The organism is Lysinibacillus phoenicis, from assembly GCF_047238325.1.
Classification (GTDB): domain Bacteria; phylum Bacillota; class Bacilli; order Bacillales_A; family Planococcaceae; genus Lysinibacillus; species Lysinibacillus irui.
This window is the reverse complement of sequence record NZ_JBDFMP010000002.1, coordinates 4,528,427-4,586,097: the sequence shown is the minus strand read 5'-3', so window position 1 is coordinate 4,586,097 and position 57,671 is coordinate 4,528,427. Positions and strand designations below refer to the sequence as shown.

Below are 57,671 nucleotides of genomic sequence, written 5' to 3'. Positions count from 1 at the left end.
ATGTTCCCTTCCCCTCCTGTTATAGGTGAAAAGGAGGCATCTTTTACAACAAAGCCAATTTCTGTTGCCATAGCAGCTGTTTTTTCCAATACTTCGAGATGTACTTTTTTATCACGAACAATACCTTTTTTACCAACCTTGTCTTTCCCAGCTTCAAACTGTGGTTTCACTAATGCCATCACATCGCCACCTGGAAGCAACAATGTTTTTAATACAGGTAAAATGAGCGATAAGGAAATAAAGCTAACATCAATGGTTGCAAAATCAGGTAACCCTTCCGTTAAATCAGCGGCTGTTGTATAGCGAAAATTGGTTTTCTCCATAACCGTGACACGTTCATCCGAGCGAATTTTCCAAGCTAACTGGTTAGAGCCCACATCCAATGCATAACAATGTCTTGCTCCATGTTGTAGGGCACAATCTGTAAAGCCGCCTGTAGAGGAGCCAATGTCAAGCATTAGCTTTCCTTCTACAGTCATATCAAAAATTTGTAGGGCCTTTTCAAGCTTTAGGCCACCACGACTAACATATTTTAAATCAGAGCCCTTCACTTGTAGAGGTGCATCGATGGCAATTTTTTCTCCTGCCTTATCAATACGTATTTCATTTGAAAAAACAAGACCTGCCATAATGGATCGTTTTGCTTTTTCTCTTGTCTCGCAAAGCCCACGCTCTACAAGTAAAATATCTACTCTTTCTTTTGGTTGTTTTGTCATTATTTATTCAAACCTACTTGCTGTTTTTGTTGAAGTAACACGTGCATACGTGCAACCGTATCCTCTGCTGTCATATGAATTTCTGCGAGTAACTGATCTACATTACCATGTTCGATATATTGATCTGGAATTCCCATGCGATCAATAAGTGCATTTAGATAGCCATGATCATGAGCAAACTCTAATACGCCACTACCAAATCCACCTTGCAGGACAGCTTCTTCAATCGTTAAAATTGGCTTATGACTAGATAAAATACGATGTAGCATTTCCTCATCCATTGGCTTGATGAAGCGAGCATTAACTACTTCAATCTCAATACCTTGTTGTGCCAGCATTTCAGCTGCCGCCATTGCCATTGGAATCGTCGTTCCAAATGTTAAAATAGATGCGTCTTTCCCCTCGCGCAAGACTTCCCAGCTGCCAATTGGTAAAGCGATAAGCTCTTCATCTAATGGTACGCCAATCCCATTCCCACGTGGATAACGAAGAGCAATTGGGCCACCATCATATTCAATCGCTGTCTTTACCATATGCTGACCTTCATTTTCATCTTTTGGCATCATAATAGTCATGTTTGGAATATGGCGAAGGAAAGCAATATCAAATACACCTTGATGGGTTTCTCCATCCGCTCCAACTAAACCAGCACGATCAATGCCGATAAAAACATTCAAGTTTGGACGAGCAATATCATGTAATACTTGGTCATATGCACGTTGCAAGAATGTAGAATAAATGGCTAAAAACGGCTTCATTTTTTGAGTAGCTAGCCCTGCAGCCATCGTTGCTGCGTGTTGTTCAGCAATTCCTACATCAAAGAAACGATTTGGGAAATCCTTTTGAATACCTTGTAGCTTCGACCCAACAGGCATTGCTGGCGTAATCGTCACTACTCGCTCATCCTCATGAGCAATTTTACGAACCGTTTCTGCAATTAAACTACTCCACGCTGGTCCTTTTGCTTCAGATTTAACAAAGGCACCGTTTTCAATTTTATAGGGACCTGTCCCATGCCAATTACCAATAGTATCATCCTCGGCAGGTTTATAGCCCTTTCCTTTTTTTGTAATGACATGGACCAAAACAGGCCCTTTCACTTTTTTAGCATGTGATAATGTCATTTCTAGGGCTTCGAAATCATGTCCATCAATTGGGCCCAGATATTTAAAACCTAGCTCCTCAAAAAACACACCGGACACCACTAAATATTTTAAGCTGTCCTTAAGGCGCTCTGCAGTAGAAGCAAGCTTGCCTCCTAGCACTGGAATTTTATTTATAAGTGACTCTAGCTCTTCCTTCGCTTTTGAGTATTCCTTAGCTGTACGTAAACGACCTAATACATTGTGTAATGCTCCAACATTTGGTGCAATGGACATTTCATTATCATTCAGAATGACAATCATATTTGTTTTTGCATGTCCAATATGATTTAACGCTTCAAGTGCCATACCGCCTGTTAAAGCACCGTCCCCAATAATAGGGATTACATAGCTATGTTCTTTTTTAATATCACGTGCCGCTGCCATACCCATGGCTGCTGATAAGGACGTCGAGCTGTGACCTGTTTCCCACTCATCATGTTCACTCTCCACGCGCTTCGGGAATCCACAAAGCCCTTTGAACTGACGTAGTGTGTCAAATTGACTCGCACGACCTGTTAAAATTTTATGCACGTAAGCTTGGTGGCCAACATCCCACAAAAACTTATCTTTTGGACTGTCAAACATTTTATGCAGCATTATCGTAAGTTCAACTACACCTAAATTTGGCCCGATATGCCCACCTGTGACAGAACATTTTTCGATTAAGAAGGTACGAATTTCTTGTGCAAGTTGCTCAAGCTCCTTCTTATTTAAGTTTTTTAAAAAGGATGGACTAGTTATTTTATTTAAATCCACCTTTCTCACACACCTTTTCAATAAAATATTCACCGCAATTGTGTTTCCACCATTATAGCAGTGTTATCAATATGCTAAAAGTACGAGCACTTCATTGAATGCAAATTGCAAACGTTCCCACCTATTCTAGCATATTCTTTTCCTTCAACGCCTTGATTTTCTCTCTTAGTTTTTACGATGAACAATATACGCAGCAAAGTCGCGTAATAAGCTGGTATCGATTGGTAATTGATCGAGTGCGTTAATGGCATGTTGATAATGCTCAGCAAGCTTTTCTTTTGCTCCTGCTAATGTTAAAAGCGCTGGATAGGTGCTTTTATCACTAGCGATATCTTTCCCTGCTGTTTTCCCTAGTTCTTCAGTTGTTCCTTCAATATCTAAAATATCATCCTGAATTTGGAAAGCTAGACCAATGTGATGTGCATATTTCTTTAATGTAGCACGATCTTGATTGGACACATCTGCTAACACGGCTCCCGCTTCAATACTAAAGCGTAATAAAGCACCTGTCTTATTGACATGGACCTGTTCTAGCTCTGTTAAATTAAGCTGACGTTGCTCTCCTTCCATATCAAGTACTTGACCACCAACCATGCCTTCTGCTCCTGCTGCGACACTTAATAATTGGACAAGTTCAATGCGCTTTTCAGCAGACAATTCCATACGTGCTAAAATGCCAAATGCCAACGTATTTAGTGCATCTCCAGCAAGCGTTGCAAGTGCTTCACCATAAACTTTATGATTCGTCGGCTTTCCTCTTCTGAAATCATCATTATCCATACTTGGTAAATCATCGTGGATTAAAGAATACGTATGAATGATTTCAATTACAGAACCGACAAGAAAGCCGTCCTGTAAATTTTTATGGTAAAGCTCAAGTACTGCTAACACAAAAAGTGGGCGAATTCGTTTACCGCCAGCCTTTAATGAATAAAGCATAGATTCCTTTAAATCGGCTGGTGCATCAATTTGTTCAACAAGCGCAAACATGGTTTCTTCAATTTGTGGTATGTTACTTTCAATAAAGCACTTTAATGGCTCATTCATTTCCTAATTCTCTCCCTTTAGTGGATCAAATGCTGTTGTTTCACCAGTCTCTTGGACAATCGATACGAGCTGTTCTTCTGCATGTTGCAGCTTACTATGGCAAAACTTTGATAGCTCCATTCCTTGCTTATATAAATCTATTGCATTTTCCAATGGCACATCGCCTTGCTCCAACTGGCGAACGATTTCTTCTAGTGCCGTCATGGCTTCTGCAAACGTTTGTTGTTTCTCTGTCACAACGTTTCCCCCTCATTCTTTGGCAAGATATTTTTCACTTCAGCCACAACTTTCCCATCATGGAAAGAAAGTGTAAGTTGATCCTGCTTTTGTACCTCAGTGGATGATTTGATCATTTTTTGATCTTTATATGCTACTGTAAAACCTCTTGTTAGAATGGATAGCGGATTTAAAGCTTCTAATGTTCTAACAGTGGCCTCAAATTGTTGTTGTTGCTTCGCTACATAATACGTAGTAGCACGGGATAATTGTTGAATGCGTGCTTCAAGTTCACGTTGATGGAACGCCAGTGCCTTTTTAGGTGAATGTTGCTCGACCGTACTATGTAATTGTTGAAGCTGAGATTTTTTCTTCATCAACTCCACCTGCATCGCTGTCTGCAACCCAGACTCGAGCTGTGCTAATCTTTCAGTAAATGGTCGATAAAGTCTTTCTGGCATGGACAATGGATAAGACTGCTGGAGCTTATTTAGACGTTGTCGTTCAGCCATAAGTTGCGACCTCACTATTTGATGAAGTTGTGATTTTTGCGTAAGTACCCGCTGGTATAGCTCTGTTTGATCTGGAACAGCCATCTCTGCAGCTGCCGTTGGTGTAGGAGCTCGTAAATCAGCTACATAATCTGCAATGGTTGTATCTGTTTCATGTCCGACTGCGCTAATAATAGGAATTCGGCTTTCAAAAATAGCCCGTGCCACTATTTCTTCATTAAAAGCCCATAAATCCTCAATAGAGCCTCCACCACGACCTACAATTAACACATCACAACTCGCATTCTGATTTGCACGTTGAATATTTTGCACAATATTTGGAGCCGCCTGCGCTCCTTGCACTAGAGTTGGATAAATCAAAACTTTAGCAAGGGGGTAACGTCTCTTCAACGTCGTACAAATATCTCGAATAGCAGCACCTGTAGTCGATGTTAATACACCTATTTTTTCAGGAAACTTTGGTATCGGTTGCTTCCACTCTGGTTTAAAAAGCCCCTCTTTTTGTAATTGTTCTTTTAATTGATTAAAGGCAACAAATAAGCTACCAATGCCATCAGGTTGCATCTCCTGTACATAAAGTTGGTAGGTACCATAACCTTCGTAAACGTTTACATCGCCTCGAATAAATACTTGCATACCTTCCTTTGGCTCAAACGCTAATTTTGTAGCCGCCATTTTAAACATCGTAGCCGCAATGCGGGCTCCATCATCCTTTAGCGTAAAATAAATATGCCCTGATTGATGGATTTTAACATTCGATAATTCACCCTTTACATATACTTCACGTAGATGAGGGTCAGCATCAAACTTTCGTTTAATATATTTCGTTAACGCTTTTACTGTTAAATAAGAAGCAGACGACATGTTTTCGGCTCCTTTACTATAATCAAGTTTTTCACAAAAACTACACCTATCATAACATTTTTTACTGTCGTTGACGTGCCAAAATGCAGTTTCGCTAGAAAAAATGACGAGGTTACAACTATCGAAAAACAACTATAACATATTCATACACGATCAAACTATTAGAAAACAGCTTATTACCATCCATAACAAAACAAAGCCCCATAACAATAGTTGTTATGAGACTTTACATTTTAATAGAATAGTAATAGTAGCGTACCTACAATAAAACAATAGTACGTAAAATAGCTAAGTTTACCGCTTTTCATAATACCCATAAACCATCGCATCGCAAAATAGGTCATAATGAGCGTAGCGATGAAAGTAGCTGCATAGGGAAGTGCCAATGCGCCTTTATTCGGCTCCTCTAAAAAATCCGTAATCCCAAGGACCACTCCCCCTAAGCTTACAGGAATATAAAGCATAAAGGAGAACCGTAAGGCTGTATCCTGCTTCATCCCTACTGCTATTGCTGAAATAATCGTTGCTCCTGATCGGCTAATACCTGGCGTTAAAGCTACTGCTTGCCCTAATCCTACAATAATAGCGTCTTTTGCCCTGAGATCAGCATCTTTCTTCTTCCCTTGCATATTACGTATTAACCATAATGCAGCTCCTGTGACAAATAACATGAGCGCAATTGTAGTCATACTGACATTGTCAGCAATGACATCACTTAATAACACCCCTAAAACGCCTGCTGGAATAGATCCTATGATAATATACAATGCAAAGCGAAAATCAGCGTTATAGCGCCTCTCCCCTGTCTTTAAATAGAGAAAGAAATGACTTATAAGGCGCACAATATCCTCTCGATAAATATACATAATGGCAAGTAATGATGCTGTATTAGTTAAAATGGCGAATGTAAAACCTTGTTCTCCAAGCCCTAGTATTTCACTGGCAATCATAACATGTCCACTCGATGATACGGGAATAGGCTCTGTGAAACCTTGGACAAGACCAATGATGATATGTTTAACAATTAACATAATATCGATGTTTTCCATAAAAACCTCCTTCAACGTATGTATGTCCCAAACGTTACATTAGACGTCAAAAATAGCAAAGAAGTTCTTTTTTATACATCAAAAAAGTCATCTCAAAGCAATGTTGAGATGACTCTTTTATGGTTATGTTATTTATTTTGCAAGCTATTTTCAGCTGCTTGCACTGTGTTGAATAGTAACATCGTGATTGTCATTGGTCCGACACCACCTGGTACAGGAGTAATATGTGATGCAATACCATCTACTTCTGCAAAGTTTACATCACCGCATAATTTATTGTTCTCATCACGATTAATACCGACATCAATGACAACCGCTCCATCTTTTACATGCTCCTTTGTAATAAAGTTTGCACGTCCGACAGCAGCTATCAAAATATCTGCCTGTTTTGTAAATGAAGGTAAATCAGGCGTTTTAGAATGTGTATATGTCACCGTTGCGTCTTTTTGCAAAAGTAGTTGTCCCATTGGTTTACCAACGATATGACTACGTCCTACAATAACAGCATGTTTTCCTGCAATGTCAATTCCTGAATACTCAAGAAGCTTCATCACGCCGAACGGTGTACAAGGTAAAAAAGTGTCTTGGCCAAGCATCATTTTCCCCACACTTACTGGTGAGAAACCATCGACATCCTTCTCGACAGCGATTGTCGCTATGACTGTATCCTCATCAATATGTTTTGGGAGTGGTAGTTGTACTAAAATTCCGTGAATATCCTCACGTTGATTTAAAAGTTGAATTTGTGCTAATAATTCCTCTTGCGTAGTTTCAGCTGGTAATTTAATCAGTTCTGAAAACATACCAATTGCTTCACAAGATTTTTGTTTATTTCTCACATATGTAGCTGAAGCTTGGTTGTCTCCAACTAATACAACCGCTAAACCAGGTGTTAATCCTCGCTCTTTTAAGCGAATGACACGCTCTGCTACAGCATTACGAATTTCTTGACCAATTTCTTTACCATTAATAATTGCACTTGACATAAACCTTCGTTACTCCTTCCAATTCAACACATTATTCTTGTTCTGTAAATTTAGAAAGTACACCATTGACAAATTTAGATGAACTATCATCGCCAAATGTTTTACATAACTCGATTGCTTCGTTTAGTACTACTCTTTTTGGTGTTTCTGGCATGTATAAAAGTTCGTATACAGCTAGACGTAAAACCGTTCTTTCAATTTTCGGTAGACGGGCAAGTGACCACTTTTCAAGATGCTGTTCTAAAGTAGCATCGATTTCCTCCAAATGTTCAGCTGTTCCAGTAACAATCTTTTCGTAAAAGGCATTGGTTGGTTGTCCTTTAATATGACCCATTGCTTCTTCTACTGTTAGATCCGTATTGTCTAGCTGAAACAAAACTTGCAACGCTTTTTCGCGTGCTTCATGTCGTTTCATGTAAAGCTCTCCTTCTTAAGTGGCATTAAGGTTTATAATAGCATAAAATCGCACGAGAAACACGATTTCAAGCAAGTTTTCAATAATCTGAAACCTTTTTTAAGGAACTTTTTACATCATTCCTAATTGAGCTCCCTTTTAATCAAATAAGCTCTCCAAAAATGATTGTTTCCTCCTCATCATGTATAATAAAGAAAAACGAAAACAAACTTCAGAGGTGTTCACAATGCAATATGAAGCCATATGTACGAGTTGTAAAAAACCATTTAAATTGGTTGAAGGTGAAGAACAATACAAACTAATGAAGGAACGTAAATCTCACCTATTTTACTGTGACGATTGCAAGCATAAAATTCGCTTTGATGCCATTCGAAACTTCTTTAGGTATTACTAATGGAGGCAATTTATGAAGGAACATTATTATACCATTGGTGAGGTTGCCAAACTTTCAAACTTATCGATTCAGACGTTACGCTATTACGATCAAATTGATTTATTTAAACCAGCTTATACAGATACCTACACCAATTACCGCTACTATAAAGACACTCAGCTATTCTATTTAGATATAATAAAATCACTTAAATATATCGGTGTTACCCTCGAAGATATAAAAAAAGCGCTCAAATTAACCTCAAATGAATTGCTTGATTTTCTTGCACAGCAAGAGCTACGAATAAACGAGAAAATCTCACGCTTAAACGAAGCGAAAAATACTTTATTGAAAACAAAAAAGCAATTACAAGAACAAATAGATATCCCGATCTTCGGTGAAGTATATGAACAGGTAGAAGAAGCAATGCCCGTTCTTCAAGTGACAACGACTGAATTAACACCAACATCGAGCGCTAATACATATTATGCAATACTAACAAAAATCATTGAAAACGAGGGCAGTGTGTTAAATAGTCGATATGGCTGTATATATCCTCTTAAGGCTTATCAAGATGTCCATGATATTTTTTATGATGTTATTTTCACTCCTCTTTTAACAGAGCGCACATTTTCAAAGCTCTCAGCAAATATACAGCAAACTACCATTCCCGCTGGAAAGTATGTATGTATTGCCTTTATATATGACCCTGAAACTTATTTTTCGTACTATGAAAAATTAAGAAATTATGTATTGGCGCAGCAAGAAATATTTGAATCACAAGTGTATGAACTCTATATGCCAGCGACATTAACAATGGAGCAAGAAAAGAAGTTTATTGTAGAATTAAAGGTTAGACAAAAACAAGAAGGACAAGAATCTTCCCTAAAAATTTAAAGGCAATCGTATAAACTCCTCAAAAACTCCCAAACTGATAAAAACTTTAAAAATGGAAAACAAATCTTTTGACCCTATAGTTACTATAGGGTTTATCGTATTACATGGAAATATTCTAGTAGATTTAAAACATGTATCGTTTAACAGGTAGAAGGAGAGCTTTATGAGCAAGAAACAAAATATAACATTAGCAATTTTATTATCCAATCTTTTCATTGCTTTTTTAGGGATTGGTTTAGTCATCCCTGTTTTACCAACTATCATGAATGAGCTTCATATCTCGGGCTCTGTTGTTGGTTATATGGTAGCAGCATTTGCTATTACCCAATTGATTGCATCACCTATCGCAGGTAAATTAGTCGATAATATCGGTCGTAAAATCATGATCGTGTTAGGTCTTTTTATTTTTGGGCTTTCTGAGTTTTTATTCGGATTCGGTCGTTCAGTGGAAATTCTTTTTGCCTCCCGTATGCTCGGTGGCGTAAGTGCAGCTTTTATTATGCCAGCCGTAACAGCTTATATTGCTGATATTACGACATTAGCACAGCGTCCTAAAGCACTGGGTTATATGAGTGCTGCCATTAGCACAGGGTTTATTATCGGTCCTGGTATCGGAGGATTTTTAGCAGAATACGGTACACGTGTACCATTTTACGCGGCAGGGGTCCTTGGTCTTTTCGCGGCTATTCTGTCGTTGATCTTATTAAAAGAACCGTCGCGTGCTACGGACAATGAGGAAGTTACACCATCTATGCTAGGTAGTGTGAAGCGTGTGTTTAGCCCGCTTTATTTTATTCCATTCATTCTTATTTTCGTGCTATCCTTTGGTCTCGCTGCATTCGAATCACTATTTAGCTTATTTGTCGATCACAAATTTGCATTTACGCCATCAGATATTGCCATTATTATTACAGGAAGTGGTATTGTAGGAGCCCTGGCTCAATTAATTCTGTTTGACTGGCTAACAAAGAAAATGGGTGAAATTAATGTCATTCGTTATTCATTGATTCTCTCGGCGATCCTAACATTCGCTATGACGATTGTCAGTCATTATTTTGCCATTTTATTTGTCACATTCTTTATTTTCGTTGGCTTTGATTTAATTCGGCCAGCGGTTACTTCATATTTATCAAAAATTGCTGGCAATGAACAAGGATTTGTTGGTGGTATGAACTCCATGTTTACAAGCCTAGGTAATATTTTTGGGCCTATCTTAGGTGGGATCTTGTTCGATGTAAATTTGAACTATCCCTATTACTTTGCCACAATCGTGTTAGTGCTTGGCGTTATTCTGGCATTGTTCTGGAGAAAGCCAAAGCATATTGAATTATAAAAAAGGCGATACATTTAGACTAATGAATCCTAGAGAAATCCTTAAAAAAGGGCTGCCCTTTGATGAAAAATCATCTTAGGGCAACCCTTTTTTTGTTATTCATGTACTGCTGTTTCTTCTTTTTCGAACTGTATAGCAGTAATATGCACATTGACTTCTGCTGTTTCTAGTGCTGTCATATTAAAAATAGCTTGGCGTATTTGCGTTTGTACTTCCTTTGCAACCTTAGGAATGGCATATCCATATTTTACAGAGCAAAATACATCAATTGCAATTTCACCCGTTTCTGTGACACCGGATTTAATGCCCTTATTGTGTACTTTTTTACCGAATCGTTCCACGACACCTGTCGCAATATTTCCACGAGTTGCAGCAATGCCTTCAACCTCATTGACAGCAATACCTGCTACAACTTCGATTACCTCTGCCGCTACCTCTATTTTTCCAAGCTCTTCTTTTCCAGAAGGTGTTGGTTGTACGAAAGATTGTCCTACTTTCTCTGCCATACAAATATCATCCTTTCCCTTACAAATCACAAACAAATGCTGTACTACCGTTTATTATACTATAAAAAGGAAGGTTTGGCTGTCGAAAGCCGTTTTAATTTATAGCGAACCTGATGGATCTTCTACATATAGCAAAAAAATTCTTTTTTCAAATCCACCACGAATTTTTTTCTTCTGCTCACGCATCGCTTCTAGTTCTTCAAAACTTACGCCTAACACACGTATAGCTGTATGAATGAGTTCGAGCAGATCTGTCAATTCTTCAACGCTTTCCTGACTATTTTTCGCCTCGTGAAATTCTGTAGCTTCCTCTATCATCTTAGTTTTGATTGCCTTGATAAATTCTTCTGATTCTAAAGTTCGTGCATAATACGATAAACCTTTCTCTTCTATCATTTCTAAAATTTTATCCCTTACAAGTTTATTATATACTGGCATTTATCCATCGACTCCCTTTATGATGAACTCTTCTATTAATTTCAAAGTGATTTAACCCTCACTTATATCGTTAGTAATTCTTTGTCAGTACTCCCTCTCCATTTCGACCTACCATACCTTTACTATGGTACAATTCAATTAATGGAAATTATAGTAAATCAAAAGGAGGTATGAAAAGGCATTGAAAAAATTATTATTTTTTATGTTTTTCACCGTATTTCTTTTTACAGCATGTAACTCATCAACATTAAGCATTACTGAAATTGAGGTAGTTCCAGATAAAGTGCAAAAGGCTATGGACGAAAAATCAACACTACAATTACTCAATGTAGTAGATCAAGATGTTTCTTACATCGTTTTTCGATCAAAAGGAACCGTTACGGTAGATCTTGAAACACAAAATAATACAATAACGATCAAGTTAGATGTGACAAACGAGCAAGATAATGCAATAAAACAGCATGTTTACAAATTAACGTTAGAACCTCACCATGATACGATTGATATTCAAATTAATGGTAAATCTACATCGATTGATCATGTAACAGGTATATGATGGGCAACCAATGGCTCAAGTTCATTGTAGGTAAATTACTGATTGAAGTGGAGGTATATTGAATTGTTAATTAGAAACTATAAAAAAGAAGATGAACTAGGCTGGCTACAATGTAGAGTTCTTGCTTTTTTAAAAACAGCTTATTTTGACAATGTGCTAAATAAAAAAGAAGTCTATGAACAGCCTTCCATTGAATTAGTAGCTGAAATTGATGGAAAAATTGTTGGTTTAATTGATATAGAATATGAAATCAAAGAAGGCACAGTTTGTTCAAGAGGAAAAGGACTAGGTGGTATGATTTGGCACATCGCTGTACATCCTGATTATTCACGAAAAGGAATAGGCGAAAATTTATTAAAGGTTGCTGAAAAAAGAGCCATTGAACTAAATTTAAATCGCTTTGAAGCATGGACGCGAGACGATGAATGGGTGCAAAATTGGTATAAAAAAATGGAGTTTTCTCAAGTCGAATCCTATTATCATATTTATCTTGAAGGGAGTGAAATGACTAATAGAATCACAACGAATGTTCCAAATCTATTTCCTGTTTCAACATTCAGTCATTATGTCGGCCATGATATGGAACAATTCACTAATATCACACGTAAACACCAATGTATCTGCTATGAAAAGTATTTAAAGACTGTTTAAGCATTTTAGGACTTGTTTTTATGATTAATCGTCATATACGCAAGTCCTACAATGTTTATTAGGATGCTCCCATCCAACTTTAAATTATACGGTATTTACGTGAGGATTGTGTGATCACTAAAAGTATCGTTAATCCAACAACAAAATACCAGAGCATGTAAAAAGGAACTATGAACATTAGGACACTAAATACTATTGCTGTTACAACGCTAACTGTAATAGCGTATACACTTGTAAATTTATCTTTCATCCAATAATATAATGTGAATGGTAGTGCTAAAGTAAATATGGGAATATAAATATTTACAATAGATGCTTTGATAAGAGATAGTGATAGTACAGCTATGATGAAACCAATTGTCGTAGTAAGCGTTCGTCCTACAATTACTTTACCAGAAAAATAGCTGTATAACAGAATAGACAGCATAACTAAACAACTACAAAATCCTATGATTACTACAAATAAATTACCCATAATGTAAGCTAATATTGACAAGCAAACGAAAGACACAATTGGTAACAGCAAGATTGATGGATTATGTACTTTTTCTAGATTTATTACATTTGTAAAGCCAACAAGAAATAATATTGTAAAAGGAATCGTCAAATAACCTAATTCGAAGGTATTACCTATAGTAATATGACTAACCGAAAGATTACCGACTATGCTGATCGCTAGTGCTGCACAAATTTGACCAAGCACCACCCAAATGCCTGATAGCTTAAAAGCTTGAGTAAGTTTATCTATAATTACAATGAAAACAATACCAAGTAATAAAGCCAAATATAACAACTTTCCCCCTCCTCTTCTTTAGAAATAAACAACGTTATTTACCCTACCTAAATTATACAGTATATACAAAAAATATACGAATAGAAAAATAATCGTTGATTAAACTTAGCGGCACCGTTAGTTCACCAATAAAACTACCGAAATCTAGGGTTACTTTTTCTACCAGCCGAAAACATGTATGTAGATCAATTACTTCTTTGTATCTGTTTACTTTTCTTGAATCCGATCATACTTCCTAAAAACGCGAAAATAGCAGCTCCTACGATAACTACCATTAATTCGTTTGTATTGAAATGAAAAAACGAGGTCAATGAATTAGTAAATGATCTTATAAAAAGTACTATTGCGTAGGACGTAAAGAAACCGATAGTTGCTCCACATGTAAAGCCACTGATATGCAGCCAGTTGTTATATTTCTTCAATAAGAAGTGTGATAAAAAGACAAGTAGGATCGGCAATAACAGGATATAAAGATCAATTGCATCGCGAATGAAGATATTTGGTATATAATCTTCGTTAGATTTGTAATTATAGGAGCTATATAAACTGTTGATTACTTGTATAACCTTGATTAACCAAAAGCCGATAATTGTCCCAAAAAGTATTGGTTTAATCGTTATTTTTTTAATTAACAAATAACAGATGATAAACGAACAAATGACAATAATAGGTGAAAAATAGATGATATAAAGCCCAAAATACGCATCATCATTTCCGCTTACATTTTGATAAATTACTGCTAAAGGAAAAGATGCGAGTAATGTGGTGATAGCCGTAACTAAATAAGCTGTTACATATAAAAATAATTTCAATTTGGTTGCTCCTTTTTAAATCCATTGAATACTTTACCTATCAAATCTTAACAATGAATTTCGCTATTTTATATATGTAAATTCTTCCATCATTAATAAAATTGCTCCTTTAGCTCCATAAAAAAACTCCCTCTGCAATGCTCTTTAATTAACCCCCCAATAATTTACCAGGTTCTAACTCTTCAAAAGACTGATAAATGGGTTTCGGAATAGGGATAGAAACGATACCTTTAATATATGTAAATATATGTAATTCAACCTATCAATCATTAGCTTTGGTGTAGTAATCAGTCGCGTGTCTCCTCTTCTTTAAACGCACCCTCAAAAACACTGGTCATTGTATACTCCTCTGTCACATCCTCTAAATCAAAAATCCAAATAAAAAACCTTCTAACAATTGAATGTTAGAAGGTAATTTTATTACGATATTTGGAATTATTCTATTCCTTAGATTCACAAATTAATTATTTGTTTGTCCCCAATACATCGTTCTCTTCAAGGAACTTCGTATTAAATTGAGCTGATTTGAAAACATCATTGTTCATTAGTGCTTGGTGGAATGGGATGGTTGTGTTGATCCCAGGACCTGATACTTCGAATTCGCTTAGCGCGCGATTCATTTTTGCAATCGCTTCCTCACGTGTATCCGCATGAACAATAAGTTTCGCTACCATTGAATCGTAATATGGTGGAATCGTATAGCCTGCATAGACTGCAGAATCAATACGTACACCATAGCCGCCTGGCGTTACATACGTATCGACAGTTCCTGCTGATGGCATGAAGTTTTTGTAGGCATTTTCTGCGTTAATACGGCATTCAATCGCCCAACCATTTAATTGAATATCATCTTGTGTGAATGGTAGCTTCTCACCAGATGCAATTTTTAACTGCTGTTGTACAAGATCTACACCAGAAATCATTTCTGTTACTGGGTGCTCTACTTGAATACGAGTATTCATTTCCATGAAGTAGAACTTGTCCTCTTGATAGTCATAAATAAACTCGATTGTGCCAGCACCTTCATAGTTACATGCTTGTGCAGCTTTTACTGCGGCCGCTCCCATTTCAGCACGACGCTCAGAAGATAGAGCCGGAGATGGAGCTTCCTCTACTAGCTTCTGCATACGACGTTGAACTGTACAGTCACGTTCGCCTAAATGCACAACGTTGCCATAACCATCTGCTAAAACTTGAATCTCACAGTGACGGAAGTACTCGATGAATTTCTCTAAATATACGCCAGGGTTACCGAATGCAGCAGCAGCCTCTTTTTGCGTAATTTCAATACCTTTCACAAGGTCTTCTTCTGTACGTGCTACACGAATCCCCTTACCGCCACCCCCAGCAGTTGCTTTGATGATAACAGGGTACCCAATTTTCGCAGCCCATTCTTTACCTGTTTCAATATCTGGTACAATACCAGTACCTGGAACAAGTGGAACACCTGCTGCTTCCATTGTTGTACGTGCAACGTCCTTGATTCCCATAATTTTAATAGAATCAGATGATGGACCGATAAATTTAATGCCAGCGTTTTCACAAGCTTCTGCAAAATCAGCGTTTTCGGATACGAAGCCATACCCTGGGTGGATCCCGTCTGCACCTGTTTTTTCAGCTACACTAAGTAGAGCTGGGAAGCTAAGATAAGAATCTTTTGATAGCTTCGGTCCGATACAATAAGCTTCGTCTGCTAATTTCACATGTAATGCGTCCGCATCTGCTTCAGAGTATACAGCAACCGATTGAATGCCTAACTCTTTACAAGCACGAATGATACGCACAGCGATTTCGCCGCGGTTTGCAATTAAAACTTTTTTCATTTGTTTTGCACTCCTTACTCAGCTTTTACAAGGAATAATGGTTGGCCGTATTCTACTAAGTCGCCATCTTTAACAAGAATTTCAACGATTTCCCCTTGCACTTCTGCTTCGATTTCGTTGAATAATTTCATTGCTTCCACGATACATACGATTGTTTCGTTTCCTACTTTATCACCCACTTTTACGTAAGCTGGTGAATCTGGGTTAGGTGCTTGATAAAAAGTACCGACCATAGGAGATACAATTTTATGTAACGATGGGTCGTTAACTGATGGTGCAGCTGCAGCTGATGCTGGCGCTTCTTCTTTAGCTGGAGCTGGTGTTGCTACTGGAGCTTCTGCTGGTGCAGATTGTTGTACAACAGGGGCTACTACTTCTTTTTTAGGTGCTACAGTTTCTGTAACAACAACATTATTCTTTTTTAGTTTTACTTTTGCGCCATCTACTTCATACACAAACTCGTCAATGGAAGAAGAATCTACTAATTTAATAATTTCACGAATTTCTTGAATTTTGAACATTTCTAACTCTCCTTATGAAATAAAATCTACTACAATAACTATTCTATATTTTTTCGAATCAATTTGAAATAGTTAAATGAAAATTAAGTAAATCTGAACAAAATAAAAGGCTTTCCTTTACTAAACGAAAGCCTTTTCATTATGCTGATATATAACAACCTTTTATAAATAAATTAAATATTTATTTTTTTCTATATATTTTAATAATTATTCGCACTAAACTTTACTTGCACATCATTTGCGCCTTCCATCTCTGTTTTTACAAGGTAAATAATTTCGTTTGCTTGTGCCTTTGACAGCTCTTCTGCCATCACTGTTACAGAAACTTTTTCTCCTTCAGCGCGAACAAACGCATCGGAATAACCTAATGATTTAACGAGCATTTCAAGCATAGCTTCAGCTGATTCACGCTTAATCAGTCCATCCATTTCATTAAATGCCTCATTTTTTTCTTCAGCAGAAGCCTCTTCAGAAGCAATTTTTTGTGTTAACTGTTCACGAAGCTGGCTTCTTTCATCACTAACCTGCATACGCATTTCTTCGAATAAGTGACTCGGTGAAGATACTTCTTGTGTTGCATCATTTGTTGCCTTCTGATCTGTAACACCTGTGACAGCTGTTTGTTGTAGTGTATCATCTGTAAAGATAGTAAGACCATTAAACTGCTTTGCTGGATCAACCAAATAATACACTGAAATGACTGCTACTAAACTTAATAATGTCATAAACCAAACTGTTCTTCTACGTACGCGCATTTACTTTTCCTCCTTATTTTCCATTGGAACGATAATAATTCGATGAATCGGTAACTGCATCACTTGACTGACGACCGCACGAATTTCATTTTTCACAAAGATATCGGATGCACCTTCTGAAACAACTAGCATGCCTGTTACGTTTTTCGCGCTTTGCTCAGTCCCTCGAAAATATTGGCTAAATAGTTTATTGGCATCTTGATCATCTGTCATCTCTCCATAATAAAAATAGACTTTAACCTCCCCAACACCTTGCATTGCCTTCAGTGTTTGCTCAAGCTTTTCTTCATTTGTGAGCGGTGAACTTTTGTCGCTTGTTGAATTCGTTTGATACATAGGTAAAATGATGAATATTCCCACGGAGGCAGCTATCAAAATTAAAACCATCAATGACGTTGTTTTTTTTCGTGTCTTTTCCACATCACTTGTACATTGCCTCCTTTCATCTTCTCTTTTTCAAGTGTATGTACGCTTGTTTCTTCCTATGAATTGATAAATGGAATCTTTAATAGCAATTGCAAAAATACTAACGTGATGACCAACTTTGTCAGTGAAATTATTTCCTTATCATCCGTTAGAAACACAAAAATCTGACAAACAAAGAGCAATGCCAATAAAAGAATCAATCTATCTCCCCCCTGCCATGACTTGTACAAACACAATGAGGAAAAAACAAGAAAACATAAATGAAAAAGCAATTAAAAATGATACAGCACACAGGGTAAATAGCGATTTACTAATTTGATCTAGTAATCTACAAATATCATCAAAGGCAATTGGCTCTAAAATAGCGGCAAGCATTTTCAACGAATAGGCACTGACAACTAGCTGAACCGTTGGGATAAATGACACCGTAATGACGGCAATAAAAGCACTAATACTTGTAACGGATGAAGTGAATTGTGTCATATGCTGAAACATCGAAAAACTATCTACAATAAAAGAACCAACAACCGGAATATTTTCTTCAATTAATTTTTTCACAGGCTCTGCTACTGCCGCATTGACACTAAATGCTGCAACACCACTTGCAGTCATCAAAAGAACGTAGCAAATGACAGAGGCCGAAACGATACTCATAATGGTAAAACGAATTAATTCAGCAATTCGTGTAAAAGATATTTCCTTGACAATAACACTGCAAACATCAAAGACAATGGCCAAAAGCACGCCTGGTATAAGCCACTTACTACTAATAATCGTAAGGACTTGTACAAAAAATAGTAAAAAGGGCTGCCAGGAAGCAATCGCTGTAATACTGCTTGATAATAGAAAGCTTGATGTAAGAATCGGATAAAATGCTGTAAATAGATGGGCTAGTCCTTGTGCAATTTCATCAATTAAGGTAAAGGACTTTACAACAACAGGACCAATCGTTGCTAAAACAATAAGAAAAAATAGTATCCTTGTCCCTTTTTCAAATTCTGGTAATATCATGTTAACAATCAAAATAATGATGACGTAGCCGCAAAGCATGAGCGTCATCTTTAGCAAGAGAAAGAATGGGTCGATTAAAAATGATAGTATTTGCTCCTGCAATGGCTTCGCTCCTTAGTTTAGCCTTTTTAAAATGGACGACACCTCCTGTAAAACAGCCAAAAATTCTTTGAACCAATATAATAAAATGACGATCTTCACTGCAGCAAAAACGATGTTCCCGAGCACTTTATAATTATGTTCTGCCAGCAGCAATGACACCCACTGTCCGACATAGAACATACTTGCACTGATTAGAATAGCTTTCGCATAAGGTAAAAACGCAAGTGTTTCTAGAAGCTGCTTGACGAAAGGCAATAAAAGTGTCGAGAACAACATGCCAAAAAGCAAAAACGAAAACATCACACTTATTAGCGCATGGAGTGGCTGTATAACTTCTTTTATCAGCAATAATAAAAGCAGCATGACAACAGCGACGATGACAATTTCCATTTACATTACCCGGATGATGTAAGCCATTGGAAGAATGTTAATATTTCATTAAAGAATAGACGTAAAAATCGAAGTAACTCTGCTGTCATATATAAGTAGGCAATGAAAAAGAGGAAAAATGAAAACTCCTTCTTCCCTGTTTGATCAAAGAAAACATGAAGAAGCGCAACGACTAGTCCCACTCCAGCAACTCTTAATACGTCTTGTAATTCCATTCCTACGCCCCCTCGTGTACAGCAATATATGTCGCACTATAAAAAAAAGACCTCTATACAGATGTATAGAGATCTACTACGAAAAAAATTTATAATAGTTTGTTCACGATGCTTTTAACCGTACCTGTTTGCAGTACGAGATGACTATTTTCGCCCATCCACATGGATAAATATTCGGCATTGCCCTGCTCTGCACTTTCCTTACGAATGGTAGTTGTTAGATAGTTTTGTAGTGGATAAGGTGCCACTATCGCATCCTTCATGCGTTTAGTAAATTCATTCGCTAGGCCTCTTGCTGGCTTACCAGTAAATGCAAGCGTAATCGTTGTTTGCTGTGCGTTCGATGCCAATACTGCATTTTTATAGAGCGGAGAAATTTCGCATTCATCTGCTACTAGTAAAGCTGTACCAATTTGAACAGCTTGTGCTCCGTTTTCAAGTGCCTGCTGAATAGCTTCTTTTGTCACGAGCCCACCTGCTGCAATCATTGGAATCGCAATTTGACCAGCTACTTGTTGTAGCAACGCATCTAAGGGAATTAATTGGATAGGGTCAGTAAAGGAACCTCGATGCCCCCCAGCCTCTCCACCTTGTAGGACAACCGCATCCATGCCAGCCTGTTCCACCAGTTTAGCCTCTTCTAATGTTGTTGCAGTGCCAATGGTATAGATACCATTGTCTTTTAATTGTTGAAGAACCTCTGCTGATGGAATGCCAAATGTAAACGAGCAAATTGCTACCTTTTCCTCTATAACCGCCTGAACTTGCCCTGTAAAAACATCCTTAGACACTACACTCTGTACAGGTGATAACCCAAGCTCATCATAAAAAGGTTGCAGCGCCATACGAGCTTGTTGTAACACCTCGATATCGATTTTTGGGTCCTCTTGTACAAATAAATTAACTGCAAAAGGCTTTGTCGTTAATTTTTTCACTTCCTGAATGAATTGCTTTGTCTGTTCGCCATCTAAGTAGCCCGCTCCAATTGAGCCTAATAAACCTGCTTCAGCACAGGCAGCCACAAATTTAGGTGACGTGACACCTGCCATTGGCGCTTGAATAATTGGGTGTTGCATATCAAATATTGTTTGTAACATACCTTTCACTCCTTACTATGTTATTATTGTAAACTTTCTTTCCAAAAATGACCATCTTTCTGATGATAGAAAGAAGGAGGATGACGAGAAAAAAAGGTCTTTTTCCTGTATCGAATGGCACAACGATTGAAGCTTTTCACATGATATGTATAAAAATAAAATAAAAACCTACTCTTTTATACTAAAGAGTAGGTTTTTATTAATTAGGCACGAGATACGTAAGAGCCTTCTTCTGTGTTAATGATTAAAACATCACCTTGGTTTACGAAGAATGGTACTTGTACGATTAGACCCGTTTCAAGAGTAGCAGGTTTTGTACCGCCTGAAGCTGTATCACCTTTGATCCCAGGTTCTGTCTCTGTAACTTCTAATTGAACAGTGTTTGGTAATTCAATACCTAACATTTCACCTTGGTAAGATTGAATATGAACTTCCATGTTTTCTTTTAGGAATTTTAATTCATATTCAATAGCAGCTGAAGATAGTTCAGTTTGCTCGTAAGATTCTAAGTCCATGAAAACATGCTCGTCACCTTGTGCATATAAGTATTGCATTTTACGGTTATCGATTTGTGCTTTTTCTACTTTTTCACCAGCGCGGAATGTTTTTTCATTTACAGAGCCATTACGTAGGTTACGTAATTTAGAACGCACGAATGCAGCACCTTTACCTGGTTTAACGTGTTGGAAATCTAACACGCGGTATAATTGGCCATCAACAATAATTGTTAGACCTGTACGGAAATCGTTTACTGAGATCATTTGTGTTCCTCCAAAGTTTATAAAATAATGAGTTCTTTTGACGAATGTGTTAGTAGTTCATTACCCGTTTCGGTGATTAAAATATCATCCTCGATACGAACACCACCAATTCCTGGTAAATAAACACCAGGCTCAATCGTCACGGCCATTCCTGGCTCTAGCACTGTATCAGAACGCATCGATAAGCCAGGGCCTTCATGTACTTCAAGACCAATACCATGTCCTAAAGAATGACCAAATGCTTCGCCGTATCCTTGTTCTTTTAAGTAATCACGTGCAATCGCGTCCGCTTGAATGCCTGTTAATCCAGGACCCACTTTTTCAAGTGCTAACAGTTGAGAAGCAAGGACTGCATTGTACATATTTACTAATTTTTCGGATGGTTCTCCAACAGCCACAGTACGTGTAATATCCGAAATATAGCCATTGTATAGCGCACCAAAGTCTAATGTAACAAAGTCGCCTTTTTCAATTACTTTATTCGTTGCTACGCCATGTGGTAGTGCTGAACGAAGACCAGACGCAACAATTGTGTCAAACGAAGACTGAGTTGCTCCTTGTTTACGCATGAAAAATTCTAATTCATTCGAAACCTCAAGCTCTGTTTTACCAGGCTTGATGAAGCCTAAAATATGTGTAAATGCGTGATCAGCAATTTCACACGCAGCCTTAATAATATTAATCTCTTGTTCCGTCTTAATCAAGCGAATTTTTTCAATAAGTCCAGAAATCGGCACTAAATCAGCTTGAATCTTCGATTTATACAGTTCATATGTGCCATAACTGACAGTATCTCTCTCAAAGCCCAATAATTTGATGCCCATGTTACTCACTTGAGTAGCAATCTCTTCAATAATTGTTGCTTCATGCTTTACAATTCGGAAGTCCTGAATTTGTGCAGCAGCCTGCTCAGTATAACGGAAGTCTGTAATAAACACAGCATCGTTTTGAGACACAATTGCTACGCCCGCTGTCCCTGTAAAACCAGTCATATAGCGGCGGTTGTACTCATTTGTAACTAAAATACCATCGATGTTTTGTTCTTGCAGTGCTTTACGTAGCTTTTGTAATTTCAACATAATCAATTCTCCCTCTCGATAAATGTACGTAGTGCCAGTTCATAGCCTTTCGTACCTAGTCCACAAATTTGACCAAGGCAGGCCGGAGCAAGATAAGAATGATGACGGAAAGCCTCACGTTTGTGGATATTGGAAATATGTACTTCGATAACCGGCACAGAAATCCCTGCAATCGCATCATGTAACGCGATGCTTGTATGGGTATATGCACCGGGATTAAAGATAATACCATCATATTTTTCGTCCTCTGCTTCATGCACCCAATCAACTAGTACCCCTTCATGATTGGATTGACGAAATTCAACTGTAGCCCCTAAAGAAGCCGCAAGATTTTGAACATTCTTTCTAACATCATCTAATGTTTCATGTCCATAAATATGTGGCTCTCGTTTACCCAGTCGATTTAAGTTAGGTCCATTCAAACATAATAACTTCACGCTTCTATTCGCCTCTTTCTATGTACTTGCCATTTATTTTATCATACACGGTGCATTCAGCAACTAATTTCCATTAGAAGCTCCATCCACTTTGACGTAGTGTAATCATGTCAGCTGAAATCACTGAAAAAACTTTTGAAAGTCTGGAGCATCTTTTCGCAAAAACATCATCAAATGGTGCAAAAAAATACCCCCTTTTAATACCAAGGGGATATTGTGAGCTACGTCCTTTCTCTATGTGCATTCATCTCCTTCTGATGGAAATTTGCAGTTTCCAGCAAGAAACGTAATAGACAAACGACAATCACGATGAACGGTATCGAGAGTTTCTTAAAGGAAGTTAGTTGTAAAGGTAAATCTAATACAATCCACTCTAAGGTGATGGTCACCAAAAGGCCTAATAAAAGTGAAGAAAAGACAGCTGGAATGATATACACATAGCGCATTGTCATATATAAAAATAAACCGATAATAAATAGAAGTATGATAAAGAAGGTCCACTGAAATAATTTAGAGCTATCTTCGAACCAATTCCACTTCTTATAAAACCCAATCGGATGCCATTTGATGAGATGAAAATAATGTAATCCCTTTAAGCACAATGCTAAGACAAGCGCATTGACAAAAGCTGTAATCGCTGCTGTTTTCACAAGATAACCTCCATTTTTACACACTAATCTTTTCCTGAAATGTACGATTAGTGTAGCCATATAGAAAATTTACTATGCGTAACGGTAGAGGTTTTTCACTAAATTTAGTACAATGGTACAGTTGAAATATATATAGAGAGTGGTGTTAGCCTTGAGCAATTCACCTGTATACGGGGGACAAGCACAATTAGAGGGTGTGATGTTCGGAGGAAAGGAACATACCGTTACAGCCATTCGTCGTAACGATGATTCCATTGATTATTATCATTTTAAAAAAGTTCAAAAACCTATTTTACAAAAACTTAAAAAAATTCCTTTTGTAAGAGGCGTAGTTGCGCTTATTGAATCTGCTGGCTTAGGTTCTCGTCATATGCAATTTGCCGGAGATCGTTTTGATGTGACTCCTGGCGAAGAAGAAGATCATAAAGAAGAAGGCTCTAAACTTCAAATGATACTTGGAGTTGCTTTAGTTGGTATTCTTTCTTTTTTATTTGGAAAATTTGCTTTCACATTAATTCCTGTTTTTATAGCCGATTTTTTCTCTAAATGGATTGAAGGAAAAACCGGACAAATTTTACTGGAAAGTGGCATTAAACTATTATTACTGCTAGCCTACTTATATTTTATCTCGTTAACGCCCCTCATTAAACGAGTATTTCAGTACCATGGTGCAGAGCACAAGGTCATTAATTGCTATGAAGCGGGGTTAGATATTACGGTAAAAAACGTCCAAGCTCAATCACGCCTACACTATCGTTGTGGTAGTAGCTTCATTCTATTCACAGTGTTCGTCGGCATGTTTTTATATTTCTTTGTGCCTACAGACCCACTGTGGCTTCGTATTTTAGATCGTATTCTATTAATTCCTGTTGTTCTTGGTATTTCCTTTGAAGTATTACAAGCAACCAACGCTTGCCGTAATATCCCAGTGTTACGCTTCCTTGGCTACCCTGGCTTATGGCTTCAATTATTGACAACACGCGAACCAAAAGACGATCAAGTAGAAGTAGCGATTGCATCCTTCAATATGCTACGCCAAGTAGAGCAACAACCCGAGATTGCTGCAACATTAAATCATGATTAATAGAAAAAGGCAGCCCCAATAAGTAGTTGGGGCTGCCTTTTTACGTTAAGCACGCATTTTACATTTAAAAGCAATCATGGCGAAAATCGTGATCAATATCGTATAGCCAATCACAATAGATAGTGATTGAAGCATGTCAACATAGGCTCCTTGTAGAATAGCTTTTGCTGCATTGAGAGTATGAACAAAAGGTAAAAAGTGCGCAATTGATTGAAAAAGTCCCACCAACCATATCTAGTTCGAACCAAGTTCCACTTAACCAAGTTGTAACATTTACAAATATTGCAAAAATCCCACCTACCTGCTTATCTGTAAATAATGTGCCAAACACTAGGCCAATACCAATATTTAGTAGAGCAATGATCAACGGTACAAGGAACACAAATAGGATAGACGAATTAAAAGAATCTTCTTTGATATCCGCAATGCACGAATTCTATTTTGCATAATACTTCCTTTTAAATATAAGCTTACTTTATAATTTTTAATTTTCGTTTCAACTTATAGTGATTTTCCGCTAATAAAAAGAACAAGAAAAGCGTGTTTTGAATACATCAAAACACGCTTCTAGAAATTATTCACTTAAGATATTTACAATTTTCTGTTGAGCATCTATAGCTTCAAGTATCGGCATCACAACAAATACATGATTCATCTTAGGATATACATAGGTAGTGATGGCGACACCTTGTTCTGTTAGTAGTTCATCAAATTGAATGGCGTCTGGATATAAACTTTCATGTGTGCCAATAAAATGAGTAATCTTGCCAATCCCTTGAAAATCACCGTAAATTGGACTAATTAATGGGTCCTTTAGATCTTTATCAGCTGCCCATATCTTTGTAATAACTTCCATTCCTTCACTAGCCAACATAGGATCGTTTTCTTCATATTCAGGTATAAGAGGGTTTTCTAAACTCATATCAACACATGCAGAAAATAAAAAAATATCTTGCGGTTGAGGCAGCTTATCTCGTTTCAAAAGTTGAATGAGGCCAAGTGCTATATTTCCACCTGCCGAATCTCCCATAATCGTACATTGGTTGGTGCTTTCAACATTTTCTACTATTTCCATATATAAATTGAAAATTTTTGAGTAGGTATCTTGATAGTTAAAATGGGGTACTTTAGGGTAAATGGGCTCAATAACTTTGGCATTTAACGATTGTGCTATTCTATCCATGAACATCCAATGTAAGGATAAAGGTTGACTTGTCCAGGCGCCACCATGTATATAGAGAATAACTTTTTGCTTCAAGGACTTTTTGTCATTTAAAGTGAAAACCTGCATTCCCTCAAAACTTTGTTCCTTTACCTCACTTACAAAGGTTACATCATCCCCAATAACATAGGGCTGAATATTTTCTGTGCCCCTTTGCTTCGTAAACTGCTTTGCATTTTCATTACTAGAAAAACTCTTTTTATTACTCTGAGCAATTAACCATTTTTCAAATTGAACGCTTTCTTCGGAACGCTCTCCATTAAAAACTTCTACACTCATATTTTCTCCCCCTTTTTTCTACATCCTTGGTAAGTTTATATAGCTAAAGAGATGTCATTTTGTTTAAGTGTTAGCCTTTATAACTTGTTTCCCCATCGATTATCCGCGGTGTTGTTCACCACTAAAAACCCTAAGCATTTCGATATTTTGCTAACATAATTTCATCGTAATATTTATCTAATTGTGGCAAACCTAGCTGTTCTGCCATCAAAAGTTCTGCCTGTCTATCATACTCAACTCTAATAAATTGAATGGCGTTGTTTGAATATGAGCCATCTAGAATCGCATAGGAAGCTGAAGTTAAGTCAAGTGAATTTCCGACACTCCCAACGTTACACAGAATCCCCTTTTTATATGTATGTAAAAAAGTTGTATGTAAATCGCCGTAGAAAACAATATCAGGAAGTTTTTTAGAATGAATTGAATTAGTTTTTTCACTATTCTCAAACATTGATAAACGCTTTTCAATTGGATGGCTAGGCACAATGCGTTCAAACTCGCTTCTTGGGGAAGCGTGGAAAAACCTTATTAATTGTCCATTTAATTCAAGATCAATACTATATGGTAATGAAGCTAGATAGTGATAATCCTTTTCTGTTAATCTATCTTTAAACCACTGTAAAAATTCAAGCTCAGTTGGAGATTGAATAAAAACATCCCAGTTGCCTCGAACTACTCGTTCGCAGTTCTTTTGGATAAGCTCGATACATTCAGAGCCTCGGGGTCCTTTGCCAATTAAATCACCTAAACAAAAAATTCTTTCAATATTTCTTAATCGAATGTCTTCTAACACGGCTTCTAGTGCCGTTTTATTCCCGTGGATATCTGAAATTATTGCAATTTTTGTCACAAAGCTACCCCCTTATAAATCCCATCTATTCCAAAAATAGTGGCTTCTTCTAATTTTATTCGATAAGATCTCTTTTAACCCTTTAAAACTAGGATTTCAGAAAAAATACATACATCATACCCAAAATTTAAAGATTCTTTCACCCCATTTTATTTCAAGGGATACTGCATTAATTGTAAGAATAAAAGTAATTCGTTTCCGTGGGTTATATTGAAACTATCAATTTCTTCTAATGTAGGACACTAGAAAATTACTTGCATTGAACAATCTCCTTCGTTAGCTTAATATGAAACTGTTCCATAAGTTTTCATCAACCCTAAAAAAACCTTCGTGCGAACACGCTGCTAGTAAACATTGATCATCTCGGTAAAACATTAAATCCTCTGGTAATTTTGGATAAACCCAGTCAAAAAGGGAGTAGCTATGGTCCTTCAAAAATTGTGCGGTAATATCATTTAAAATAAAATAAAAAACATATGCTGTACCTTCGCCAAGCCATGTTGTCTCCCACTTGCGTTGTATTTTTCTTTCGATAAATTGATCGCCAATATCTACGATTAATTCACCCACAATGGCTAGTCGTAATTCTTCATCAGCCATTAATTGTCTATTCTCAACAAAGGCGAAGCGGTTACATTGACTTGCTAGTAATTCGATAAGCTGTTGGTAGCGTTGCCCTTTTATATTTTCGGTAATAATCAATTTTAATTCCTCCTCACACCTGCACTATGAGTAACTTTATAATCCTTTATTAACACGAATAAACTCTTTCCTAAATTAAATTTTGCAAAGGAATTACTGTATTTCTATATTGAATGCATCCATTGGAAATCATGATTTTTCTTATGGGAAGATTGTCAACTTATGCCTTCCCTAAATAAGTTTCAATCTACTTCAATCTTATAGTGATATTAACATAAATATCCATCAAAAAATCATCTCCCCTCTAAAAATCTACGGAGGGGAGATGATTTTTTAGACGTTACAATTGATGAATAGAATTTGAGTAATCATAATGAAGTAATCTTAGTTGCAAGATTATTTAATCGCCTCAGCAAGCTCCAAAATAATTCCTTCTGGTCCACGAACGTAACATAACTTATAAACGTTTTCGTAATTATATATTTCACCAATAAGTTCTGCCCCCTTCATTGATAATTTGGTAACTAGGGCTTCAATATCTTCAACTGCAAAGGCTATATGCTGGTTACCTATATTATTTACTAAAGGATGCTGTTGGCCATTTTCATCTGATGGCGGGTGATATTTTACTAGTTCTATTTTTGTGTCCCCTTCTGGTGTACGCAACATTACTATTTCTAAATTTGCGTCATCTGTTGTGCGTAATATGGCAGCTTCCTCTTGAACGTCTTGAAGCCCTATTATCTGCTCCATCCGCCTCACCCATTCGCCTTCCACTTTTCCTTCCCCAAGCATTTCTAGACCTAAGTCAAGAAAAAATGCTTTGGCAGCAGGAAGATTATGAACGAATATACCTATATGATCTATTCTATGAACTTTCATACCTCACTTCACCCTTTTCTATTCTTATACATTTATCACTATTTCAACAAACAAACTTTTCCTTGAATAAATCATAAAACTACCCGAGGTAGGAAAACACTTTTTCCTTACTACCAGTTCGGCAAAAAATTATTATCACGAGCACACTATGAGCTCAGCCACCTACTGAAAGATTTCCACTTTCCTAATATGCCTTATCCTATATTCGCTTCATGATGGAATTCGTTAAGTCTCACTATTTCAAGATCTTTATTATTGTCCTTCAATTTCAATGCTAAACTTTCAATTCCAGGTAATTCTGTAAAAGTATGACTTCCAATAATAAGATTTATTCCTTTAAACTGAGCATATTGAATCGTATACAAATTACATTCACCTGTAATGTATGTATCACACTTATGTTCAACGGCTTCCTTAAGACAAGCTGTTGATGCTCCATTACCACAGACTAAGCCCACTCGTTTCACCTTTTTGTCATTGAACCGCCAAAATCTAACGGGTTCTTCAAGTACGTTTTCAATTTTTGATACGAATTCATGAAATTCAATTTCTTTATCGTATTCAGCGATTCTACCAAAATATAATCCTTCCCATTCGTGGGTTCTTTTCATATTTTTTAAGTTCAATTTTTTTAATAAACTATCATTTGTTCCAAAATGACAGTCATCGAGCGGTAAGTGATTATAGTAGTGACTTATACCATACTCCGCTAGTTTTTCGATGCATGCGTCTTTCAATCCATATAGTTCCTCCCAAGCATCATGATGTGTCAACATCATATCAACGCCTTGAATTCTTGCTTCCTCTATTGTTTCAAGGGTTAGGTTAACACAGTATCCTATTTTTTTTATTTTTTTATCTGCCTTGTATGTAATCCCAGATTCACTAGCATAGATTTTCTTATTTTTCACATTAAAAAGTTCATTAATTTTTTCTACAATTTGTGAAACATCCATCTACTTCATACATGTATTCAAAAATTCGTTCCTAAATCGCTAAACAAAATATTTCCATTTGAAACAAAAAATACCCCTTTAGATTATCTTATCTAAAGGGGTAAAAAGGTACAACTGATTTTATATCTAATTTATAGACCGCATTTTAACTGTGCGCCACAGTTTGTGCATGTATTACAGCCGCCCATTTCTTCGACTGTGCCTTTACGGCATACAGGGCATGTATTCCCTACGTCAGAGCCAATTACAGTTGTTGACTCTAACGCTTGAATCGTATCTACTAATACGACCGGACGTTTTGTATGTTCTTCTACTAATTCCTCTTCAAATGAAAGTTGATCCATATCATTTTCTTCAGCTTTTAGTGTAAGTACTTGTGAATCACGGCTACCATCAACATAGACCGTACCGCCTTTAGCGCCACCTTTATATAGTCGCTCGTACACTTTTTCAACTTGCTGTACTGTATAGCCTTTTGGTGCGTTTACAGTTTTAGAAATAGATGAATCAATCCATTTTTGAATAATACATTGAACATCAGCATGTGCTTCTGGTTTTAGCTCCATCGCTGTAACGAACCATTCTGGAAGCTCTTGCTCATTTACTTCTGGATGACGCTCTAAATATTCTTGGACAATTTCAGCTTTCACTTCAATGAATTTACCTAAACGACCAGAACGGTAGTACGTGAAGGAGAAGTAAGGCTCAAGACCTGTTGCCACACCTACCATTGTTCCCGTTGAACCGGTCGGCGCAACAGTTAATAAATGTGAGTTTCGAATACCTGTTGCTAAAATTTGCTCTTTAATGTGAGCAGGCATTTTTTGCATATAGCCTGTCTCTGTAAAGGCTTTACGTAAACGAGCTGTTTCTTCGTCAGTAGCACCTACTAAGAATGGGAAGCTACCACGTTCTTTAGCAAGCTCTGTAGACGCCTCATATGCTGTTTCAGCAATGGTTTTAAAGATTTCATCGACTAAAGCATTGCCTGCTTCTGAACCGTATTCTTTCTCGCAATAAATAAGTAAATCTGCTAAGCCCATTACCCCTAAACCTACACGACGCTCACCTAGTGCTTGTACACGGTTTTCTTCTAAGAAGTAAGGTGTTGCATCAATTACATTATCCTGCATACGAACGCCTACACGTACTGTTTCACGTAGTGCTTCGTAATCAACTGATTGATTTTCTTTATTTGCAAACTGTGCTAAATTCACAGCAGCTAAGTTACACACAGAATATGGTGCAAGTGGTTGTTCGCCACATGGGTTTGTCGCTACAACACTTTGTCCATATGCTTTGGCATTTGTCATGTCATTTGCATTGTCGATGAAGAAAATACCTGGCTCTGCAGAGTAAGTTGCACAAACATTAATTAAATTCCATAATTCTTTTGCTTTAATTGTACGGTATGTGCGGACTTTATAGCCCATTTTCTCCCATTCACGAACATCGCCAACTTTATGCCATTCCGTGTTGTAAATGTTCATTTCTTCTTTTGTATATTCCTCTACAGCTGGGAAGCGAAGCTCAAAGTCAGCATCATTTTCAACGGCTTCCATAAATTCTTTTGTTAATGTTACGGAAATGTTCGCACCTGTTAAAAACTCAGGGTTATGAACTGTATAAGTACCACCATCACGTAACTTATTTTCAGCTTCACGTATAATCGCTGTATCGAATCCACCTAAGCCTTCTATATTTTTGTAGTTCACGATGCCTTGATACATCGCTTCTTCCTGCATAGAAAGAGGTTTAAAGTTTAATTTTTCTTTTGCTAGTCGAATGATTGATTCATCTGTCGTATTTTCAATTAAATAACGCAGAATACGTGGATTTTGCATTTTCGAAATAATAAATTCCACAATATCTGGATGCCAATCTGCTAGCATAATCATTTGTGCTCCACGACGTGATCCACCTTGCTCTACAAGATGTGTCAATTTAGCAATATCATCTAACCAAGAAACTGAGCCAGATGATTTACCGTTTACACCACGTGCTAGCGTGTTACGCGGGCGTAATGTTGAACCATTTGTTCCAACACCACCACCGCGGCTCATAATCTCCATAACTTGCTTACGGTGATCACTGATACCTTCACGAGAGTCAGCGACAAATGGCATAACGTAACAGTTAAAGAAGGTTACATCAGTTTCAGATCCAGCTCCATAAATCACTCGTCCAGCTGGAATGAATTTCAAGGATACTAATTGCTCATAAAATTTTTCAAACCATTCTTGACGTTTTTCTGGTGTTTTTTCAACAGCGGCAAGGCCCGTTGCATTTCGTTTTGCGATTTGTTCATAAAATATTTCAAGAGGCTTTTCTAGCACGTCAATTGAACGTGTAATCACACCCGTTTCCTGCTCTTGCGGATCGTCTAATGCGCTACGATAATCTTCCTCAATCAAAATATCTGCTGTTTTTGTAGACATGTCCAGCTTTTGAATTGTCCCTAAACCTCGTGCAGGGAATTTTGGATCAGCTTTTACCGTTAAAACAACAAAATCACCAGCTTTTAGTGTTTTCTTTTCCGTGTCTTTAAACGAGTAGCGATCGATCATGACAAGTCTTGATACACCTTTATGTGTGATATGCATGTCAGGTGTTACTGGGTGAACCTGTGGAAATTGTTCAATATCTTTGTTTAATTGCTCAAATTGTTTGTTTACATCGGGTTGATGATTTGTGAGTACCATCATTTTGCCTCCCTTGTTTTCTTCATTACAAAATAAATACACAATATCATGTGTTATTAAACACTACATATTGTGTATATGTCTTAAAAAAAGATACTATATATAGTTTTTTAATTCAACTCTTGCTTTTTTAAATAGATTCAGAACTACTTGTTATAACTAGGATTGAACGTAAAAAAATATTTTTTCCATACCATTTTTTACTTTTTAAAGTTCCACTCGTCACATGCATATTTTTTTTCTTCTAATGCACGGACATATTCTAATTGCTCCTCTGAAAGTGTAAATGGTTTTAAATCAATTTGCAACGATTTTGCAAAGCCATCTCGAAAAGCTGTCACACATTGCTCAACTGTCACTGGCTCTTTGACAAGACTATTAATCGCGACTGCCTTTTCTGGCAGCTTTCTACGCATACGATCCTTTGCTTCCTCGCTTGAGAAATTAAATACCGATAATAATTTCTCTTGATCTAAATCTAATAAAATGGCGCCATGCTGTAAAATAACACCTTTTTGACGTGTTTGGGCACTTCCCGCTATTTTTTTCCCTTCAACGACAAGTTCATACCAGCTTGGTGCATCAAAGCAAACAGCACTTTTCGGACTCTTTAAGTCAGCTCTTTTCTCCTCTGTATCAGGAACACTAAAATAGGCATCCATTCCTAGGTTGTGGAAACCTTGCAATATTCCCTCACTTAAGACACGGTATGCTTCTGTTACAGACTCTGGCATATTCGGATAACTTTCAGTAACAATGACGCTATATGTTAGCTCATGTTCATGCAGGACAGCTCGTCCACCAGTTGGTCGACGGACAAAACCTAAACCTTGTTCACGAACAGCATCTAAATTAATGTCTCTTTTGGCTTGTTGAAAATAACCAATTGATAGTGTCGCAGGTTCCCACTCATAAAAACGGATCACTGGTGGAATTAACCCCTCACTATGCCAATCAAGTAATGCTTCATCTAGCGCCATATTAAAAGAAGGACTACATTTCCCTGAATTTAAAAAATACCAAGTTGTCATATGTTCATCTCCTACAAATATAAAATGATCCCTCAGGCCACACCTGTGGTTCAATCTTAACAAAAATTACTCTACGGTTGCTCGATATGCTTTTGTAACAAAATAGACGAATTTGCCACAACCTAGTTAATTTTATCAAACTCATTGGACTATCGCTAGCGCATCTTTTATAATAATAGAGAAGATAGAAAGGGGTAAGAAAATCTTGGACATACTTATCACAATCGGTGTCGTTTTAGTAGTTATCATTGCATATATTGGTATTAATGCACTACGACTAAAAAAAGCCGTAACCAACTTAACACAAGAGCAATTCATAGAAGGCTATCGTAAAGCACAGCTAATCGATGTCCGTGAACAAAAAGAATTTGATGCAGGTCACATTCTTGGTGCACGTAATGTTCCTTCTACAACACTTCGTCAACGTTATAAAGAAATCCGCCCAGATTTACCAGTATATCTATACTGTCAAAATACAGGCCGTAGCTCACGTGCTGCATTATTTCTTAAAAAACGTGGGTACAACCAAATTTACCAACTTCAAGGCGGTTTTAAAACTTGGACTGGTAAAATAAAAGCAAAAAAATATTAATACTCTCATGAAAAAAAGTCGTCTCAAAGAACTATGAGACGACTTCTTTTTTAAAAAATTCAGAGTTTCTACTATATTATATTTATTGCAAATCATTAAATACTAGCTCTCGTTCAACAAGTCTTTAATCCTGCATTTGGACCAGAAAAAAATCTAACAAAAAGGGGTAACCTATAGCCCATTTTCCCTAATGATACCACACTGTAAATTGGTCCTTACTAGAGACTGATACTTTGCAATCTTAGTTGAGCGGCTCTGCATGATGAATGATCACTTTGACATCAATTTGGAGCGGTTCTCGCATCATATTGAGCGCTTTTCGCTACTTTTGGAGCGGGTTCACTCTTCTTGTGAGCGGTCCTCCCTACAGATTGATCACTTCGACACTAATTTGGAGCGGTTCTTCACACACAATGATCACTTTGCTACCCTCTTGGAGCGGCTCTCCCTCCAGAGTGATCGCTTTGCTACCATTTCGGAGCGGTTCTCGCATCATATTGAGCGCTTTTCGCTACTTTTGGAGCGGGTTCACTCTTCATGGAGCGGCTCTCCCTCCAGAATGATCGCTTCGACAGCAGTTTGGAGCGGTTCTTCACACATAATGATCACTTGGAACTCTTTTGGAGCGGGTTCACTCTTCCTGTGAGCGGTTCACTCTCCAGATTGATCACTTCCCCCGGCTTTGAGTAGTTTCTCTAGAATATTTAGTACGTTGCCTTCATGTTCAGAGCGGAGCTCCCCCACTTTCAAGTGCCTTCCCAACAGAAGGGGTGACCTCACCACTCTTTGGAGCGAACTATACCGTCTCGCCTGCTTGCTTCTCTCCCTATGCAAGCTTCCACTAAAAGTGTCTCCCCTTTTTTAGCAATTCTCCTTACTAAATCTTCTATGTCTAGAATTCCTATTTTTCGTCAGAGATTTCCCATTTAGTAACCCATTCTTCTATTTTTCTGAAAATAGTTAAAATTTATTGTTGAATTATTTTACGTGCACTGATAGGATGTATAATATCTTACAATAACAATTGATTAGAAAGTTAATAAGCTATGAATGCTATGGATCAAACTATAGCAGGAGCAGTTCTGGAGAGAGCGCACAATGCGTCGCCGAAGGGTTCACTATCTCAGGCAAAAGGACAGAGGAGTAATAGCAGCTTTTATAAGCGAAGCCACATGAATGTTAAAAGATTTCATGAAATATTTGCGAATAAATGGTATTTGTTATTCTGACGTTTTTCCGAGACTAGTGTCACAACTAGTCTCTTTTTTATTTTTCCAGTCATAGTTTTTACGCATCTTTGAGGGGGATTAACGTGGAACAGCAACAATTAAAACGTGATTTAAAAAATCGCCATGTGCAGCTTATTGCCATTGGTGGAACGATTGGCACTGGTTTATTTTTAGGCTCAGGAAAAGCCATTGCCCTTGCAGGACCTTCCATCATTTTAGCCTATTTAATTGTCGGTACCGCACTATTTTTTGTCATGCGCGCATTAGGCGAACTGTTACTATCTAACGCGGGCTACACATCATTTACGGATTTTGCATCTGAATACATAGGACCCTGGGCTGGCTATGTAACAGGCTGGACATACTGGTTCTGTTGGATTATGACGGCCATGGCAGATATTATTGCTGTAGGGGTTTATACACAATATTGGTTTGATATCCCACAGTGGGTGCCAGCCATTGGTTGCTTAGTATTATTATTACTACTGAATTTATTAACAGTTAAGCTTTTTGGGGAGCTAGAATTTTGGTTTGCCATCATTAAAGTCATTACTATTGTAGCTCTTATCATTATCGGACTTATTATGTTAGTGACAGGCTTTCATACTAGCTCTGGGCCAGTTTCTGTGGAAAACCTTTGGGCACATGGTGGGGTGTTCCCAAATGGGTTATATGGCTTTTTAATGGCCTTTCAAATGGTTGTTTTTGCATTCGTTGGTGTAGAATTAGTCGGGGTTTCAGCTGCTGAGACGGCAGATCCTCAAAAAAATATTCCGTCTGCCATTAATAAAATTCCATTCCGTATTTTACTCTTTTATGTAGGAGCATTATTTGTTATTTTATGTATCAATCCATGGTATGAAATGTCTGCCGAAAACAGTCCTTTTGTCCAAGTATTTACATTAGCAGGAATTCCAATTGCTGCTGGTATTATAAATTTTGTTGTACTCACTTCTGCCGCTTCAGCTGGTAATAGTGGTTTATTCTCTACAAGTCGAATGCTCTTTAATCTTGGTAACAATAAACAAGCTTCTCCTGCGTTTGCAAAACTGAACAAAAACAGTGTTCCAAGTAACGCACTCGTTGTGTCTGCTGTTGTTGTATCAGTAGGTGCATTGCTAAGTAAGCTGATGCCAGAGAATGCCTTTAGTATTGTGACGACGATTAGTGCAATTTGTTTTATATGGGTATGGAGCATTATTGTTATTTCTCACATCATCTATAAACGAAAAAATCGTGCTTTACATGAAGCATCAAACTTTAAAGCACCACTAACACCATTTATCAACTATGTCATTCTTGCATTTTTCGCATTTTTACTTATTGTCATGTTGATTTCTGAGGCTACGCGTACAGCACTGCTGTTAACACCAATTTGGTTTATCGCGCTATTGATTATTTATAAAATCAAAAGAAAAAAATAAAAAGAAGATGGCTTCAGACTACCCTGAAGCCATCTTCCACTTGTTAAAAAATTGTCATGTCCCATTCCGTCGCTAAATGCTTGAGTAATTGTACACCAGCGACACTATTGCCGATTGAATCGATAGCTGGTCCATAAATACCTATACCACAGCCAGCGGGGAACGGTGAATGCAAGCCAGCATGTCCTGGAACGGCTGTTAGGATTGCACCTGACACACCACTTTTAGCAGGTAGGCCAATAAATGCTGCAAATTTTCCTGAAGCATTGTACATACCACATGTCACCATCAAGGCCTTCGCTAATTTTGCCACTTGTTTAGGAAAAAGCTGTTTCTTTAATAGTGGATGATAGCCGTCATTGGCGATGACTAAACCAATCATGGCTAAATCTGAGACATTGACCTCAATCGCACATTGCTTCAGGTAGACCTCAAGTGCCGCCTCTACTGGACAATCAAGGAAACCAGAGTCCATTAAATAATAGGCCAATGCTCGATTTCGATTAGCTGTTTGCCATTCCGATTGAAATACCTCTTCATTGATACTTAATTGCTTGCCGATGATTTGTTCTAAAAATGCTAGAATCTTTGTGACCTTCTCTTGTGGCGAACTCCCCGCGAGCAAAGAGGACACTGTAATAGCCCCTGCATTAATCATTGGATTAAAAGGTTTTCCTGGCTGATGGCTTTCCAAGCGAATAATCGAGTTAAAGGTATCTCCTGTCGGTTCCACATCTACTCTTTCTAACACATAAGGTACTCCTCGATCCATACAGGCTAAAATAAATGTAATAACTTTGGAGACACTTTGAAGCGTAAATAATTCTGCTGTATCTCCTGCTTTGATTTCGCGGCCATCATTTCCAATAATCGCAATACCTAATTGATTCGGGTCTTTTTTGGCTAAGGCTGGAATATAACTAGCACATTGTCCCTCTTTTGCAGCATGACGAAATTGTGTCACCCATTGTGCCACTAGTTGATCATGTTCATGATGATTAGCTTGTGTTGACATTGATGTGTTCTCCTTTCAAAATGAGGCAAAAACAGAGCCTTCATAGTTCTCCTATGAAGACTCTATCTAGATCGCTATCCTTTTATAGCTTTGGAGGCTGTGTTCCCTCCGGAATTAAAGATATATATGTCTCTCCATCAAGACGTTCTTGCCATTCTTTTTTTGCTTCTTCAATTAATGCTGGATTATCAAGTAATGCGATAGCTGTACAAGCCATGATTTTAGCCGCTTGTAGCATACCTTTATGCGCAATTGGCATAACCCCCTGTGAAACAACCTGCCATGTATGCAACGGTGTACCTAATGCCATACATACGGTTGTACATTGTACGGTTGGTACTTTCCAGCTGACATCTCCAACATCTGTTGAGCCACCCATAATAAATTCAGGGAGCATGTCTGGGACGTGATCCGCAATGACTTTTCCTTGTAAACGCTTAACATCTTCTTTACGCAAACCTACTAACGAAGAAGCTTGTACTTCAGGTGTAAATGTATTAAAAATTGCCTGTGCGTACTGCTCATCCTCTATTGTATAGTCTGGCATACCAATTTCAAGTATTTGTTGATACATTACATCATAAAGTGTTTTATTTGTAATGAGATTTGAAGCAGCACCCTCAAAATCAATGTCAAGCGACGTACCTGTCATAAGCGTTGCACCTTTTGCAATATTTTCAACGCGCTGATAAATCTCTTGTACTTGTTGTTTTTTAGGGGCTCTAACGAGATAGGTTACCTCTGCATAGGGTTGTACTACATTCGGTGAAGTTCCACCAGAGTTTGTGATGGCGTAATGCACACGAGCTTCTGGAATGATATGTTCTCGTAAGTAGTTTACCCCAACATTCATCAGCTCAACAGCATCTAAAGCACTTCGTCCAAGATGTGGTGCTGCTGCTGCATGTGCACTTTTCCCAGTAAACTTAAAAGTAGCAGCATAGTTTGCTAGAGAGCTACAAGTCATTACAGTAGAAAATGTACCTGGATGCCAAGAAATCGCAATATCAACATCATCAAAAAGTCCAGATTTTGCCATATACGCTTTACCTGAACCATTTTCCTCGGCAGGACAGCCGTAAAATCGAATGGTTGCTGATTGATTATGCTGCTCAAGATAATCTTTCACTGCCACAGCAGCAGCAAAGGCTCCAGTTCCTAATAAATTATGCCCACAGCCATGACCGCTTCCTCCATTTTCAATAGGTTCATGTTGTGTAGCGCCACCTTTTTGACTCAAACCAGGAAGTGCGTCATATTCCCCTAAAAAGGCAATGACAGGCTTTCCAGAACCAAACGTCCCTATCAGAGCTGTACTAAGTCCAGCAACACCCACTTCGGTTTGAAAACCCTCTTTTTCTAGCGCCTCTTTCATATAGTGCATTGATTTTTTTTCTTGAAAATGAAGCTCTGGTACAGCCCATATAGCATCACTTAATGCCACACTAGCTTCTTGTTTTGCTTCAATTAATGTCGAAATTTTTTCGTGAAAACTCATTAAAGTCCCTCCAATTTTTTATGCTTTCAATAAAGTCCCTTTTTGGTCATTAAGCGTGACAATGGACACAATACAGATGAGCGCAAAGCCAATCAACATCCAAAATGCCGCATCAAACGAACCATTAAAAGCATCTACCATAAAGCCAATGGCCATAGGTGTAACAAAACCTGCTAACTGTCCACCTGTATTGGCGATACCCATTGCCGAACCTGTAATTGAAGAAGGTAATTTCTTCAGTACGATAACAGGTAATAACGTAATGACGAACGCTATAAAGATCGAAACAACTGTTTGATAACCAATAAATAACGTCACTGTTTTGGCCGTAAACATTAAATACAATAATATGCCGATGACAGCACAGGATATGGACCCTAGTACCTTCTCCATTCCTCTTGGTAGCTTATCAATAATAAATCCGCTGCCATACACACCGATAATCGTTGTAATAGCAGGAATTGTTTGTGCCCAGCCAATGGACATTAAATCCAAACCACGATTTTTCTGAAGATACGTAGGAATCCAAGAAACTAATCCCCAGTTCACTGCATAAATACAAAAATATGCAATAATCAAATTCCACATAAGTGGTGTTTTCAATAATTCTTTAAAATTTACCTTTGTAGTAGGATGATTTGTCCCAGCTTCTTCTACTATTTCAGCCTTCGGAAGCTGAATATACTTCCAGTATAATAAGGCAATAATCGCTCCAATCGACCCGATAATAATAAACATCATGCGCCAACCAATCGTTCCTAATAAATAAGCAGCTAGCAGCGGCACAATTAATGATACAATCCCTCCAGAAGTAAGCATGATGGACATGGCTCTTCCTCTTTCTTCTTTCGGGAAAATCGTCGCAATAATCTTAGAGCTCGCTGGCTGAAATCCACCCTCTCCAATGCCAAATAAAAAGCGAATCACAATCATAGCCGTTAATGACCAAGCAATTGCTGTTAGACCGGTGAAAATAGACCACATAATAACAGCCAACAGTAAGATTCGTTTTGCGCCAAATTTATCAGCAAGCCAGCCACCTGGTATTTGCATAATGGCATAGCCTAAAAAGAAAGCGCTTAAAATAATACCCGTAGAGGATGCATCTAATTGCAAATCACCTGTAATTGAAACAACTGCATAGTTCATAATGTAACGGTCTAAGTTTCCTAAAGACCAGCCCAAAAATAATAGCGCAAGGATAACATTTCTAGATTTTTTAGTTACTTCATTTGTTAACATTCATATCCCTCCCATATCTCAAAACATTCTCTAACATTGCAGTCTCTACTTCACTGCTTTTTTTCCTTAATGATCTTTGCCCCCTTGTAATATCTAGTAAAATAAAACCCCTTTTATATACCGACATTTTCGTTATATATTCGTATAATAATCAAACTTCTATGAAAAAACAATATTTTTTTGAAAATTTCTAATAGATAATCGTCTTTGTAAACGAACATTCATCTCTTTAAAAGGTTCACAATTCCTTGATAAATCAGTTTTTAAAGGACAAAAAAAGCCCCAAACCATTTTTGGCTTGGGACATCTTCATTATTTTTAAACAAGCTGATACATTTTTATCGGCCTACCACGAGTATGCTGTAATTCTTCTCCACAAATTCTCGCTAAATCCACTCCACATAAATCTGCCACGATTCGTTGGGCATTTCTTTCACTCATCTGAAGCTGTGTCGCTAAATCCTTTGTCGTAAAATGCTTCCAGTGCATTTTCTGCACAAGCGCATAAATTTTCATGTACGTTTTTACACTAATATTACCTTTTTTTAGTTTTTCTAAAATAAAAGGGTCTTCTGCTCGATAGGAATACGTAAGCTCTTCTACATTCCCTACGGATTCAATAATTGTTCCATCATCCTGAATCATAACAATATCTACCGCTTCATTTTCCTTCGTCTGTCTTAATCCTCGATGAGCATGTAATTCAGCATTGAACACCGTTTGAGCAAAACCAATGCCTGCCGTTACCTTCGCTTCCATTTCAATGGACAGCTGATACATTTTTTCCTGTAAAAATTGGATTTGTCCTTCAATGGCTCCCCTTGTACTAAAAATAGTATACTTTCCATTCCCTTCTTCAATCAGTGAGCCATCAATTTGTTCACAGAGCTGAAGCAGGTTTTCCTTTATGCGCAATTCTAAATACTGTATACGGTACCCTTTCTTCATTCTTTCTTTTAATGAATCGAAGTCCTTTATTTCCAGCATAACTGCACCAATTTGGGTCTCTTTATAATAGGACGTTTTGATTTTTTCTGTAAAAAGCTGAACGGTATGGTAAATTTCCGTTTTGGTCGGTGAAACCCAATAAGACGGCACACCTCGTTTTTTCAGCTCTTCATCAACAGAAGGATAGCAAGTAATCGCAAAATCGATTTTGCCCGCCTGCCAGAGATCATAGTGGAAATCAAATAGCTCTTGTGGATTAACAGCCACATCAAATTCCTTTAAATACATGTGATGGACATTATGCTGAATTTCCGCAAGACTCTCTGACGCCATTTGGGAAGGCGATGGGATGATGTCGATACTGACATTTTCAATAAACTTTTTTTGTTGATAGGACTGCTCTAAAAAGCCCCGATAAATAGCTGCTTCGGAAAAAATAATATGAGTCAATTTATCCTTGGAAACATTCGTTTGACTGGCAAGCTTATAGGGGATGTAGCCAGAAAATAGCCAGAAATCCACATCCTGATTATAGGTCTCGACAAGATGCTTTGTTTCCGTTGCCACTTCATAAATATACGGAATAAACTCCATATCCTGTTCAATTTCCCGTGCTAACGCAATAATTCTCTCAACCGATTTAGCGGGACCAACAACACCTATTTTATACATCTTTTGTTCCTACCTTCTTTGTGAAACTACAATCGTTTATGTAAAAAATTTCATTCTCTGTAGTACATAGTATAGCGAACATTGAATTTACTAGACAAATAATAATGACTTTATCTATAAAGAAAGCCCCGAAAATCCATCGGGGCTTCTTGTAGTAATTATTATTGTTCAGTTGGATACATGTTGTTATAAAGTAACTCTAATTTCTTTGACAGCTTACCATAGGCAGTTTGCCATGCTTTGCGAGCCTTCTCATCTCCATCCGTTGGAACGTATAGAGCATGAACGTCTGCTACCTTTTTCAAATCCCCTTCCGCCTGTGTCAGCTTCGAATAATTTTTTACGATCTTCTGATCAGTAGCACTTAATTGATCATAAATCGCACGAATTTCTTTCACTTTTTCCTCTAACCCAGCTATATATTCACCTTTTACAACTAGAGAATTGATAGACTCAATTAACAGCAAAGCACTTTCATTTGTTTGCTGTTGCCCTTTCTGCTTATCAATAATCAACTGTCTAGTCGCAGCATCAATCAGGCTCACTTGTTTAGACGTCAGCTTTTCAAATGCCTTGATGACTGTACTTGGATTATTATTAAACGATTTCTCATAAGTCTTCATAAAGGATTCTACCTTTTTGACATCCGCCAATGCTACTTTTAAAATATCATAATTTGTAATTAATTTTTTATCACTTGAGCTAAGGCTACTATACTGTGTCGATAGATTTTTAATTCTATCAATGGAAACTGTATAAAGATCATTTGCTAAAATGCTTGCAATATCATGATTTAGCTGTGTAATATTCGGCGCATTTTCATCAATAATTTGATTATTTAATAAAGCCTCATATTGCTCTTTTGCTAAATGTTGTTGATTCGAAGGTAATTTAGCATACGCTTTTTGCACTGTTTCAATTTTTTTAGCTTGTTTAGCAGCATCTGTTTCTTCTTTAGCTGTCTGGACTTTTTTATGGAATGAATTCACACCTGAAATATCCTTCTTTGCTGCTGTTAATAAATAATAATTCGTCACATATTTTCTTGCACCTGACGATAGACTTTTATACGTTTCTGACGCTTTATCAGTTGCGGATTCTAATTGTTTGAATGTAAAGGTAGTGACATCTGCAAATTTAGCTATTTCGGCCTTCAATGCTTCCGCAGCAGCCTTATCAGCAGGCACTTTACCATTGTCATCAATCGAAACCTTAGGCGTATTCAGTAAAAAGTCATCGGCATTATAGACAAGGGACTGTTGTAAAGTCGTAAGCTTATTATAAGCTTTGAGAGCACTCGTATAGCTTGAATTCAGTTTACTTTCTGTCACGCCAGCTGTTCGAGATAATTTTTGATAAGCGTCCATATCTTTTATCACTTTTTCAGCTGCTTTTAAATCTTTTTGTAAAGTAACAAGACTGTCATAGCCAACAATTTGAGCTGCCGATGTTTTCGTTAAGCTCTTATATTCTTTAATCATACGATTGACATTATTGACATGACTCTGCCATGAGCTAGCTGATGGATTGATTGGATAGATATCATCGCCAATATAGCTCTCTATATCATGATTTAATGCGGCAATTTGACTCACTTCAGCACTTTCCGCTGTCGCTAAAAGCTGTACATACTTGTCTGATACTAATTTTAATTGCTTATACGTCAATTTTTCATAGGCAGATCGAATGGACTTCGCCACAGTAACTTGCTTATTCGGTGTATTGTCTGCCGATAATTTATCAAAGGATTTAATAAATTGCTCCACTTTTTTAATATCTGATTTAGCTTCTGTTAAAATAGCTTGATTTTGAATTGCCCCACGATAATTTGGGGATAACTTTGCGATATCCTCTTCAATGCTAGTCACTAACGCTTTTAGGGTATCCTTATCTGAAGGTACATATTGTGCAAGAGAATTTTCGTAGGATAGTAAATGAACAATAGCTTGATTTAATCGTCGAACTTCTGAAATTTCCTCCAGATCATTTGGCTCATTTAATAAATTTTTAATGTTCGTATAAAGGACTTCATTCGCATCTAAGCTGCGTTGTAACTGATCAAGCTTATTATAGGCCTCTTCCATCTCTTGAATATATTTAGGTCGATCCTTTTCATTCACGTCCTGTAATTTATCTACTTTTTCTTCTAATTTATTGAGTACTGCCACATCAGCGAGGGCTCTCTTTAGAACATCATAATTGGACACATTTGCTTTTGCTGGTGCCGATAAAGCTTGATACTTACTTTCTAATTCCTTTATTTTGGCTTCGAATGATTCAAAATCTGATACATTGTATTTATTATCATGGATTAGTAATGCTTTAATTTCATTTGTTAACGTATCAGTAGGTACGGTCGATACAGTAATGGTATTTGAAAGTTTAGATTCCACAAAAGAAAGACCTACTTTTGCTTTAACAGTGACGCTAATATCCTTGATGCCTTTTTCAACGGCGTCCTTTGGAATTGTATATGTACTCCCAGCGGCACCTTCAATAATTGTGAAGGAATTATCGCCAAGCTTATAAAACCATTGATAACTATATGTAATTTGGTCACTTTGTAGTTTGGCACCACCCTTATCTGTAACAGAAACGCCAGCTACTTTCACCGTTTCACCAGGTGCTACAAAACTGGAAGAGGAATGACCCTCCAAAGTTGGGATAGTGATATCCAAGTCTAATGCTTTTATATCACGTGGCTCACTTTGAAACTTTTTACCGTCAATTGTAGTTGCTTCTACAAAGATTGATTTTCCAGCTGCTTCAACTGGAACTTTAAATGATCGCGAAGTTGCGCCAGAAATCGGCTTATTTGTTACTGAATTTGAACTATCTTCACTCGTAATGTCCTCTAGGTAATACCATTGATAGACATTGACCACCGCATTATTAGGTAATTGCTCAACTGTTAATGTTCCATTGACAATATTTTCACCACTAATCGAAACCGTTTCTGCTGCATTTGCTACAGCTGGTACAATGAGTGCTACTGGAACGGCTGCTGCTGTTAAAAATAATTTCTTATTCAAATCTATTGACCTCCTTAATCCTTCTAATGAATTATATCGGTCTTGCTGCTATAATTTCCTTTGTTCTGGAGAAATAATTGTAAAAAGTGTATTTTCTCTCTATTCTTCTCTTATAAAACAATATTTTTTTGATGATAATATTTTATTTTTGATCAACCCTCTCAAAAAGTAAAAGATATCAAAAAACAAAAGCCTTCTAATCCGCATTCGTAGCCTCTACGAAGAGATTAAAAGGTTGAAATAAGTATATGCCTATGTGCTTACACCTCATTTGGTTATCCTCGTATCATATAAGTTGGCCGGTTCAGCGTACTATACGTATAAGGATGCGTTTGATTGGTTTCACTAACTTGTATACGAATGGTTAGTCCTTCACCTACTTTGCTATCTAAGGCGAATTTCCCATTAAAAGCCTGAACCCTCTCTTGCATACCTTGAATGCCCATAGAATCCGCAAGTAGAATGTCATCTATATTACAGCCTACCCCATCATCGGTATACAAAATTTCAAAACCTTCTTCAGTGCCTAATAAATAGATTTCAACGGTATTCGCATTGGAATGTTTTAGAGCATTGTTTAACAATTCTTGGAACAAGCGATAAATCATTAAGTTTAACCGTTCATCCTCTAAATAAAGTCGATCAATCGTATAAACCAACACAAAATTTGCTCGTTTATGAATTTTTTGAATCAGTTTTTCAAGGGCGGCATTTAATCCTAACGTATCGAGAAGTGGTGGCTTTAAATTTTCACAGTAGCCCCTTAAATCATTCAAGGAAGTTACCATATGTTCATGCAGCTTTATGAGTCTCGCTGGGATCTCCTCTTTTTCCTTTGTATGCATAAGGACATCCATTTCTCTAGCAATATGAAGCTGTTCCTGTAAAATCGTATCATGAAGTTCCTGAGCAAGTTGATATTTTTCTTCCTCGAAGCGTAGCCAAAGTAATTTATTGAGCCACGGTAGTTGTCGATTATCAGCCTCTTTCATATGCTTTAACTGATTTAAAAGCTCCTCAACCATTTTCGTATTTTCAATAAAATTGTTTAAATAGAGCAATAACAATTCAAGCCATAACAACTCCTCATCCTTTAGATAAATCGATTTATTATGGTCAACAACAAGGATTCGTTTATAATTCGCATCTTGATGAATAAAGGCGATATAGAAATGATCTGTTTTTTTAATATCCCCTAGCCCTAAACGCTCGACAAGGACCTCATCAATTTGATGCTGCGTGTATTCCTTCGATTTATTCGTTAACGTCACCTGATGTGTTTGAAAATCATAGGTCAGAACATAAACACTTTCCATTTCAAGCTGGAGCACAACCTCCTGCACAAATTTCTCCAATAGATCTTCGATTTTGACCACTCGACCTATACTATCAACGGTAGTATACAGGCGATGAATGTAGTCCCCTTTCGTAGAGAAAAGGATTTTCCGCTTACGATAATCAATCCGCTCCTTCATGTAAAACAGGGCCATTAACGAGAGAAAAGCAAAAAAGAAAATCTCCGTCATGCGTGTAATCGAAAGATCCGTAAGCCAATACAGCCCCAATAACAGCCATAGTGTAAAAGCAAAAGAAAAATTAAAATAATAACGTAATCGAGAAATGAAATACTCCATATCAAAAATACGTTCAGTAAGTTGTGTAAATATAAAGCTGAATGGAATTAGTAATAGAAACATCGAACTTATATCAGCGGAAAGTACTTGTTTATGGAAAAAAATCTCTGGTAGCGCATATAGTAAAAGGAAAGGTATAAACGGAATTATGATACTAGTTAAAAGTATTTTAAGTTCAGGTACTTTATACTTCATGTAACTGATAATCATAATACTAAGAATAGCTAAAAGTAATAAGAAAAATGTACCTAATATTATGCTAGATACTATCGTGTGAATACCGTCAATTATTATACCTAATATACTCAGAATTGTTACAATAAAAGGGAGTACATATAATATCTTAATATTTTTAAAAAACAACCATCTTATATCCAAAAAAACAAAATACTCTTTTAAAAAGTGCAGCAAAAGAACAAGACAGAGAAGCATACTACCACGATTTATAATAATTCCAAATGCATTTAATATACCTGAAGCACCAATACTTAGATATGCCAAAGAAACAGATAATATAAATAAAATTAGTAAATTAATTAAAATGGTATTTTTAGGTTTCCAATATAAATAAATGCAGATTAGCAGTGATAAAAAATAATAACATGTTGGTACAAGGAGAACAGAATAAAACTGTTCCCTAATATCAGATGGCTTAACTTTTATTTTCTTGGATTCTCCGTTAGCTTTCAATATTGTTAATTCATTCGCAGATCTGATAACTAAATCATATTTAATATTAGTTATTTTATTTATTTCCTTACCGTTTATATTTAATACAATATCTCCAGGTGCTATTTGACTCTTTTTAGCCCAATCTTTATAATAAGGATTCGTTATTTTCCAAAAGCCATTTTCCTCTTTAACTTCTATATTAATAAAAGGTTTACTATAAATAATAAATAATAAATAGAGCCCTATTATTAAATATACACCTATAGTAAACCAAAACCATTTATTGTTTTTTAACTTTAATTCCACAAACGATTTTCAACGTTCAGTTCTTCATCAAACGAATCCAAAATTGCTTTTTGTTCAAGCTCTGTTACACCAATTAAAGAAGCTTTTTTTTCTTTTAACAATGTTACCAACGACGGATTTTGCTCTAAATATTGAATCATGTTAATCATAAAATATCGCCTCATTTCATTAGTTTTAATTTATAATTACATAATTTGCTAAAAACTCCTTGAACAAAGGAATTATTAACCAATTTTGTAACTATAATTTCATTATACTACTGCTCTCCAATAATTCAACATAATTTTCTAAAAAATACAAATAATTAATAGAATATGTAATAATTTAGCTTTATTTCTCCAAGAAAAGACATAGAATTCAATTAAAAAAGCCCATTCCAAAGATAGGAATAAGCTTCAACTATTTATACTGATTAATTTATTTTACTGACAGCCATTTTGTAGCCACTTACTTAAGTCCATAGTGACCACCGTGGCATGTTGTGGATTCATATCTCCGCTATCTACTGCAAAAACGCTAGAATCATTCCCCTGAATGGCCATTAAAAATACCATTCCACCACCATCGTCACCAATAGCTATATAGCCTTTCGCATATTCCTCCACTTCCCAAGTCTCATTTCTTTCTATCAATTCCTCCGTACCATATATTAACACTCCATTAGCCAGTGATACACCATTCACCTCTTGTAGGACTCGTCTATAAACGGTTGGGAGTTGACATGACATACTATGTTCGACTTGTAGAATGTCGTTCTCTGTAGCTGGTAAATTTGCATTATGTATTGGAAGCATTTTGACACACCCTTTCGTTTACATTCTCTTTACACCTGTGCTGCACAATACGCATAAAACGCCAAAATTAAGTCATCAACCTTTTGTTTACTGACAATTTTACCTAACCATTCTTCCGGAATTTTATCCAACTGTTTATACATACCCGCTATCGAACCTGTAATGGCTCCAACGGTATCCGTATCTTCTCCTAAATTAACTGCCATCAGAATCGCTTCTTTAAATGTTGTAGAATTACCTACACACCAAATAGCCGCTTCTAGCGAATGAACAATATAGCCGCTTGATTTAATCTCGTCTTCAGGCGTATTTAAAAAGTTTTCATGAAAAATCCTTGTGTAAGCATCTAACTCTGCTTTCATTTCATTTTGTAAATTATTTTGCAGTAAGTCAAATACCTCTTTTAAGGCCACTTCTAGTGAATTATTTTGGTATAAGCTTAATAATAGCTCAATGTAAATGATGGACCCTACTATGGAACGCGGATGACCATGAGTAATCTCTGTATATTGATGAACTAATTCTTTTCTTTTAGCAAAATCTAACTCATGCATGACCACGAATACTAAAGGAGCTATCCTCATTAGTGTACCATTGCCATTATCAAACTCGCCCGTTTTACCACATTGTGCTGGCGGAACACCTTTTTTATAGTTGGAAACGGCTTCCGCTGTAGTAATTCCAATATCAAACATTTCGCCAAATGGTGTAAGATAGCCATGCTCCATGTATTGCACAAATTTGTTCATCAATGTTTTGGTATCGCCTTTTTCAATAATGTTTTCTACCAAGCAGAGTGTTAGAGAAGTATCATCAGACCAAGTACCAGGTGGTTGATTGTAAGTACCATACCCCATCACATCTTGCACACGGAACGTTCCTCTTTGTTTAAATTCGACTGGTACGCCCATTAGATCACCGATAATCCCACCGTATAAAGTGTCAAACACACGCTCCCTCAATTGTGTATCTACCATAAATGCCACCCCTACTTTTATTTAATTTATCACAATTCAAAAACAGTACATTTAATTTTATAATAAATTAATTCCTCATTTATTATTTTTTCAATCTCTTCCCAATCTCCTCCAGCTAAACCTGAACCAATTTTAGGCATCTGTATCGATAATCTATTTATTAATGCAAATCTCGCAACTTTTCTTAAACATAATCGAAGTGCATCATAATCAATATAGGTTGTATGATCTTTATCATTTTTCCTCACACCATGTTGTGCAAGCATATTGGCAACAAAAGTTGCTCTCTGCTGGTCTACACATACAAACTGAACTTCTCCTAACCCAAAAGTTTCTTTATCCTTAGACCATTTTACATATTCATTTTTGGCAAAAGGGAATTGCTTTGATAAAGATAAAACAAAACCTTTTCCCCATTTTCCTAAAATATTGACAACATGAATGATGAGTGTTTGTTCTTCTAAAGGAAGCGAAGCATCGCCCTTTAAGTAGTTAATTTGAGATTTGTTAGCTACAATTCCTTCCTGCCATTTATTCTCAAATTCTAATTGAGTAATAGGTACACTATCGCTTAAATCTAAACTATCGATATGTCCGTCATACAATAAAAATCCAACATCTTCGTTCCAATCGTGCAATGATGAAGAACTATACATATCGTTGTTAATTATGTTGATCTGCCTAGTTGCAACGCCATCATCAAATTCTGTATATAATTGTCCACAACCTTTTAAAAATTCAATATTATCACATTTATAGTAAAATAGACTATTATTAGTCCTTGCGTGACTCACTACCACTGCTAACCTCCATTTCGGAATATCCAAATACATTTTTTCCATCAATATAAAATGGCTAAAAACTCTTTAATTCGCATATTTTTAACAATCAAACAATTCATTAGCCAATTGAGCAATTTCTTGAACGGCGTCTTCAATTCTGTTCCTTTTCACTGTTGAATTGCTTATTGTAGTAGTTTTGTTAAAGAATTTATTATTATGTTAATTCCACTTCCATAATCAATTTTCATAATTTAAATACACCTTCCCTTTTTATGAATAGTATAGCATTTCTAGGTATTTCACCTAATATGAAAACCTCAGCATCTTTCTTTGCATACCTAACAAGACAATACTGTTAAGTTTTGGCACTGTATAAATAAAAAAGACCACCTCGTATGAGATGGATACATCATTCATCTATTCAATTAAAGCACCACGTTTGTTGAACAAGGAATTTTGTTTACCCTTCAACAATTGCAAGATATTTTTTGATTTCTCTTTCAGATTCAACAATTAAAATATCTCCTCGTTCTTTGGTGGAAAAAATCTTTGTACCAACAGGAAGTTTATTCGACATCTCATCTCTAAAATCTGTATTAGCATCATTTTTTGTTTTTATTTACTGATTTGAACATCTTTTGTTAAAGACAATTCTTCAACCCAATCAATATTAGCTTTGTAGATAACTCCATCATACTGAAAAAAATCAGCATCAGAATCTAATGTTAAAACTTCTTCGGCATCTATACTGTCAATTGATACTGTTGTAGTTCCCCCTTGAATATTACATCCCATAATCATGAATAAAGCTAATGCGATCAAACCATAGAATAATTTTTTTATTTTCAATTTACCCACCTCTTTTATATAGACACCAATTATCTGATCTATACAAAGAAGCTATGGATCATTATATCGAAGGAAAATTATATAACTTTACAGTTGATGAAGTATTAGCAGGAGACTTGCAAACTAAAGAAATAAGAGTTAATCATAGATAATCAGAAATAATTGACTATGAAGAAACATCTGGTGATGAAATCATTTCTCCAGAAGGTATTTTAATAAAGGAACCGTCAGAAGTGACCATTCATAAATTAGAAAATAAGGATCCTTCATTCATATAACCAGAATACGGTAAAAAATACATTGTATTCTTAAAGAAAAGTTTTGATACCAACAATAATATCTACTTAAGAGCAATTGAACCTTATTTAATTAGTATTGATACCAATACAGTTAATAAAGCTGCTACATTAAATAGTAATCTAATCGATTATAATCCAGACGATTTTACAGATGATATAAATATAAGTGATACAACAACTCTCTCTATTTCAAATGAAGTTAATGGGCAAATAACTGATTTTATAGCAGGCAAGACACTAGAAGATTTAAAGAAAGAGATTAATTTTTTAAAGAGTAAATAATAAACAAAACACTAATGCCTTCCGTTTAGAATTGGAAGCATTAGTGTTTTTTAAAGGTTCAATTATTATCCCTTTGAAACAGAAAAAGACTTGTAAAATCAAACACGTAAAAAAATTTACGGGTGATCCTTAATTAAAAATACTTCTGGAAATCCCCAAAAAATGTTAGAAAGAGCATAAGGGAAATCTAAATATCACTTGGGGCGATAGCAGATTTCCCTTATGCTCTTTCCTTTAAAATTCTTGTCCTCTCATTACTGCCTAATTCGAGATAGTTATATCAATAAATCTTGTATAATTTGTATTTTTTAAGTAAAATTTTCCTTGTTTTACTTTCAGTCCCTTCGTTCGATAGCTTTCAATTCAAGAAATTGATATTCTAATTAAGGTACCTTTTTATCCTTCTGTACTTTATTTGTATCTTTTTTCTTTACAATTCGAGCAAAGTGACAACAAAAATACTAAATGATTGATATATGATCGTTTGGCCATGAAACAGGATTAGCTTGTTTTGTTGGAGTCCCGTCAGATTTGTGTGGATTTACAACGTGAAGGAAAGAATTGTGACCCAACTGCGCTTTGGGAAGATTTGATACGCTAAATTAATTGGATTTTTTTAGCAGTAATAGGGGATATAATGTATATTATTTCTCCTATATTAGTTATTCTTTTACCAATTAGACAAAATAACGTTCCCAAATCCTCTACGAGGAAAGCTTTCCACGCTTTGGGTGCATTTTACGGCGTAGGTTTAAAACTAATAAAGGAGTAATGTAGCATGGGAGTTTCTGTTTATTACACTTGTATGAGAAACCATAACCTTACCAACATTGAGGAGCAACAGATAACGGCTATCATTGATGAATACAATGCAGGTTTTGAAAGAAAGGATATTGGAGAAACATTTTGTGTTTATGACTATGATCAGGATGAACCAACAGTGATCTTTGCAGGTTCAACAAAGCTACCACTTTCAGATAATTTTGAAGATACATTGCATGTACTGTTTTATTGGTTGACCTGTTTGACAGATATTAGAAGAAGTATTTCTAATGGTGATTGGCATGTGCATCTAGATGATACGGATGCCATTTGGGATGAGGAAACAGGTTGGCGAATTACGGAATATTAGTACTCATATTCCCAATAAAGTGCTGGAAGGGTGCTTTAGTGCAACAAGGATTTATAACATATACATTCATAAAGCCAATAACGTTCCCAAATGTAAGTTTGGAAATACACCGAAAAGCCACGAATGTTGTTACATCAATGTTTCGTGGTTTTATTATGAACATTTTTTATACACCTTTTTATACAGGCAACATAAACGCTGATGTAGCAGTATTTTTACTTACCTGGTTTATTCTTCACTTTGCATAAAATCCTGTATAAGGAAAATTTTAACATATGCTATTCATCTAACATTCTATGTCCTTTCCCTACTTTCATAAAACGCAATCCATTAATGCCGTTTTTTTCAATAAAAACTTTAAAATTTTGTGTACAGAAATAAAAGTTGTTAATTCTAATATCTCTAAAAATAGTTTCATTTTCTATTTTTTCTAAATTAAATCTGATGTTTTCACCTCGCAACATTGCAAGAGATTCTTGCATATCTAAACCATCAAAATTAATTGCTGTTATAACATTTGTTATATTTATATATATATACTCCTCTGAAATACCTTTGATTTTTATGGGGAAGGTTTCTATAATTTCTGAAAATTCATCAATAAAAAGCTTTTCTAATTTCTTTTTTACTATTAATGTAGCTCCATAACAACGTGAATCAAAATCTAACAATTTTCCTCTATTCAGTTTATCTTCTGAAATACCAAATACCTCTTCGTTCCAATCCAGAGTAATTTTTTGCCCTGTAAAAGTTGAAAAAAGACGAACATAGTCCTTATTTAAAAAGGTTAAATCTTTAAAATCATCATCAGTTACAAATCTAAATACATTCATTAACAACACCCCGCTCATCCAAATTTTAACATCCTTCTCTCTTTTGCTCCATTAAATCTTCAGTGGTCTCCAACCTATTAGCAATTTTTATATATTCTTATATAACGCCTTAATTAGAAGTTATTCCATTCTCTTTTAATAAGAACCAATCATCCATTTCAGAATTAGGAATAATTACAATAACAAGACCCAAAAACATCTGTGTCAATAATAGGCCAAGTTAGTTTTCCATAAGAGACAAGTTCAACCTGAACATATGAATGCGAGGTAAATAGCGCAAACAATCCACTAAGGAGAAGTTCCGTTATGAAAATTTTAATAACTTTGAACGTCCAAAGATAGATTAAACACTAAAAACACGACACATTAATTCTTCTCTAATACACAAAAACATAGGTAAAGAAGTGCTAATAGCGTCTTCTTACCTATGTTTGGAAATATTCATCATAAATATTTACTACTAGTTCAATCGTAGTAAAGCTCACAACTTCAGAAAGAATCTTGAAATCTTTAAGAAACAAAACATTAGGATAAAGTGTACATCATCCTTACAACAACAATATCGTTTGTACAACCTAAAAATCCAGATAATCATATAACGCTCTAGATGCCCTCGTAGTCTTATTTCCTCTTACACATGTTTCTGAAAACTATATTATCTTACTTAAGTTTTGCCTGAATATGCTTGCAAAAATCAAGAAATGAAGGTGCAACAATAATAGCATTCTCAGGGTCGTAACTTACTTCATAATCCATGTATTTAATTTCTCCTGTTTGAATATCAATCCAAAAATCATTATCTGCATGATTATCAGCAAAAGGAATATGAAATAGAACAAAGTCTTCAAATTCCTCAGAATAATCTATCCTTCTATCTTTTGCTCTTTCAATAGATGTTGTATAATCAGAATCTTCCTCATCTTCGATTAAGGGAATATGAAAAAAACTACCAATTTCTATAGAATAATAATCCTTATTTGAAGCTTCATAAAAATTATCAGGATAAATATATGCCCCTTTAGAAAACACACCACCATTAGTAGTAAGGTAAAACTTTATAAAATCTTTTTTACCTGGAAACTCATCAGGTACAATTTCATTTATTTGGGAAAGCGATATACTCTTCCAAGAATTCTCAAATAAAATATCATTATTAAAAAATTCATTAGAATTACTTTTAAAATTGTTGTTCATTTAGGTTACACACCCTCCTTTTAATTTATTTCATCTTTTAGTTGCTTCCACAACCGCTTCTGACGAACCATATTTAAAACCTGTATCCTTTTTAAAGTCATCAGTCCCGCCTACATGTGGGTACATAGATATCAAGTTCAGTTGACCAAACCCTATTCCCTTTTTATCATAGGCTTCAACAGGTGTTCCAAGATAATCACTAATAATACTATAATGACCTTCACTCGTAATTTTTGCAGAAGGGACGAAGCCATCATTGAACACCCATGTAACTAGATTATCTGCTATAGCAGTATCGGTTTGTGAAGAATTTAGATTGTCTAAAGTATCTGCAACATTCTGCGTGGAATACTCATGTAGAATCGTATTCCCATCCCACAAGAATCTCATTGTCTTCTTGTCAGAACTCTTCTTACACGACTACCTAGTGCATCATAAATTTTGATGTATTTTGATAGACATTTTAAATTAAATGAAAATACAAACAGAGAGCTGTTTGGTTCTAAATGGTATTGTATTATAGTGAGTTGCAAACCTCTTGTCCTATGAATATATATCGTTTTCAATAGAGCAATAAATTCTTAATACCATATCTTCTTCCAAAGTTTTTTGTATTCAAATCTTTCTAAGATACGGAGAGAAAGTTAAGTTACTACTGTCTACAAAAAAATATGTAAAGGAGACTTATTAAGTCCTCTTTACATATTTCAGAATCAATACTTGCATTAATTTTTCTTGGTACATTTCAAACCAAGTAACAATTTTTCTAGCGAATATTAAAATCCTCTAAGTCGCCTAGTTTAATATCATATTCTTTCTTAATCGGTAGAAATAAATATCTAAGAGTTTTATGGTTCATTATATTTTTTATTTTCCCATCCCCTATACTTGTTGTTCCAATAATACGAACTTCTTGTAAATTAGGTAGCTGATGAAGGAAATCTAATGAAGGAATTTCACCGCAGCTCTCAATTATTATTTTTTCTATGCTAGAGACATTTCCAATTGAACTCCAATCCTCAATGTTTTTACAATTTTGAAAACCTATTAAAGTTAATGATTTTCCCTCTTCAACCCACTTTAAAGAAGTCATTTTAGAATTATAACTTATTCCTAGGTGCTCTAAGGAAGGCATGTACTTAAGAGCTTCAAATTCTAATATTTTAGTTTTTACTAACCCTATTCTTTTAGCTTCTGTAAATATATTGAACTCTTCAGATGAATCGCCACTATAATTATCAATAAATAAGTACTCTATATTCTTGTTTTGAAAAATTGAACTACATGTTTTTTTATCGTAATTTAAGTATACACACCATAATGAATTTAATTCCGAAAAAGGAATTACTTCATCAGTTTTCCCCAAAAAGTTAAAGTATTCTAATGAACTATAATTTTTTAGTTCATTTAAGGATTTATAATCATAAGAGTTTAATCTAAGCCCTCTAATATTTGATATGCCATTAAGATTTTTTAAATTCTCAAACTTGTGTTTTATTGTATCATGTGAAACTGACACACTGTCTGTTTCTTGCCTTCTTATATCCTCGATATCAACTACCTCTACATCTGGATTTATGTTAATAAATCTAAAGCTTCTATTGAAATAAACTTTGTCAAAAACCATAATTTCCTCTCTTTAACCCCTTATTTTAAACAACCGGGACTTTTTATTTTATTTGCAAGATCTTCGCCTGCATCTTCAAAAGCTTTTATTATATCAGCCTCTGTTTGGACAAGTCTGATTCTTCTGAGCTAATTTCTGTTCCACCATTCCCTAACAGGGAATAAGTAGCAGAACATTATACCTCACTTCTTTCGGGATCATTAAATATGTTTTACACTAATTCACCATTTTTCTAACTGTTCACTCAACAGGGAAATTAAAAGAAAGAATAACAATAAATCCAGTTCTTTGGATTTATGCTATTCTTTTAAAAAGTAGTAAAATATAAAAAAAGTTAGGTTTTTAACGAAAATGCAGAGAATTGCAACTCTCTGCCTTCGGATTATCGTTAGATTAAAGGGCGATATATATTTTTCCAATGGGGAATCATTTCTTCTGCAAAAACATAAACAAAATCATTAGAAGAAAGGTTTCCTAAATTGTCTAATGCAATTCCAAATTTAAAATATATTTTATAGTTTCTGTTTATAAAATACTCTTCATTTTTTAAAATATCCAAATTAGACCCGAATTTTGATAACATTTTATTATCAATAAAAACATCCTCTTTACAATTTAAAGCTAGTTGAATTAACTGTCCTTTTTCATTATACATTGCTTGACTATTCGTCCTGTTTTCTGTAGTTATACCCTTTTTACTATTCGTGCTTATTTTTAATGGCGTTCCCCATATTTTCCCAACTTCACTTGATTGCATGCCGAATTTTAATAATCCTACAGATTGATACGGATTTATTTCATATTTTAAGTTTATTGGCTGATTTTCAATGCTTCTGAATTGAAAAGCGAATTTTATATTTTTCTCGTAAATATGTTTTTGGTTATCAGAATAAATTGTTAATTGAATTCCCTCATCAGGAAAATCCAAACCGTAAATTGACATGTTATGCTGAGGGAATAAATAACATCCATCTACAAAATACGGATTTTCTTTAAATAAAAATTGCTTTGTTTCATCTATTAAGTCATATTTTTTTTCATTTAAGAAAATAATCTTTGGATTGTTCACAGAAATACTTACTAAAACATTATCTACTAGATGAAATACATAATCATCATGATAAAGATAAAATTCTTTTTCATTGATATTTTTCTTATTCAATTCACCTATAATATTGTTTAAGTCTGAAGATGTCATAGATAGCTTCACTTCGTTTATCCCGATTTTGGGTAATATTTTTAACTCTCTTCTCATAACTTCTACCTCATCTACAATATTTTCTTGTTAATCTTTTTTGTTCTGCATTGGTTATATACCCATTGTCTCCTGCGTATTCCAACATTTCTCTTATCCCATCATTAAATTGAGAACCAAATTTTCTTTGTATGTCTCGTATATCGATTTCCATAGCCTTTCCAAACTTTCCATTATCAATCAATTCTTTCTGGTATGCTCTCCATTGTTTCCCTTTGTTATAACTTCCCCAACTAGCTGTATCAAGATGATCTGGAGTAGGCATCCAAATTGCTGGCCCTTTCGCATGACTTACTGGAGAAACTGAGTTTGCAGGCATATGATGTACCTGACCTCCAATGTTCGTTGCTCTAACCTCAGCATATGAACCACCTTGTTTTAATCCAAAAATATCAATATAAAT

At 36.0% G+C, this 57,671-nt stretch carries 56 protein-coding genes and 1 riboswitch (2 of these 57 running past the window's edge); of the genes, 8 read left to right on the top strand and 48 right to left on the bottom strand.

Translation table 11 applies throughout. The features are described 5' to 3' along the window. From ABC382_RS24495 to nusB, 8 genes are all read right to left on the bottom strand, one after another. Positions 1–716, bottom strand: partial view of a TlyA family RNA methyltransferase gene (locus tag ABC382_RS24495; RefSeq protein ID WP_412927244.1) — the 5' portion only. The gene continues 103 nt to the left of window position 1, outside the view; only the first 716 of its 819 coding nucleotides appear in the window; the start codon lies at positions 714–716; its stop codon lies beyond the left edge, outside the window. Continuing rightward, a complete protein-coding gene (gene dxs, locus ABC382_RS24490) occupies positions 716–2,617 on the bottom strand; it encodes a 1-deoxy-D-xylulose-5-phosphate synthase (RefSeq protein ID WP_274793621.1) in 1,902 nt (633 codons plus the stop codon). Before dxs ends, ABC382_RS24495 begins: the two co-directional genes overlap by 1 nt. 165 nt (positions 2,618–2,782) lie before the next feature. Continuing rightward, entirely contained in the window at positions 2,783–3,664 is an 882-nt protein-coding gene (locus ABC382_RS24485) for a polyprenyl synthetase family protein (RefSeq protein WP_412927243.1), read from the bottom strand. A 3-nt stretch (positions 3,665–3,667) separates the two neighbouring features. After that, a complete protein-coding gene (gene xseB / locus ABC382_RS24480; protein WP_008179899.1) occupies positions 3,668–3,901 on the bottom strand; it encodes an exodeoxyribonuclease VII small subunit in 234 nt (77 codons plus the stop codon). Further along, the gene (gene xseA / locus ABC382_RS24475) at positions 3,898–5,256 is read right to left on the bottom strand and encodes an exodeoxyribonuclease VII large subunit (RefSeq protein WP_412927242.1); all 1,359 of its coding nucleotides are present in this window, start codon (positions 5,254–5,256) and stop codon (positions 3,898–3,900) included. Before xseA ends, xseB begins: the two co-directional genes overlap by 4 nt. Before the next feature lie 233 nt (positions 5,257–5,489). Next, positions 5,490–6,305, bottom strand: a complete 816-nt coding sequence (locus tag ABC382_RS24470) for an undecaprenyl-diphosphate phosphatase (RefSeq protein WP_341386541.1) — start codon at positions 6,303–6,305, stop codon at positions 5,490–5,492. A gap of 128 nt (positions 6,306–6,433) precedes the next feature. Continuing rightward, a complete protein-coding gene (folD, locus tag ABC382_RS24465) occupies positions 6,434–7,291 on the bottom strand; it encodes a bifunctional methylenetetrahydrofolate dehydrogenase/methenyltetrahydrofolate cyclohydrolase FolD (protein WP_274793625.1) in 858 nt (285 codons plus the stop codon). Positions 7,292–7,322: 31 nt separating this feature from the next. Continuing rightward, positions 7,323–7,706: a transcription antitermination factor NusB gene (gene nusB, locus ABC382_RS24460; RefSeq protein ID WP_008179889.1), complete on the bottom strand. Its 384-nt coding sequence runs from the start codon at positions 7,704–7,706 to the stop codon at positions 7,323–7,325. A 406-nt stretch (positions 7,707–8,112) separates the two neighbouring features. Here nusB and ABC382_RS24455 point away from each other — a divergent pair, with 406 nt between their 5' ends. Further along, positions 8,113–8,976 (top strand): MerR family transcriptional regulator, encoded by an 864-nt coding sequence (locus tag ABC382_RS24455; protein ID WP_412927241.1) that lies wholly within the window; start codon positions 8,113–8,115, stop codon positions 8,974–8,976. A gap of 163 nt (positions 8,977–9,139) precedes the next feature. Continuing rightward, positions 9,140–10,309, top strand: a complete 1,170-nt coding sequence (locus ABC382_RS24450; protein ID WP_274793628.1) for an MFS transporter — start codon at positions 9,140–9,142, stop codon at positions 10,307–10,309. A 95-nt stretch (positions 10,310–10,404) separates the two neighbouring features. On the opposite strand, the gene ABC382_RS24445 is transcribed toward ABC382_RS24450, so the two are convergent. Next, entirely contained in the window at positions 10,405–10,815 is a 411-nt protein-coding gene (locus ABC382_RS24445) for an Asp23/Gls24 family envelope stress response protein (RefSeq protein ID WP_274793629.1), read from the bottom strand. A 99-nt stretch (positions 10,816–10,914) separates the two neighbouring features. After that, the gene (locus ABC382_RS24440) at positions 10,915–11,253 is read right to left on the bottom strand and encodes a pyrophosphohydrolase domain-containing protein (protein WP_412927240.1); all 339 of its coding nucleotides are present in this window, start codon (positions 11,251–11,253) and stop codon (positions 10,915–10,917) included. A 181-nt stretch (positions 11,254–11,434) separates the two neighbouring features. On the opposite strand from ABC382_RS24440, the gene ABC382_RS24435 reads away from it, so the two are divergent. Together ABC382_RS24435 and ABC382_RS24430 are read left to right on the top strand one after the other, a co-directional pair. Further along, complete coding sequence (locus tag ABC382_RS24435) at positions 11,435–11,809, top strand: peptidylprolyl isomerase (RefSeq protein WP_407134284.1); 375 nt, start codon at positions 11,435–11,437, stop codon at positions 11,807–11,809. A gap of 63 nt (positions 11,810–11,872) precedes the next feature. Further along, positions 11,873–12,460, top strand: coding sequence for a GNAT family N-acetyltransferase (locus ABC382_RS24430; RefSeq protein ID WP_274793632.1), 588 nt, complete (start codon positions 11,873–11,875; stop codon positions 12,458–12,460). Positions 12,461–12,539: 79 nt separating this feature from the next. On the opposite strand, the gene ABC382_RS24425 is transcribed toward ABC382_RS24430, so the two are convergent. From ABC382_RS24425 to ABC382_RS24360, 14 genes are all read right to left on the bottom strand, one after another. Beyond that, positions 12,540–13,253, bottom strand: coding sequence for an MraY family glycosyltransferase (locus ABC382_RS24425; protein WP_412927239.1), 714 nt, complete (start codon positions 13,251–13,253; stop codon positions 12,540–12,542). A gap of 185 nt (positions 13,254–13,438) precedes the next feature. Further along, positions 13,439–14,065, bottom strand: a complete 627-nt coding sequence (locus ABC382_RS24420) for a hypothetical protein (RefSeq protein ID WP_412927238.1) — start codon at positions 14,063–14,065, stop codon at positions 13,439–13,441. Between the two features lie 464 nt (positions 14,066–14,529). Next, a complete protein-coding gene (gene accC, locus ABC382_RS24415; RefSeq protein ID WP_412927237.1) occupies positions 14,530–15,888 on the bottom strand; it encodes an acetyl-CoA carboxylase biotin carboxylase subunit in 1,359 nt (452 codons plus the stop codon). Positions 15,889–15,902: 14 nt separating this feature from the next. Further along, positions 15,903–16,409, bottom strand: a complete 507-nt coding sequence (accB, locus tag ABC382_RS24410) for an acetyl-CoA carboxylase biotin carboxyl carrier protein (RefSeq protein WP_313470718.1) — start codon at positions 16,407–16,409, stop codon at positions 15,903–15,905. Positions 16,410–16,609: 200 nt separating this feature from the next. Then, a complete protein-coding gene (locus tag ABC382_RS24405; RefSeq protein ID WP_274793638.1) occupies positions 16,610–17,164 on the bottom strand; it encodes a SpoIIIAH-like family protein in 555 nt (184 codons plus the stop codon). Then, positions 17,165–17,524: a hypothetical protein gene (locus ABC382_RS24400; RefSeq protein WP_274793639.1), complete on the bottom strand. Its 360-nt coding sequence runs from the start codon at positions 17,522–17,524 to the stop codon at positions 17,165–17,167. Positions 17,525–17,791: 267 nt separating this feature from the next. Then, on the bottom strand, positions 17,792–18,703 hold the full coding sequence (locus ABC382_RS24395) for a stage III sporulation protein AE (protein ID WP_274793640.1): 912 nt from the start codon (positions 18,701–18,703) through the stop codon (positions 17,792–17,794). 12 nt (positions 18,704–18,715) lie between these two features. Then, positions 18,716–19,093, bottom strand: a complete 378-nt coding sequence (locus tag ABC382_RS24390; protein ID WP_274793641.1) for a hypothetical protein — start codon at positions 19,091–19,093, stop codon at positions 18,716–18,718. 5 nt (positions 19,094–19,098) lie between these two features. Further along, positions 19,099–19,308 (bottom strand): hypothetical protein, encoded by a 210-nt coding sequence (locus ABC382_RS24385; RefSeq protein WP_012295089.1) that lies wholly within the window; start codon positions 19,306–19,308, stop codon positions 19,099–19,101. Between the two features lie 89 nt (positions 19,309–19,397). After that, positions 19,398–20,405, bottom strand: a complete 1,008-nt coding sequence (locus tag ABC382_RS24380; protein WP_322611525.1) for an NAD(P)H-dependent flavin oxidoreductase — start codon at positions 20,403–20,405, stop codon at positions 19,398–19,400. A 203-nt stretch (positions 20,406–20,608) separates the two neighbouring features. Beyond that, positions 20,609–21,166, bottom strand: a complete 558-nt coding sequence (gene efp / locus ABC382_RS24375) for an elongation factor P (protein WP_274793643.1) — start codon at positions 21,164–21,166, stop codon at positions 20,609–20,611. 17 nt (positions 21,167–21,183) lie between these two features. After that, a complete protein-coding gene (locus ABC382_RS24370; RefSeq protein ID WP_274793644.1) occupies positions 21,184–22,245 on the bottom strand; it encodes a M24 family metallopeptidase in 1,062 nt (353 codons plus the stop codon). A 2-nt stretch (positions 22,246–22,247) separates the two neighbouring features. Further along, complete coding sequence (aroQ, locus tag ABC382_RS24365) at positions 22,248–22,682, bottom strand: type II 3-dehydroquinate dehydratase (protein WP_274793645.1); 435 nt, start codon at positions 22,680–22,682, stop codon at positions 22,248–22,250. 221 nt (positions 22,683–22,903) lie between these two features. Beyond that, the gene (locus ABC382_RS24360) at positions 22,904–23,332 is read right to left on the bottom strand and encodes a hypothetical protein (protein WP_274793646.1); all 429 of its coding nucleotides are present in this window, start codon (positions 23,330–23,332) and stop codon (positions 22,904–22,906) included. Between the two features lie 151 nt (positions 23,333–23,483). On the opposite strand from ABC382_RS24360, the gene ABC382_RS24355 reads away from it, so the two are divergent. Beyond that, positions 23,484–24,416, top strand: coding sequence for a DUF1385 domain-containing protein (locus ABC382_RS24355; protein ID WP_274793647.1), 933 nt, complete (start codon positions 23,484–23,486; stop codon positions 24,414–24,416). 574 nt (positions 24,417–24,990) lie between these two features. On the opposite strand, the gene ABC382_RS24350 is transcribed toward ABC382_RS24355, so the two are convergent. The 7 genes from ABC382_RS24350 to ABC382_RS24320 all read right to left on the bottom strand — a co-directional run bounded on the left by ABC382_RS24350 (position 24,991) and on the right by ABC382_RS24320 (position 32,980). Further along, positions 24,991–25,917, bottom strand: coding sequence for an alpha/beta hydrolase fold domain-containing protein (locus ABC382_RS24350; RefSeq protein ID WP_412927236.1), 927 nt, complete (start codon positions 25,915–25,917; stop codon positions 24,991–24,993). Between the two features lie 130 nt (positions 25,918–26,047). Then, a complete protein-coding gene (locus tag ABC382_RS24345; protein WP_322611527.1) occupies positions 26,048–26,767 on the bottom strand; it encodes a metallophosphoesterase family protein in 720 nt (239 codons plus the stop codon). Between the two features lie 276 nt (positions 26,768–27,043). Then, the gene (locus ABC382_RS24340; RefSeq protein WP_322611528.1) at positions 27,044–27,469 is read right to left on the bottom strand and encodes a stage III sporulation protein AH; all 426 of its coding nucleotides are present in this window, start codon (positions 27,467–27,469) and stop codon (positions 27,044–27,046) included. Positions 27,470–27,805: 336 nt separating this feature from the next. Continuing rightward, the gene (locus tag ABC382_RS24335; RefSeq protein ID WP_322611529.1) at positions 27,806–28,291 is read right to left on the bottom strand and encodes a VOC family protein; all 486 of its coding nucleotides are present in this window, start codon (positions 28,289–28,291) and stop codon (positions 27,806–27,808) included. A 194-nt stretch (positions 28,292–28,485) separates the two neighbouring features. Then, on the bottom strand, positions 28,486–29,247 hold the full coding sequence (locus ABC382_RS24330) for a Nif3-like dinuclear metal center hexameric protein (RefSeq protein ID WP_322611530.1): 762 nt from the start codon (positions 29,245–29,247) through the stop codon (positions 28,486–28,488). Between the two features lie 131 nt (positions 29,248–29,378). Further along, positions 29,379–31,949: a vitamin B12-dependent ribonucleotide reductase gene (locus ABC382_RS24325; RefSeq protein WP_409264030.1), complete on the bottom strand. Its 2,571-nt coding sequence runs from the start codon at positions 31,947–31,949 to the stop codon at positions 29,379–29,381. Positions 31,950–32,149: 200 nt separating this feature from the next. Continuing rightward, positions 32,150–32,980 (bottom strand): lipoate--protein ligase family protein, encoded by an 831-nt coding sequence (locus ABC382_RS24320; protein WP_322605615.1) that lies wholly within the window; start codon positions 32,978–32,980, stop codon positions 32,150–32,152. A gap of 205 nt (positions 32,981–33,185) precedes the next feature. Here ABC382_RS24320 and ABC382_RS24315 point away from each other — a divergent pair, with 205 nt between their 5' ends. Together ABC382_RS24315 and ABC382_RS24310 are read left to right on the top strand one after the other, a co-directional pair. Continuing rightward, entirely contained in the window at positions 33,186–33,572 is a 387-nt protein-coding gene (locus ABC382_RS24315; RefSeq protein ID WP_036122960.1) for a rhodanese-like domain-containing protein, read from the top strand. Positions 33,573–34,644: 1,072 nt separating this feature from the next. Beyond that, a riboswitch (glycine riboswitch) is annotated at positions 34,645–34,721 on the top strand. Positions 34,722–34,884: 163 nt separating this feature from the next. Next, positions 34,885–36,225, top strand: a complete 1,341-nt coding sequence (locus ABC382_RS24310; protein WP_313470705.1) for an amino acid permease — start codon at positions 34,885–34,887, stop codon at positions 36,223–36,225. A 43-nt stretch (positions 36,226–36,268) separates the two neighbouring features. On the opposite strand, the gene ABC382_RS24305 is transcribed toward ABC382_RS24310, so the two are convergent. The 11 genes from ABC382_RS24305 to ABC382_RS24255 all read right to left on the bottom strand — a co-directional run bounded on the left by ABC382_RS24305 (position 36,269) and on the right by ABC382_RS24255 (position 50,646). Then, on the bottom strand, positions 36,269–37,240 hold the full coding sequence (locus tag ABC382_RS24305) for a glutaminase (RefSeq protein WP_322611532.1): 972 nt from the start codon (positions 37,238–37,240) through the stop codon (positions 36,269–36,271). 82 nt (positions 37,241–37,322) lie between these two features. After that, positions 37,323–38,738, bottom strand: coding sequence for a M20 family metallopeptidase (locus ABC382_RS24300; protein ID WP_412927235.1), 1,416 nt, complete (start codon positions 38,736–38,738; stop codon positions 37,323–37,325). Between the two features lie 18 nt (positions 38,739–38,756). Then, positions 38,757–39,980, bottom strand: coding sequence for an MFS transporter (locus ABC382_RS24295; protein ID WP_312507518.1), 1,224 nt, complete (start codon positions 39,978–39,980; stop codon positions 38,757–38,759). 318 nt (positions 39,981–40,298) lie between these two features. After that, positions 40,299–41,600, bottom strand: a complete 1,302-nt coding sequence (locus tag ABC382_RS24290) for a hypothetical protein (protein WP_322611534.1) — start codon at positions 41,598–41,600, stop codon at positions 40,299–40,301. Between the two features lie 161 nt (positions 41,601–41,761). Further along, positions 41,762–44,632, bottom strand: a complete 2,871-nt coding sequence (locus tag ABC382_RS24285) for a hypothetical protein (protein ID WP_322611535.1) — start codon at positions 44,630–44,632, stop codon at positions 41,762–41,764. A 275-nt stretch (positions 44,633–44,907) separates the two neighbouring features. Continuing rightward, on the bottom strand, positions 44,908–47,244 hold the full coding sequence (locus ABC382_RS24280) for an ATP-binding protein (protein WP_322611536.1): 2,337 nt from the start codon (positions 47,242–47,244) through the stop codon (positions 44,908–44,910). Beyond that, complete coding sequence (gene comX, locus ABC382_RS24275; protein WP_322611537.1) at positions 47,235–47,393, bottom strand: competence pheromone ComX; 159 nt, start codon at positions 47,391–47,393, stop codon at positions 47,235–47,237. The genes ABC382_RS24280 and comX overlap by 10 nt, the downstream gene beginning before the upstream one ends. A gap of 273 nt (positions 47,394–47,666) precedes the next feature. Then, a complete protein-coding gene (locus ABC382_RS24270; RefSeq protein WP_313470699.1) occupies positions 47,667–48,038 on the bottom strand; it encodes an SMI1/KNR4 family protein in 372 nt (123 codons plus the stop codon). A 29-nt stretch (positions 48,039–48,067) separates the two neighbouring features. Beyond that, positions 48,068–49,015 carry an ADP-ribosylglycohydrolase family protein gene (locus ABC382_RS24265; RefSeq protein ID WP_322611538.1) on the bottom strand — a complete coding sequence of 316 codons (948 nt, stop codon included), beginning with the start codon at positions 49,013–49,015 and terminating at the stop codon, positions 48,068–48,070. A 29-nt stretch (positions 49,016–49,044) separates the two neighbouring features. Then, on the bottom strand, positions 49,045–49,815 hold the full coding sequence (locus ABC382_RS24260) for a macro domain-containing protein (RefSeq protein WP_322611539.1): 771 nt from the start codon (positions 49,813–49,815) through the stop codon (positions 49,045–49,047). A 597-nt stretch (positions 49,816–50,412) separates the two neighbouring features. Then, positions 50,413–50,646: a hypothetical protein gene (locus ABC382_RS24255; protein WP_322611540.1), complete on the bottom strand. Its 234-nt coding sequence runs from the start codon at positions 50,644–50,646 to the stop codon at positions 50,413–50,415. Between the two features lie 1,359 nt (positions 50,647–52,005). Here ABC382_RS24255 and ABC382_RS24250 point away from each other — a divergent pair. Further along, a complete protein-coding gene (locus tag ABC382_RS24250; RefSeq protein ID WP_322611541.1) occupies positions 52,006–52,359 on the top strand; it encodes a hypothetical protein in 354 nt (117 codons plus the stop codon). A gap of 278 nt (positions 52,360–52,637) precedes the next feature. Here ABC382_RS24250 and ABC382_RS24245 read toward each other — a convergent pair whose 3' ends face one another. The 6 genes from ABC382_RS24245 to ABC382_RS24220 all read right to left on the bottom strand — a co-directional run. Further along, on the bottom strand, positions 52,638–53,192 hold the full coding sequence (locus ABC382_RS24245) for an imm11 family protein (RefSeq protein WP_322611542.1): 555 nt from the start codon (positions 53,190–53,192) through the stop codon (positions 52,638–52,640). A 660-nt stretch (positions 53,193–53,852) separates the two neighbouring features. After that, entirely contained in the window at positions 53,853–54,386 is a 534-nt protein-coding gene (locus tag ABC382_RS24240; protein WP_269898179.1) for an SMI1/KNR4 family protein, read from the bottom strand. 30 nt (positions 54,387–54,416) lie between these two features. After that, a complete protein-coding gene (locus ABC382_RS24235; protein ID WP_412927234.1) occupies positions 54,417–54,776 on the bottom strand; it encodes a hypothetical protein in 360 nt (119 codons plus the stop codon). Positions 54,777–55,152: 376 nt separating this feature from the next. After that, positions 55,153–56,013, bottom strand: a complete 861-nt coding sequence (locus tag ABC382_RS24230; protein ID WP_322611544.1) for a hypothetical protein — start codon at positions 56,011–56,013, stop codon at positions 55,153–55,155. Between the two features lie 388 nt (positions 56,014–56,401). Next, complete coding sequence (locus tag ABC382_RS24225; protein ID WP_258860770.1) at positions 56,402–57,268, bottom strand: hypothetical protein; 867 nt, start codon at positions 57,266–57,268, stop codon at positions 56,402–56,404. 10 nt (positions 57,269–57,278) lie between these two features. Then, positions 57,279–57,671: the end of an RHS repeat-associated core domain-containing protein gene (locus tag ABC382_RS24220; RefSeq protein WP_322611545.1), read on the bottom strand. It continues 5,094 nt past the right edge of the window; only the last 393 of its 5,487 coding nucleotides appear in the window; the start codon falls outside the window, past its right edge; its stop codon occupies positions 57,279–57,281.

Bases quoted from the DNA above. Each gene is read 5' to 3' on its own strand.
- ABC382_RS24380 (WP_322611525.1), bottom strand. From the start codon at position 20,405: ATGTTACAAACAATATTTGATATGCAACACCCAATTATTCAAGCGCCA.
- efp (WP_274793643.1), bottom strand. From the start codon at position 21,166: ATGATCTCAGTAAACGATTTCCGTACAGGTCTAACAATTATTGTTGAT.
- ABC382_RS24225 (WP_258860770.1), bottom strand. From the start codon at position 57,268: ATGAGAAGAGAGTTAAAAATATTACCCAAAATCGGGATAAACGAAGTG.
- ABC382_RS24295 (WP_312507518.1), bottom strand. From the start codon at position 39,980: ATGTTAACAAATGAAGTAACTAAAAAATCTAGAAATGTTATCCTTGCG.
- accB (WP_313470718.1), bottom strand. From the start codon at position 16,409: ATGTTCAAAATTCAAGAAATTCGTGAAATTATTAAATTAGTAGATTCT.
- ABC382_RS24245 (WP_322611542.1), bottom strand. From the start codon at position 53,192: ATGAATGTATTTAGATTTGTAACTGATGATGATTTTAAAGATTTAACC.
- ABC382_RS24370 (WP_274793644.1), bottom strand. From the start codon at position 22,245: ATGTTGAAATTACAAAAGCTACGTAAAGCACTGCAAGAACAAAACATC.
- ABC382_RS24320 (WP_322605615.1), bottom strand. From the start codon at position 32,980: ATGACAACTTGGTATTTTTTAAATTCAGGGAAATGTAGTCCTTCTTTT.
- ABC382_RS24470 (WP_341386541.1), bottom strand. From the start codon at position 6,305: ATGGAAAACATCGATATTATGTTAATTGTTAAACATATCATCATTGGT.
- xseA (WP_412927242.1), bottom strand. From the start codon at position 5,256: ATGTCGTCTGCTTCTTATTTAACAGTAAAAGCGTTAACGAAATATATT.
- ABC382_RS24250 (WP_322611541.1), top strand. From the start codon at position 52,006: ATGGGAGTTTCTGTTTATTACACTTGTATGAGAAACCATAACCTTACC.
- ABC382_RS24290 (WP_322611534.1), bottom strand. From the start codon at position 41,600: ATGTATAAAATAGGTGTTGTTGGTCCCGCTAAATCGGTTGAGAGAATT.
- ABC382_RS24240 (WP_269898179.1), bottom strand. From the start codon at position 54,386: ATGAACAACAATTTTAAAAGTAATTCTAATGAATTTTTTAATAATGAT.
- ABC382_RS24390 (WP_274793641.1), bottom strand. From the start codon at position 19,093: ATGGAAATTGTCATCGTCGCTGTTGTCATGCTGCTTTTATTATTGCTG.
- ABC382_RS24445 (WP_274793629.1), bottom strand. From the start codon at position 10,815: ATGGCAGAGAAAGTAGGACAATCTTTCGTACAACCAACACCTTCTGGA.
- ABC382_RS24230 (WP_322611544.1), bottom strand. From the start codon at position 56,013: ATGGTTTTTGACAAAGTTTATTTCAATAGAAGCTTTAGATTTATTAAC.
- ABC382_RS24440 (WP_412927240.1), bottom strand. From the start codon at position 11,253: ATGCCAGTATATAATAAACTTGTAAGGGATAAAATTTTAGAAATGATA.
- ABC382_RS24300 (WP_412927235.1), bottom strand. From the start codon at position 38,738: ATGAGTTTTCACGAAAAAATTTCGACATTAATTGAAGCAAAACAAGAA.
- ABC382_RS24235 (WP_412927234.1), bottom strand. From the start codon at position 54,776: ATGAGATTCTTGTGGGATGGGAATACGATTCTACATGAGTATTCCACG.
- ABC382_RS24385 (WP_012295089.1), bottom strand. From the start codon at position 19,308: ATGGAATTACAAGACGTATTAAGAGTTGCTGGAGTGGGACTAGTCGTT.
- ABC382_RS24325 (WP_409264030.1), bottom strand. From the start codon at position 31,949: ATGGTACTCACAAATCATCAACCCGATGTAAACAAACAATTTGAGCAA.
- comX (WP_322611537.1), bottom strand. From the start codon at position 47,393: ATGATTAACATGATTCAATATTTAGAGCAAAATCCGTCGTTGGTAACA.
- ABC382_RS24405 (WP_274793638.1), bottom strand. From the start codon at position 17,164: ATGCGCGTACGTAGAAGAACAGTTTGGTTTATGACATTATTAAGTTTA.
- nusB (WP_008179889.1), bottom strand. From the start codon at position 7,706: ATGAAACGACATGAAGCACGCGAAAAAGCGTTGCAAGTTTTGTTTCAG.
- ABC382_RS24450 (WP_274793628.1), top strand. From the start codon at position 9,140: ATGAGCAAGAAACAAAATATAACATTAGCAATTTTATTATCCAATCTT.
- ABC382_RS24330 (WP_322611530.1), bottom strand. From the start codon at position 29,247: ATGGATGTTTCACAAATTGTAGAAAAAATTAATGAACTTTTTAATGTG.
- ABC382_RS24455 (WP_412927241.1), top strand. From the start codon at position 8,113: ATGAAGGAACATTATTATACCATTGGTGAGGTTGCCAAACTTTCAAAC.
- accC (WP_412927237.1), bottom strand. From the start codon at position 15,888: ATGAAAAAAGTTTTAATTGCAAACCGCGGCGAAATCGCTGTGCGTATC.
- ABC382_RS24335 (WP_322611529.1), bottom strand. From the start codon at position 28,291: ATGAAAGTTCATAGAATAGATCATATAGGTATATTCGTTCATAATCTT.
- folD (WP_274793625.1), bottom strand. From the start codon at position 7,291: ATGTCAAGTGCAATTATTAATGGTAAAGAAATTGGTCAAGAAATTCGT.
- ABC382_RS24350 (WP_412927236.1), bottom strand. From the start codon at position 25,917: ATGAGTGTAGAAGTTTTTAATGGAGAGCGTTCCGAAGAAAGCGTTCAA.
- ABC382_RS24305 (WP_322611532.1), bottom strand. From the start codon at position 37,240: ATGTCAACACAAGCTAATCATCATGAACATGATCAACTAGTGGCACAA.
- ABC382_RS24270 (WP_313470699.1), bottom strand. From the start codon at position 48,038: ATGCTTCCAATACATAATGCAAATTTACCAGCTACAGAGAACGACATT.
- ABC382_RS24485 (WP_412927243.1), bottom strand. From the start codon at position 3,664: ATGAATGAGCCATTAAAGTGCTTTATTGAAAGTAACATACCACAAATT.
- ABC382_RS24265 (WP_322611538.1), bottom strand. From the start codon at position 49,015: ATGGTAGATACACAATTGAGGGAGCGTGTGTTTGACACTTTATACGGT.